This window comes from Brevibacillus sp. AF8 (assembly GCF_021270385.1).
Lineage (GTDB): Bacteria > Bacillota > Bacilli > Brevibacillales > Brevibacillaceae > Brevibacillus.
Window position 1 is genome coordinate 1 of record NZ_JAGQDN010000035.1, and the last position, 41893, is coordinate 41893.

Below are 41893 nucleotides of genomic sequence, written 5' to 3' on the forward strand. Positions count from 1 at the left end.
TTAATGATAGACTCATTAACGCTTTCGCTGTTCAGTTTTCAAAGAGCATTTTCACAACAACCATTTCATCTTATCAGGTTGTCCAGGCCGTGTCAACAAGTTTTTTAACTTGTTTTTCAGCGACCTCATTAATCTATCACATACCTTGAAGGAAAAGCAAGAACTATTTTCACATTATTTTTGTGATCGATTAAGTAAAAAAGAAGAACAGGTATTAATATAACACTTAACCTTTTTAAGTGCAAGTAAAAAAATAAAACCACCTGAGTTTTTCTCAGATGGTTCTATTCTGCAAGACTAGTCGCGGTTACGCATATGAGGGAACAGCAGTACGTCGCGAATGGAAGGCGAGTTGGTCAACAGCATTACCAGTCGATCAATTCCGATTCCTAATCCTCCAGTTGGCGGCATACCGTACTCAAGCGCTTCAATGAAATCGTCATCCATATCATGCGCTTCGTCGTTACCAGCTTCTTTTTCCAAGAGCTGTGCTTCAAAGCGTTCACGCTGGTCAATCGGATCATTGAGCTCTGTAAATGCATTAGCATGCTCACGAGCTACGATAAATAACTCAAAACGATCCGTGAATCGCGGATCCTGGTCATTTTTCTTCGCCAATGGCGAAATCGCCACAGGATGACCGTAAACAAATGTAGGTTGAATCAGTGTATGCTCCAGCTTTTGCTCAAAGAATTCATTCACTACATGTCCGAACGTATGGTGAGGCTCAACGGATACGCCATGCTCTTTTGCCAGAGCACGCGCTTCATCGTCGCTCATTTCCTTCCAGAAATCGACGCCGAGATTTTCCTTAATCAAATCGACCATGTGTACACGACGCCATTTTGGTGTCAGGTCAATCTCATTGCCTTGGTACTGAATTTTCATGGTGCCCAATACTTCCTGTGCGATATGAGCAACCATTTCTTCAGTCAGGCTCATGATATCTTGGTAGTCCGCATATGCTTCGTACAGCTCAATCATCGTGAACTCAGGGTTGTGACGAGTAGAGATCCCTTCATTGCGGTATACGCGACCGATCTCATACACCTTTTCCAAGCCACCGACAATCAGTCGTTTCAAGTGCAGCTCAATTGCAATACGCATATACAGCTGCATATCCAAAGCATTGTGGTGCGTGATAAATGGACGAGCAGATGCACCACCGGCAATCGCGTGAAGTGTAGGTGTTTCTACTTCCAGGTAGCCAAGGTTGTCCAAATAACGACGCATTGAAGTCAGAATGCGGCTACGCGTAATGAATGTATCGCGAACCTCCGGGTTTACAATCAAATCCACGTAACGCTTACGGTAGCGAGTCTCGATATCTTTGAGACCATGGTATTTCTCAGGCAGTGGACGCAGTGATTTCGTCAGGTAGGACAGTTCCTTTGCTTTTACACTGAGCTCGCCCGTTTTTGTTTTGAAAACAACACCAGTTACACCGATCATGTCACCGATATCCGCCAAATCAAATACTTTGCTCAGCTCTTCGCCAACGGTATCCTGACGAACGTAGATTTGAATCTGACCGGAACGATCCAGCAGTTGAGCAAAGCTCGCTTTACCCATTCCACGTTTCGCCATCAATCGTCCTGCAATCGTAACCACGTTCTCTTCCGCTTCCAGCTCTTCCTTGCTCTTTTCGCTAAAAGCTTTCGTTATATCCGCAGCGTGATGCGTTTGCTCGAATTTTTTACCGAACGGATCAAAGCCCCACTCACGCAATTGATTCATTTTGTCGTGACGCACTTGAAGAAGCTCGTGAAGCCCTTCCTGTTGCTGTTCTTCTTGCTGAAGGTCTTGCTCGTTTGCCATTTTACTCTCACTCCTCTAGAAAATGCCTGCATTAACAATTTTGTACAGACTTTTATAATAGCGATACGGCGTACCTCGCAAAAGGTACGCCATAGATCGACTGCTTACAGGTTAATATCAAGAATCTCGTACTGAATGACTCCTGCCGGTACGTTAACGTCAACAATCGCGCCTTTTGCTTTGCCAAGAAGCGCTTGACCTACCGGGGATTCGTTGGAAATCTTGTTGTTCATCGGATCGGATTCAGCAGAACCCACAATCGTGTAATCCATAACATCACCGAACTCTAGGTCTTTCAGCTTCACGCGGGAACCAACACTTACAACACCTGTATCAACATCTTCATTTGTGATGATGCGGGCATTGCGCAGCATTTTTTCCAGGGTCAGAATGCGACCTTCGATGAACGCTTGCTCATTCTTTGCTTCTTCGTATTCAGAGTTCTCACTGATATCTCCAAAGCTAATCGCTTCTTTAATACGAGCAGCTACTTCCTTACGTTTAACCGTTTTCAAATCTTCAAGCTCTTGTTCCAGCTTTGTTAAACCTTCTGGTGTAAGGATGACTTCTTTTTCAGACATGGTTCAATTCCCCCGTTTTAAAAAATGATTCCATTTATACTGGGTAAAGTACAAAGGATTATATGTAGATGTTCTATACAATATACAGCAGAATGCAATCGTCTGTGAGGTTCAAAGGTAAAGCTGCCAGTGAGGACTGGCAGCTCGGCACCCAATATTACGGAGTATTATAGGATATGAAGGAACCCTTGTCAATGTCTGGAATGAACCACCAGTTTTAGTAGCTGACAGCCTCATCACTTGCTGGTTCCAGCGGTTCTTCGCTGTCATCTGCGTAGTTTTCAATCCAGTCAACAAAGTTCATGAGGACGCTGCGAAGCTCCTCTTCTGTCTCAACCGCATTCACGAGATTTTTCGTGTGCGTCGAGCCCTTCAAGCCTTTCAAGTAATACGCCGCGTGCTTGCGCATCTCAAGGACTCCCACTCTCGGACCCTTCAGCGCGATTAAACGCTCTGCATGCAATAAACAAATATTCATCTTTTCACGTGCGGTTGGCTCTGGACCCAGCTCTCCCGTCGTCAGGTATTGAATGGTGCGATACAGCATCCACGGATTTCCGAGCGCAGCCCGCCCAATCATAACACCATCGCATCCCGTTGTATCCAGCATGCGTCTCGCATCCTCAGGAGTAGCCACATCGCCGTTTCCGATCACCGGAATCGAAACGGTTTCCTTCACCCGACGGATCCAGTCCCAGTCCGCTTTCCCTTTGTACATTTGTACGCGGGTGCGTCCATGAACAGCGATCGCTTTGCCGCCTGCACGTTCTACTGCCTTGGCATTATCCAGTACGTACAGATGATCTTCGTCCCAGCCCAATCTCATCTTCACGGTAACCGGCTTGTCGACCGCATCGACCACAGAAGATACGACTTCGTAGATTTTATCAGGATCGAGCAACAGACGCGCACCTGCATCACAGCTCGTAATTTTCGGCACAGGACAGCCCATGTTGATATCAATGATATCCGCGTTCGTATGTTGGTCTACATATTTCGCCGCACTCACCAAGGTTTCCTTGTCTCCACCAAAAATCTGCAAACTTAGTGGTTTTTCGCGTTCGTCGACAAATAGCATATCTATCGTTTTTTTGTTTCCGTGCACAATGCCCTTGTCGCTTACCATCTCGGCGCAAACCAATCCAGTACCGAACTCCTTGGCAATCAGACGAAAAGCAGGATTACAAACACCTGCCATTGGAGCGAGAACTACGTTGTTCTTTAATTCAATATTGCCGATTTTCATCTATATTCGCCTCCTTATTCCCGCTTAGTCGGGGTCTTGGAGAGGACAATCCTATCCAAACTTCATTACATCACTTATTTATAGCACATAATTCATCGTAGTCTACCTGTAAAGTGCTGGCGATCTTCCGTAATACAGGCTCTGTTGGCGTACGAGTTCCTCTCTCTAGTGATCCAACAAAAGACAATGACACTCCCATCTTTTCCGAAAGGGACTGCTGTGTATACCCTTTTAGCTTTCGGAAGGACCGGATTCGATTTCCCAGTTGATTGCTCCCCACTCACGTACCCCCTTGTGATCTTCTACCAATAAGGAAAGATAATGATCAATGGTCTGGTTATGCTCAGGTAAAACGCCGCCTTCCCAAACGTCTCGAAGCGGCACGAGTACAAAAGCACGCTCGCTCAGCCCGGGATGAGGAATCATGAGATTGTCTTGCGAAACACGAGATGTCCCGTACAACAGTAAGTCAATATCTATCGTGCGCGGTCCCCATCGAATCGTTCGCACACGTCCCAGCTCTCGCTCTACTGACAATGCCGTCTCTAAAAGCTGATCCGGGGTCTGATCTGTTTCCACAGCGATCGCCATATTCAGAAATGCGTCTTGTTCGACGTAGCCAAATGGATCGGTCTCATAAACAGAGGAGACACGAAGCACGCGAATTCCAGGTTGCTCGTTCAATCTCTGTATCGCCCGGAGCAAGTTCTGTGCCCGATCCCCGAGATTGGAGCCTAGCGCCAAATACGCAACTGTCATGAAGCAAAATCCTCTCTTCTACGGATCATCTCAATCGCAACCGACTCATAATGCCCATTGATCGGCGGATTCGGCTTGGTCACTTTTGCTTTGACTTCATGCAAAGGGAATTGCTCCAGTAGACGTTCTGCTATCACAGCGGTCAGTTTTTCTACCAGATGAAATCGTTCACCCTCGACAATTTTTTGCACACAAGTAAAGATATCGGCGTAATTGACTGTATCGTGAAGATCGTCACTCGCTCCGGCTTTGGATAAATCGAGCGATAGCTCCAAATCGACATAAAACCGTTGGCCCAGTTCAGCCTCTGCTCCAAACACACCGTGATATCCGTAAAATGACATGCCATTGAAGTAGATTTTATCCAAGGTTTAAATGCCCCCTTTTAGCATCGCGTCCATCATCTTCGTAACGCGCTTCATTTCTTTGACATCATGCACCCGTACCATATGACAGCCTTTTGCCGCCCCGAGAGCAACCGTCGCTGCCGTACCTTCGACACGTTCATCTACAGGCAAGTCGAGAACATGACCAATCATCCGCTTGCGTGAAGTAGCAAGTAGAACGGGATAGCCCAGCCCTACCAGATCATCCAGCCTGCGCATCGTTTCGAGATTTTGCTCGACAGTCCTTACAAACCCAATCCCCGGATCGAGGATGATTCGCTCCTGCTTTACCCCTGCCTGCAAAGCGATCTGTACGGACTCACGCAGGTCTTTGATATAGTTTGGGAAAAAGTCGTGATAGTCCGTGTCTTCGCGGTTGTGCATCAGGATAATGGGCACATCGAGACGAGCAGCTACCTCTCCCATCCGCGGGTCACGCTTCGCTCCCCATACATCATTTATGATATGTGCCCCTTCCAAAATAGCCCGTTCTGCAACCGCCGCTTTGTATGTGTCAATGGACAGCGGAACAGACAATTCCTGCGAAAGCATCCGAATGACTGGCAGCACTCTTTCCAGCTCCGTCGCCTCATCGACTGCTTCCGACCCCGGACGTGTCGATTCTCCCCCGATATCAATCAGGTCAGCTCCAGCCTCAACCATTGCACGCGCTTGTGCAAGTGCTGCCTCCACATCGACATAACGGCCGCCATCCGAAAATGAATCAGGCGTCACATTCAAAATACCCATGACTAGCGTACGCTCTCCCAATGGCAGGACATACTGGCCACAGTTCAGCTCGCGCCGCGCACGAAGCTTGGCAGGCATCGCTAAAACTTCCCGTACCTCTGCCGCCAACGCTCGTAGTTCTTCTGTTTGGGTTTTCATATAATCCAACGCCAAATCCATCTTCTTGTGAGAAGCCAACAGCAGCACGTATTTTTTGTCGGCAGTACCTGGTTGGTCTGAGATAACAGCTTCCGCATCGAAAGAGTGCATAATCTCTCTCACACTCTGTGCTGTTGCCCCACTCATGTTTTCCGTGTGAATCTTCAGGCTCGTCCCCGCTTCCGTCATGCGTTCGGCTTCAGGAACAGGAACTCCCCTTTTGACAAGCTCCGAAACCATCTCAGCGAAGGTCGCAGCATGGATTCGAAATGAATTGTATTTCATGATCAAACTCCCTTTTTCCGTCTTCGCACATTGAATAGTAGCATACCATAATTTACTCGCTAGCCGCTACAGACTGACGGTAGGCGCGGTGCAGTTCGCACGAATATGTACCATATGTCGAAGGGACGGAATGCCCGTCAATTTCAGTAATCGGAACAATCTCTTGCACGGAATTTGTCGTAAAGACTTCATCGGCATTGAGCAGCTCTTCCAAGCGATATCGACCTTCTTCGACAGGTATCGATAATTGCTGTGCCAAAGCCAAAACATGTCGCCGCGTCACACCATCTAGAATGCCCGTATCAATAGAAGGGGTAAACAACTGGCCGTTCTTGACCCAGAACACATTGCTCACAATTCCTTCCGCCACGAAGCCATCATGCGTCAAAAACAGACCTTCCACATCGGGACGGGCACCGAGTTCTTGGCGTGCAAGAGCATTGTTTAAGTAATTGTGCGATTTAAAGCGCTGCTGGCCTTCTGCTGTCTGTCTAGCCAACGCCAATGTCTGCAACCGTTTTGGCATGGGAGGTACTGCCAGAGGTGCTACAGGTTTGGCAAATACAAATAAGGACGGACGCTCGTAGCCCTCTGCTACCAAGCCCACCCCTTCTGCGCCAGCCGTAATACTCAAGCGGACGTAAGCATCACGCAACTCGTTTGCATCGATGGTCATCAAAATGGCTTCCGCCAGCTCTTCCCTTGTCCAAGCAGGTTGAATCTGCAACGCAAAAAGCCCGGAACAAAGCCGGGCGTAATGAGCATCCCATAGAAATAGCTTGCGGTCGTATACACGTAAGGTTTCAAACAAACCAATACCGTACAAAAACCCGTGATCCAATATCGATACTGTAGCCTCATGAGCCGGACAAATCGTCCCGTTAGCATAAACGTGCATCTGCGCTCTCTCCCGATAATATAGTCGAGAGCATCATATCACACTTCCGAAGAAAGTTCCGTTTCCTCCGAGCGTTTGCCGTGTACGAAACGCGAGATAGTAATGGAGATTTCATACAAAACGATAAGTGGCACAATTACCATAATATCGGAGAGGAAATCAGGCGGCGTAATAGTAATCGAGATAATCGCGAGCACCAAATAGGCGGGTTTGCGTATTTTAGCCAAGCGATGCGGGTTGAGAATCCCCAAATGGCTCAAAAACAAAACGACAACCGGCAGTTCAAAAAGCAACCCAAACGGCAGGCAAAGATTGAGCATAAAGGTGAAGTAATCGTTCGCTGTAATGACCAGTTCAAAATTCCCGTTGGATAAACCCAACACAAATTTGTACATCATCGGAAATAGCACAAAGTAGGCGAAGGAAAGCCCGAAAATAAACAGCAGGAACAGAGCCGGAATATACATGAGCGCCACTTTTCGCTCTCTTTCTTCCAATGCGGGCACCACAAAGCGCCAAACTTGATAAGCGGCAACCGGGATTGTAATCGCAAGCGCACCGACTGCGGCCAGCTTTACATAGATCGACAGGATATCTCCCGGCCCAAGGATCGCCAGCTTTTCCCCTGAATGATTCGCTAACGCCAAATAAATATGATCCACAAATAAAAAGCAGATAACCATACTGACAACAAGAACGGACAGCACAATCAAAATTCTGCGGCGCAGGTCTGTCACATGCTCAAGTATAGGCATCTCTTTGCTCACTCGAACTCCTCCTCATGCGCGGAAAAAGGCAGTGCGTCTCGTGTACGCACCGCCTTCACTCAGGCCGGATTAGTTAATTCGTTTCAACGCTTCTTCTGGAGCCTTCTCTTTTTCATCATCGTCTTTGGTCAAATCTTTTGCTGCGGTTTTAAATTCGGTCAAGGTTCGTCCAAAAGCACGACCGATCTCTGGCAGTTTACTCGGCCCGAAAATCACCAAAGCAATGATCAGGATCAGAATTAATCCAGGAATACCGATGCTCGACAGCATAATCTGTTACACTCCTTGTCCTAGAAACCTGTAATAGCAATCACGCTCGGCATGGCTACTGCATTTCCGCCTTTAGGCCAGTGGCTGGTTGGCTTGTCATACGACTTCAGGTTTTCACCTGGATGCTGCACCGCCAGGAACAGTGTTTTTTCATCAGGGGTAAACCAAGGACCTGTCATTTCAGCGCCTACTGGTGCAGACGCGAATTGTGCGGCTTCTCCCTTGCTGTTACCCGTTGTTGGAATGAAAAACACACCATTGTTTCCAAAGGATTTATAAATGCCGCTGTTCATCGACGAGGACGAGATGTCTGTCACGACCCATAGGTTACCCGCGCTGTCGAAAGCCATGTTGTCTGGCGCCGCAAAACCGCTTTGTGGTCCACCTGCTGCAAAAATCTCAAACGTAAACTCCAAACCTGCATGGTTGTTGTCATTCTCGAACAGGCGAACGATTTGTCCGTAGAAGTTGCCATGCTTGTCGTTGTTGGTCAAGGCAATGAAGACGGAACCATCAATCGGATGAACTTCCAGGTCTTCTGGGCGATCCATCGGGGTAGCCCCTACTGCTTTGGATGCATCTCGGCAGTTGAGAAGCACGTCAGCCTGAGAAGCAAACATCGGTTTGCCATCTGCATCGACTGCTTTTTTCAGTGCTTCATTTGTTGCGAAATCCAACGGAATCCATTTACCCTTACCGAAGTTGGCAACGTACAATGTACCCTCTTCAAGCAGCTTGGAATTGCTTTTCCCCGCCTTTGGATCGTACTTACCTTTGGATACATACTTATACACGTATTGGTCTTTCGCATCATCCCCCATGTAGACGACCAGTTGTCCAGACGGAGCCAGAACCATTGCCGTGTTTTCGTGGGAGAATCTGCCCAATGCTGTATGCTTCTTCGGAGTCGATTTCGGATCAAATGGATCTACCTCAACAACCCAGCCATAGTGCTCGGCTTCAGGCAGCTTGCAATCACCGACGACGTCCATGTAGTTTTCCTCGCAGGAAAGAATTGTATTCCACATCGTCACGCCGCCGGAGCAGTTCGCAAATGTTCCGGTTACTTCTTTAGCAATGGAAGCTGCTGGACCCGTCAGCACATGCTTGGTCAGCCCGCTTACCCGACGACCATATTTGGAATCGGAAACAAGCTTCCATGTGCCATTTTCATTTTTGATTTCAATAATGGAACCGCCAAGTGCATACAAATATTTTTCGATTTGTGCAGGGGTACGTTTGTTGTCTTCAGAATCAGCATTCAGATAGTCATAACCGTTTACGTAATATTCCAACTCACCTAAATATTCGTGATTTACCCACAAGAGGCCATGATCGGACTTGCCTTCGATTGGCAGGAAACAGGTGAAGTCGTTGTTGAACCCGAAGGTATCTCCTGCCGCATTGATCTTATCGCCATAGGAAGCCACTACATCGTATTTAAAACCGTCCGGCAGTACAACATCGTCTTTTGTAGTCGGATGAATTTCTTTGAATTTCGGATTGAAGTTATGCTTCTTTGTATCGAGACCAAACAGATGATCGGCCGTTTTTCCTGATAGGGTACCGCCAGCCGCCAGGGCAGGAATTCCTGTTGCTACCGAAGCCAACGCCGCTGTCCCTACACCGAGATAAGTCAAAAACTGTCGACGATTTACATCCATTTACTATCTCTCCTTTTTTGCCTTCTTCGGTTTCATTGTACAAGCCGTATATCGAGGAACCATGAATGTTATATAAAGAGTATGTAAATAAAAAACCGCCCTCGAAAAAGGCGGTTTTCCTGTCATATCTATGTGTCAACCTGTCGTGTGACGCGCGTATGCGGTAAGGAAGTTTTTCAGCAATTGCTTGCCGTGCTCGGTAATAATCGATTCAGGGTGGAACTGGACGCCCTCAATTGGGTACTCCCGATGGCGCACAGCCATGATTTCTCCTTCGGCTGTCCGGGCGGTTACTTCCAGCTCACTCGGAATGGACGCTTCCTCAATAATCAAAGAATGATAGCGTGCCGCTGTAAAAGGAGAAGGGATGTCCTGAAAGATCGTTTTGCCATCATGGAAAACCTCAGAGGTTTTTCCGTGCATCAAGCGCTCGGCCCGAATGACTTTTCCGCCAAACACTTGCCCAATGGACTGATGGCCCAAACAAACACCCAAAATCGGAATTTTTCCGGCAAAATGGCGGATCGCATCCATGCTGATCCCCGCTTCATTTGGTGTGCACGGCCCTGGAGACACCATCAAATAATCAGGTGCCAATCGCTCGATTTCTTCCAGTGTAATTTTGTCATTGCGATACACTTGGAGTTCTTCCCCAAGCTCTCCCACATACTGCACCAAATTGTAGGTAAAGGAATCGTAGTTATCAATCATCAAAATCATCGTACACTCGTCTCCTCTCAACTCATCGTTCTCTGCTCGCTCAACTCAAGCGCTTTCCACAACGCTTCTGCCTTTTTCAACGACTCGGCGTACTCTGCCTCTGGAACCGAATCAATCACGATACCCGCTCCAGCCTGCACATGAGCTACGCCATCCTTGATCACCATGGTGCGGATGGCAATGTTGACCTCGATATCACCATTGAAACCAAACCAGCCGATTGATCCCGTATAGACGCCTCGCTTGACTGGCTCCAGCTCTTCGATGATTTCCATCGTGCGAACTTTTGGCGCTCCGGTGATCGTTCCTCCCGGAAAAGTCGCTTCGATCGCATCAAGCGCATCCTTGCCTGCTGCCAGCTCTCCTTTGACGTGAGAGACGATATGCATGACGTGGGAATATTTCTCCACGACCATGAATTCGCTGACCTCCACACTGCCAAAGCGACAGACGCGGCCCATGTCATTGCGTTCCAGATCAACCAGCATGACATGCTCTGCTCGTTCCTTTTCATTATCAATCAGCTCACGTGCCAACGCATCGTCTTGCTCGTCCGTTACTCCACGCGGACGTGTACCGGCGATTGGACGCGTATGGACTTCCTTGCCTTTTACCTTTACAAGTAGCTCTGGCGAGGCACTAACCAATTGAAATTCAGGGAAGCTCAGATAGCCCATATAAGGAGACGGATTCAGCTTGCGAAGCACATCGTACACTTCTGGGGCAGTCACCTGCACTGGCTTGCTCTGCCGTACCGACAGATTGACCTGAAAAACATCCCCTTGGGCGATGTACTCCTGCACCCGACGAACGGCATCCTCGAATTGGTCTTTGGCAAAGGATACGGACGCTGGCACTAGCTTGGCAAGCGGTCTTTTGCGCAAAGCTTCCCAATCTGTCTCATCGCGCTCCATTGCCAATGAAGCGATCGAGTCCATACGTTTTTCCAGCTGGAGTGCTGCTTGTCGATAGCTCTCTTCGGTCAAATTGTCAGCGTTCAAATGCGTCAGGCAAATGATCTCTCGGGTCTCATGATCAAAGACAAGAAGGTCTTGCATTATCATAACATACAGGTCTGGCAACTGTAAGTCGTCAGTCGCTATCTGTGGCAAGCTGGGCTCAAAAAAGCGGTTCATCTCATAGCTGATATAACCTACGGCCCCTCCGGAAAAATCCGGCATACTTGGAAGCGCAGGCGTACGGTAACGAGATAGCAGCTCCCGCAAAGCATTCAATGGGTTGTGAGTATCTATGCTTTCAATTTTTCCTTCTGGGTACGAAACGATTGTTTCTCCTCGCTGACTGCGCAGCGTAGCGATAGGCTCATATGCCAAAAAGGTATACCGCCCAGCTCGTCCACTTTCCAGCAGGACAGCATTTTGCAGAGAAGGCTGTAGCTTTGTGAGCACCTGCCACGGATCAATCGTCGAAGACCACGGTCTACGCAGGGCTAGGGGAACCAACGAATAAGATAAGGCATATGTCTGACAATCAGCAAAGGTAGGGAACATTCTTCCTCTTCACGCTCCGGTTTTCACTATTTATCCGTTCATTATATAGTTGCCTGATACAAAAAGAAAAGACCACGTGGCCAACGCGGCTCCGTGGTCTTGCGGTATCTTTTTACAATTAATCTTCGAACTGATATAGAGGCGTGGACAAATAACGCTCCCCATTCGAAGGAATGACAACGATCACTTTTTTGCCTTTGCCGAGCTTCGCTGCTACTTGCAGAGCCGCATGGATCGCTGCTCCAGAAGAAATCCCACCGAGAATGCCTTCCTGACGAGCCACACGACGCGCAGTTTCAAAAGCGTCCTCGTTTTCTACCTTAATGATTTCGTCGTAAATTTGAGTATCGAGAATTTCTGGAACAAAGCCAGCCCCGATACCTTGGATCTTATGTGGACCTGGTTTGCCGCCAGACAAAACCGGCGAAGCCGCAGGCTCAACAGCCACGATTTGTACATTCGGATAGTGTTCACGAAGAACCTGCCCTACACCCGTAATCGTTCCGCCTGTACCGATACCGGAAATAAACGCATCTACGCCGCCAATTTCCTTGGCTTGGTCCAACAGTTCACGAGCAGTCGTCTCACGATGAATGCCCGGGTTTGCCTGGTTTTTAAATTGTTGCGGAATGAAATACGAGCTATCTTCTTTTGCCAGCTCTTCCGCTTTGCGAATCGCTCCGCCCATCCCTTCGCTGCCTGGTGTGAGGACCAGCTCTGCACCATACGCACGCAACAGGTTGCGTCGCTCCATACTCATCGTCTCTGGCATGACCAGAATAGCACGATATCCTTTTGCAGCAGCAACCATCGCGAGTCCAATACCGGTATTTCCGCTCGTAGGTTCAATGATGGTATCACCCGGTTTCAGACTTCCGTCTGCCTCTGCTGCCTCAATCATCGACAACGCAATTCGGTCTTTTACACTGCTGCCCGGGTTGAAGAACTCCAGCTTCAAGTAAATGTCTGCAATATCTTCGGTGACAACACGATTTAGCTTTACAAGCGGAGTAAATCCAATCAAATCGGTAATGGAATTAGCCACGCGCATATGTTCTGCCCCTCCTATTTTTCATAACCGAGTAAAATGCTAGGATTTATTGACATAATTATATCAACGGTAGCCTATTTGGTCAATGAGGCATTTGCCCAGAAATCTGGACCCCTACCGATTTTCGCAATCGCTCCAGCACGACATCCAGCGACTCGACCTGGGCAAATGCGATTTCTCGGCGCAGCTCCTCTTTTACCTCTTCAAACGTCCGTTGACTGGCTTCCCTACGCTCTATCAGTTGATAAATGACGTATTGATCCTGTATTTTGATCGCTTCGCTATGTTTGTCTTTCTCCAGCTTTTCTACGATGGGCTTCGCCTCGTCAGGCAATCGATTATCCTTGATGGAAACCCAGCCTACATCCCCGCCACTCGCCGCTGTATCTGCATCAATCGAACGCTCTTTGGCAATCGTCTGAAAGTCGGCCCCGTTTTTCAAATCAGCCAAAACTTTTTCCGCTTCTTTTTGTGAAGCCACGACGATTTGTCCTAAACGCATCTGCATCGGTCGGGTATAACGGTCAGATCGGCTATTGTAGACGTTTAGCACTTCTTCATCCTTGATAGTCATGTCCTTCGTTGCCAGGGTTTGCAGCAGGATTTGATAAGAAATCTCCTGCTTCAAGGCTTCCACGGTCGTCCCCGCTTGTTTGATTAGCGCAGCCTCAAACTCGCTGTCTGTCCGACTGCCGTAACTGTCGCGAATCTGGGAAAGCTCTTGCTCCAGCTGCTTCGGATCAACCGTAATGCCGGATCGCTTCGCCTCTTGAAAAACGACTTCCCGATTAATCATGTCGTTTAGCACTTGCTTACCGAACTTTTGTTTCAGCGCCGTTACATACTCGTCGTTGCTAATCGTCTTATCCCCTACGATGGCGGCAGGCTGCAGCTTGCCTGATGCCTGGTACCATGCCCAGGTAACGGCAAGCAGCAACAATACAAGCGCCCCAATGAATGCCCACAACCCTTTTACGTTGGTCATGCCAACACTCCCCTACTTGACGCCGCGCTTACATGTCTTTCAGGATGTCTTCCAACGCGGATCTGTCATAATGGTAACGTTCATTACAGAAATGACAGTGTACTTCTGCTTCGCCCTGTTCCTCAATCAGACTTTCCATTTCTTCGCGTCCCATGCTGATCAGTGCCTGAACAACCTTATCCGCTGTACATTTGCAGCTAAATTGAATCTCCGTGCGGCTCAGGATTTTTGGATCATCCAAGACGCGGGCCAAAATCTCTTCAGGAGTCAAACCTTCGCCAATCATGCGAGAAACCTGTGGAAGCTGTCCCAAACGCTCTTCAATTGCTGCCACAACCTCTTCAGGCGTATTTGGCAACAGCTGAAGAATAAAACCACCCGCCGCCAAAACAGAACGGTCTTCTGGATTCACCAGTACACCCACCCCTACTGCTGAAGGCGTTTGCTCGGACATCACAAAATAATAAGTGAAGTCTTCTCCAATCTCACCAGAGACGATTGGCGCACTGCCTTGATACGGCTCCTTGAGACCGAGATCTTTCGTTACGTACACAAACCCGTCTGTTCCCACTGCACGCGCTACATCGAGCTTGCCTTTTTCGTTTAGCTCAAAGTGGACGTGCGGGTTGGATACATACGCGATTCCTTCACCATGTGCGTTTGCTTCCGCCATAATCTGCCCGATTGGTCCGCCTCCTTTTACTTTGACATGGAGGCTCTCGTTTCCTTTTAACATAGCCCCCATCATCAAGGTAATAGTCAGCGTACGTCCCGCTGCTGCTGTCGCTGTATTCCACATGTCGTGACGACGACGCATATCTTCGACAGATTCCGTCGTGCGTGCGGCAAATGCACGAACATGCCCATTAAAACCCGTTGCTCTTATCATATAATCGCCCATATAGCGATCCTCCTTTTCGAACTCCCTCTTTAAAATAGCGAAAAAATCATGAAGCTATCTTACCAGTTTACCACAAGGAGAAAAAGACTACGCTTCTCCCGCTGTGAGTCTGACACTTTGACAATTCGACCATTTCTGACAGAAAAAACCCCTCTGTACGAAGAGGGGCCGTAATAACCAATCCTATGTTAGGTTAAATAATCTTTTAATACGTGCGAAGCTTTTTGTGTTCGCAATCGGTCAATCGTCGTCGCTTCAATTTGGCGAATACGCTCGCGGGTAAGCCCAAACATTTTCCCCACTTCCTCCAGCGTATACACTTGGTCATCATAGAGACCATAACGCATGGAGATAATTTCTTGGGCGCGGGGACTAAGTCGCTCCAACGCTGCGCGCATTTGCGAGCGAAGGTCTACTTTTTCAATCCAGTCATCCAGCGAGGACAACCCATCATCCATGATTTCTGCGTAGCTCAAGCTCTCGTCTTCATGCCAAGCCTGCCATTTCTCACTGTCCAGCTCAGCGTCGATGGATTCCATCTTCATCATGAGAGCCAGTTCAATGGCTTCCACCTTTTCTAATGGAATATCCAAGAGTACGGCAATCTCCTGTCGATCTGGCGTCCGGTTCAAAGCATGGACGAGATGTAGGACTTGCTTCTGATACTGGCGAATCTGCTCATGCATGTGGACAGGAATGCGAATCAAAGTTGCTTTGTCGTTGATGGCACGGGTGATCGCTTGAGAAATCCACCAGTGCGAGTAATGATAGAGACGCACGCCTCGTCCCACATCAAATTTGTCAATCGCGGTAAACAAACCTATCGTGCCCTCCTGAATCAAATCCAGGAACGGCATCCCTCTTTTCAAATGGCGCAAAGCGGTACTAACTACGTATCGTAAATAGGCGCGCACAATCGTTTCACGTGCTTCAAGATCGCCATCCCTTTGATAGCGAATCAGGCAAGCAAGCTCTTCTTCTTTGTCCAACATGGGTGTTGCAGCGACGCTTTCCAAAAACAGTAGAGCAGAAGTGTCCGATCGAAGCGATCTAGGGACAACAATTCCCAACTGTGTCTCCACTTCCCGCCAGCGACGGGGAGTTGAATGGAACGAGGAGGTACTCAGAGTCATATGCAACCCTCACTTCTCTGGAATGGAAGATCACGATGAAGTAGGTGAGTCACGGAATGTTTTACTGTATCCGTATTTCGACAAAACCCATTCGATTCCTGCCAGTTAACAGAATATTAACAGTTCTCCTCTCAGAACAGTTGATGAAAGCCCTTTCATAGGTTAGAGTTAAAAGTTTATGAAGAAAAAGCCATCCCTAACACCAAGGATGGCAAAAAGACAATGTCGAATTTTCTGATAAAACCAAAGGCTACTGATACAAGTGACAGGCGACGAAGTGGTTCGTGTCTACTTCCTGCCAGATGGGCTTCTTTTCGGCACATACTGCTTTGGCTACCGGACAGCGCGTACGGAACACACAGCCGCTAGGTGGATTGATCGGGCTCGGAACGTCTCCTTCGATAATGGTGCGCTCACGGCTTTTCTCCAAGTCGGGATCGGGGACAGGAATGGCCGACAACAACGCCTGCGTGTAAGGATGCTTCGGTGATTCGTAAAGGATTTCACTGGCAGTCATCTCGACCATATTGCCCAAATACATGACGCCAATACGATCGCTAATGTGCTTGACCATTGCCAAATCATGCGCGATAAACAAGTACGTCAGCTTTTGTTCCTGCTGCAATTTCTTCATTAAATTAACGACCTGTGCCTGAACCGAAACATCGAGTGCGGAAATCGGCTCATCGGCAATAATGAAGGTAGGATTGACGGCAAGTGCCCGCGCAATCCCTATCCGCTGTCGCTGACCACCACTGAACTCGTGCGGGAAACGGTTGGCATGCTCTTTTTGCAAACCAACCATCTCCAATAGCTCAATCACTCGTTTTATCCGTTCCTTCCCTTTATATAGCCCATTTAGATGCAGGCCCTCCGAAATGATTTCCGCTATGTTCATTCGGGGGTTCAGAGAAGCATATGGGTCCTGAAAAATCATTTGCATATGGCGTGTCAGTTTGCTCCGCTCAGCAGATGATGCCTGGTGGACGTTTTGCCCGTCAAAAATGATCTCACCTGTCGTCGGTTGATACAATCCGATAATTGTACGGCCTGTGGTCGATTTACCGCAGCCAGATTCCCCTACCAGTCCAAACGTTTCTCCCTCGTATATATCGAAGGAAACATTGTCCGCTGCCGTAAGTGAGAGCCCTTTACCCAACGTAAAGGTTTTTGTCAGGCTCTTTACCTGGACCAGCTTCTTTCGTTGCATCTGGCCACTCCTCCCCGTTATCCGTTTACCAGTATCGTCTGGAGATGCAATGTTCCTTTTCGAGCTTGTAGCCATCCAGCTTGACGACCTCGATGGCACTTCGCGAATCCGGAGAATGAATCATTTCACCATTCCCCATATAAATGCCCACGTGATGAACTCTGCCTTTCCCCTCTTCATGGGCAAAAAACAGCAGATCCCCCGGAAGCAACGCTTCTTTTTCCACGAGCTGTCCGGCTTTTGCCTGATCAGATGCATCACGCGGGATCTGGAGACCGACAGATCGGTGCATGTTGTACGCAAATCCTGAGCAGTCATACCCGTAAGAGGACATGCCGCCCCATAAATAATGCAGGTTGAGGAATCGCTTGCCAGCTTCTACGATTGCCTCTCCACGATTACCGGAAAGCTCGATGGGCTCGTTTGCTCTGACGATTTGGACGTCTGCTTTTGGCAAAAGTCCTGTACCGTTCGGTGTCGCTACCGTTACCCAGTCCGCGGTTTCCCCAATCAGCGGCAGTTTGGTCAAAAACGCAAGCTCCAGGTCTGGCTTTTGGTCGGCTGTATGTAGACGGGTAAACGCCGCCGTGACCATTGCCAGCTTTTGGCCTTGCTGTACCTCAAAAGCATCTGACCACGGTGCTAGCTGACGAGACGGTACCCAGCCGGGATAGCCTGTTGCGTTTTTGTTCGTTGTCTGATCAGGAATCAGAATTTGTGACCATTCCCCTTGCTCCTCGACTACCTCTACGCGGGTACCATACAGCGCTTGAGTTTGAATCGCGTTATTGTCGTAAAAACCAAGCTTCTCTTCTACAGTAAGGGAAGCGAGCCAGCTTCGTGCATCTACCGGGGATTGGAGCGCTACTTGGTCAATATCACGCGGCGACTCCGGCTTGGTCCACACAGTGGCGACAGAAACAGAAACTATAGCAGATTTCATCTTAGTTCTCCCCCTCCCACAGGCTGACGGAACGAATACCGAGCCCAGACTCTTCTGGCATGCGCATCAAGCGGCCCTCGTACGTTACGCCACCTTCTATACCATCGTGCAAAAGCATCAACGGGGCATCGAAATCAAAGCGGGTGATGTTTTTCTTGCTGGCCGCAAAATGAGCTGCTGCTGATACAGCCAAACGCGATTCGATCATGCTGCCAACCATACATGGAATACCGTGCTCTTCAGCCAATTGGTTGATCAATTGTGCTTTGTAAATGCCACCAGCCTTCATGAGCTTGATATTAATCATGTCTGCCGCACGGTTTTGCAACACCTGCAGGGCCTGCGCTGGTGAAAACACACTCTCGTCAGCCATGATTGGCGTATCGACCGAATCTGTTACCCGCTTCAAGCCTTCCAGATCATGCGCTTTTACAGGCTGCTCAATGAGTTCGATGCCAAGACCCATGTCCTCCATTTTGCGAATCGATTGGACCGCTTCTTTTACATTCCATCCCTGGTTGGCATCAAGACGAATCTTCACCTGATTGCCCACGGATTTGCGAATTTCCTGGATGCGTAAAATGTCATCCTCGATGTTGTCCTTGCCGACCTTGATTTTCAGTACGTGAAAGCCTTGCTTGAGGTAGAGAGCCGCATCCTCGCCCATTTCCTTCGGGGAGTTCACGCTAACGGTATAATCGGTTTCCAATTGGTCACGGTAGCCCCCGAGGAATTGATACAACGGCATTCCTGCTCGCTGAGAAATAAGGTCGTACAACGCAATGTCTACCGCTGCCTTCGCACTCGTATTTCCTACCATGGATTGGTGCAAGGTTTGGAAAACTCGTTCATAGGCAAGCAAATTCAAGCCGATGAGCTGAGGTCTCATCGTATTCATAATCGCTGACTCGATGCTCTCGATGCTGTCTCCGGTAATGACGACAGTCGCCGAAGCTTCGCCCCACCCGACCATACCGTTGTCGCAGGTGATTTTCACCAGAATCGATTCCAGACTATGCACCGTACGCAAAGCCGTTTTAAAAGGCTTTTTCAATGGTACAGAAATTCGTTTTACTTCGATGGCTTGAATAATCATGTTTTCCTCCATCTTCTCCAGCACTCGTGCTTTCCTTCGTTGTGTTTTTTCTCATAGACATACTAAATTATAGCACTATTAAAAATTCTAGCAAAAAAGGGGGAGAGTCATTTCATCCGCCTGAAATGACTTCTCCCTACTTACTATTTCTTACTTCACGACAGCTTTTCTCAGGTCTGTGTAGCTCAGTGAAGAGCTTTGTACACCACTCACTTTGTCGCTTGAGAGCAAGGAAGTGTTATAGAAATAAAGCGGTGCGATTGGCGCTTCATCCAACAAGATTTTTTCTGCATCATGAAGCAGCTTCAGACGTTTTGCATCGTCTGGCTCCTTGTATGCGTCTTGGATCAGCTTGTCGAATTGTGCATTGCCCCAGCCCGTACGATTGCTTGCTGCCTTCGATTGGAAAATGTCGAGGAAGTTGATCGCATCACCGAAGTCAGGCAACCAGGAAGAACGAGCAATTTGATACTGCAATTGCTTTTGCATATCCGTCAAAACTTTTCCCTCTACCTTTTGCAGCTTCACATCTACGCCCAGCGTCTGCTTCCACATTTCCTGCGCGGCTTGTGCCGTTTTCTCGTTGGCCGTTCCGCTGCGGTACGTGAGTGTAACCTCCGGCAGCTTTGTGTAGCCTTTTTCTTTCATTCCTTGTTCCAGGAGCTTCTTCGCTTCATCTGGGTTGAAGTTCACCAATTCTCCGCCTACCTCACGGAATTGTCCTTCACCGTTGGCATCAGGTAAACCATAAGATACGAAGCCAGTTCCCGGCTTTTGTTGACGCATCAGCACCAGGTCAACCAGCGTCTTACGGTCAATCGCCAAGCTGAAGGCTTTACGAATATTGGCATTATCAAATGGCTCCTTCGTGACGTTGAAACGATAAAACTCTGTACCTGCTCCATCACGCACGAATACTTTGCCATCTTTGAACAATTGGTCTGCCATGTCTGCAGGAACGGTTGTCGTTCTGTGCAGCTCTTCGTTCGTAAACATTTGATACTCGGTATTCTCGTCATCAATCATTTTCCAAACAGCACCAGGCAGAGTTACGTTTGCTGCATCCCAGTACGTATCGCTCTTCATTATTTTCAGTTCACTGTCATGCGCCCATTCTGTCAGCTTGAATGGCCCGTTTCCGACAAAGCTTGCTGCTTCTGCTGCCCATTTCGGATCTTTTTCTACAGTTGCTTTGTGTACAGGGAAGAAAGCTGGGTTGGATGCCAACAGGAGCGTCCAGGAAGCTGGTTGAGCGAGCACGACCTCTAGTGTTTTGTCGTCCACCGCTTTTACTTTTACGCCATCCACCGGACCTTTACCGCTGTTATATGCCTCCGCTCCCTCAATAATGTACGCGAGGGATGCCGCCGGAGATGCCAGTGCAGGATCAAGCATGCGTTTCCACGCGAATTCGAAGTCCTGAGCCTTTACCGGTTCACCATTGGACCATTTGTTGTCACGCAGGGTAAAGGTATAGGTTTTGCCATCCTCGGAGATTGTCCACTCGGAAGCGGCCGCTGGTTGAGGCTTTTGATTTTCGTCCAGGCGAGTCAAGCCTTCCATCAAGTTGTTCAAAATATTATAGGACGGCTCATCAAAGCCAATCGGCGGGTCCAATGACGTCGGTTCCTTGATATTATTCAGCAACAGGAGCTTTGCCGCTTGATCACCCGGCGTCGGAGCGTTTGGCTGAGCCGTGTTGCCTGGTGCATTCTCACTCGGTGCAGCTGGTTGACCCGATGTACATCCAGCCATGAGCATAGAAACACCCAGCGTAGCTGTCAGCAACAATGTTGATAGTTTTTTCACTGTTTCTTCCCCCTTATTTTTTTGTTTTTGTATGTCGTAAAAGGATAGTGACGTCAGACGACACCCTCTTTTACACGAATGAAGCCGGGCTTGACCACTGCCCTCGACAGCCTTGAATCAGGTCCCTGTTGGCGGTTGCATCGACGCTAACAACTTCTTCGCCCGAGGGTCCTGCAACCAACAGGAAACCGCGTGTTTGCTATGGACATGGGTCTCCGCAGGCTGGTAATTCCGACATACTTCCAACGCGTAGTCACAGCGCGCTGCGAATGCACAGCCAATTGGCGGGCTGAACAAATCCGGGGGTGTTCCGGGTATTGGGCTGAGCGGAATAGAACGATCTGCATCCAAACGAGGCATCGACGCCAGCAAGCCTTTGGTGTACGGATGCTGCGGATTGTAAAAAATGTCGCGAACAGGACCGGACTCTACCACTTTTCCGGCATACATGACATTGACCCGATCCGCAATCTTGGCGACGACTCCCAAATCATGCGTGATAATAATGATCGAGACCCCGGTCTTTTGCTGAATGCTTTTGAACAGCTCGATGATTTGCGCCTGAATCGTCACATCCAACGCTGTCGTAGGCTCATCCGCAATCAGAATGGACGGCTTACAGACAAGCGCAATCGCAATCATGATCCGTTGGCGCATCCCGCCACTAAACTGATGGAGGTACTGCTTCAAACGACTTTCCGGATTGGCGATCCCGACCAAGGTGAGAATTTCAATCGCTTGCCGCTTGGCTTCGCTTTTGGCGACCTTTTGATGGCGAATGATTCCCTCCATAATCTGCTCACCAATGGTGATGGTCGGGTTGAGTGACGTCATCGCATCTTGAAAGATCATCGAGATTTCTTTCCCACGCAGCTCGCGCATCTGCTTTTCCGGCAGCTTTGCCAAGTCCTGCCCTTTAAAATGAATGCTTCCTCCTGCGATTTTTCCGATATGCTCCGGGATCAAACGCATAATGCTCCTTGCAGTCACGCTTTTCCCACATCCAGATTCACCAACAATCGCCAGTGTCTCCCCTTTGTTCAAGGTAAAGTTCACGTCCCGAACAGCGTTCACTTCACCGCCATGCGTCTTGAATGTGACCCGAAGCCCACTGACTTCCAGCAGCTTTTCCGTTTTATTCATGTTGCCTACCTCCTTGACTTCGGATCGAACGCATCGCGCAAGCCATCACCGAGCACGTTGAACGCGAGCATCGTCAGCGAGATGAGGAAAGCAGGGAAAAAGAGCCGCCACCAATGACCGGACAAAAGGGTGGGGAGTCCATCGTTCGCCATCACTCCCCAGCTAGCCATCGGCGCCTGAATACCAAGACCGAGAAAGCTCAGAAACGCCTCTGCAAAAATCGCAGATGGAACAGATAACGTAACATAGACGATGATGATGCCAATTGTGTTGGGTAGCAGGTGCTTGCGAATGATGTAGAAAGGCTTTGCCCCCATTGTTTTTGCCGCCAGTACGTACTCCGAGTTTTTCATTTGCAGAACCTGACCGCGCACAGTCCGGGCCATCCCGATCCAGCCAGTCGCACTTAACGCGATAATAATGGTTAAAAGTCCAGGCCCCATGACGACCATCAGCAAAATCACAACCAACAAATAAGGAAGTCCGTACAAAATATCGACGAAGCGCATCATGATATTATCGATTCGTCCGCCCATATATCCGGCAATTCCTCCATACAAGACACCAATGAAAAAATCGATAAGCGCTGCCGTCAAACCGACAAACAGGGAAATGCGTGCACCATACCAAACACGGGTAAACACATCGCGACCAAAATCATCAGTACCAAACCAGTTCGCTTCGGATGGAGGTTTGTTTTTCATAATAATCGACTGTTTGGCGTATTCATGACCAGAGATCATCGGCCCAATCGTAGCCATAATCCCAAGCAGGATAATAATCACCAACCCCATCAGAGCCAGCTTGTTTCCTCTGAGCCGAAGCCAAGCTTCTTGCCAAAACGTCAGTTGAGGTCGCATAATCGCTTCCGCATTGAGGTTGTCTTTTCGCATAGGGATAAATAAATCATCAGAAACGATCATCCTTCGCTCTCCTTTCGATGCAGCTTAATTCGTGGATCAATGATGCCGTATAGTACATCGACGACAAACATCAGGAAAATCAAAAGTGCGCTATAGAAGACGGTCGTTCCCATAATGACGGAATAGTCGCGGTTATTAATGCCAGCGACGAAATATTTCCCCATCCCAGGAATTGCAAATATTTTTTCGATCACAAAGCTTCCCGTTAAAACGTTGGCAATCAGTGCGCCTAAAAGCGTGACGACAGGCAAAATCGCATTACGCAGTGCGTGCTTCAACACAATCGTCGCTGGAGACAGCCCTTTTGCACGAGCAGTTTCAATGTATTCCTGGGTCAACACTTCCAGCATGTTGGTACGGGTCAAACGAGCGATAATCGCAATCGGACCAAACGCTAATGCAAGTGCTGGCATAATCACATGCTGCCAAGACCCCCACGTTGCAGTCGGCAACAGCTTCCACTCGACCGCCAAATATTTGATTAATAAGGAAGCAACAACAAAGCTGGGAACAGATATCCCGATAACAGCAATAATCATAGCAAGATAATCAATGAGACGGTTATGTCGTAGCGCGGCGATCACACCAAGCGCGATACCGGTGACAATCGCAAAAACGACAGATATCAGACCGAGTTGAAAAGAGACGGGGAATCCACGGGCGATCATTTTGTTGACCGTATCTGAGCTGTTGGCAATGGATGGTCCAAGGTCAAACTGCACCAGCTTTTGCAAGTACAGCCCGTATTGGACAAGTAGTGGCTTATCCAGGTTGTAGTAGGCATTGAGGTTCGCTGCAACTGCTTCGTTTAATGCCTTTCCTTCTTTTTCAAAAGGAGATCCTGGAACGGCATGCATCAGGAAAAAGGTGAGGGTAATGATGAGCCATAACGTCACGATCATGGAGATAAATCTGCGGAAGACAAAAGATAGCAAGGACTCTCCTCCTTTTCATCAAAAACTGACCTCTCGTAATAAGCAAAAAACCCAGCAAATGCACGCGATCATGGCATTTGCTGGGTTTTACTTACGTGTATGCCGTGCATACGAATAAATAAAGCAGCGGGTGTATTCATTTGGTGACTGTGGCTTTATTTCTCGTGGAAACTGCTTGTTTGTACTTCTTTTGCGCGTCCTTAAACGCTGCGATCAATGTTTTTTGGGAAGATCCAAAATACCGAAAACGAATCTCTTCGCCAATTTCGTCCGACGCCATAATCGAATGACCGATAAAGATCGACCGAGCAAAATCAGACGTCAGTTGGACTGTAGAGGAACAGGCCGCATCTACGATCTTGTCGTTGGAAGTATCGACTACCAATCCGATAAAAAAAGCACTGAATTGCTGTGTAATCGGATTGTTCGAAGAGGACTGTGCATCGCCTACGATATAAATGGTATCTTTATCAAACAAATCAATAACCCCACTTTTACTATGCTTAACGGACCGGCAAACGGGATGTTCGGAGAGCGACTTCCTCACAATCGCAAGCTGGGTAAGCACTTTCCTACATAGTACCAGAAAAATTTGCAATTTGTAAATAAGTCTGACTAATCTTTCAGTTCTTCTACAGATACGACCGGAAACGAATGTGGCGGCAGCAGCGGCAGAAACGGCCGCTCGTCAATGTAGGCAACTACGACATGGGATGGACCGACCATTGTTTTTGGTGCGAGGTGCAATTCTTCTCCATGCTCAGTTACGACGGTAATCTGCAGCATACCACCTCCCGGACGAGCTGGCCCTTTTGTTGCTCGTTCTGTCACGAGGGTTGTCCCATTGTACTGTAGGCGTAATTGGTGGTCATTGCGCCACGAACGGAAATCCACATAATAGCGCGAGAAAGGAATGGGATCCGTGGTCACACTGTCTGCTTGAGGGACGAACATGGCTTGCTCACGACGATAGCCACCATTCTCATACATTCTGTCATCAAAACGTTCAAGGGCCTCGTCTTCTAGCAGATCAATCACACCCTCTGTTTTCAATACAGGATCAACAGCAAAGGTGGCGTGATGATTAGACAACTCAAGGAGTATCTTCAGCTCTGCTTTTTTCTGCATGGCGATGTCTGCATCTACAATAAACATACCTACCAGCAAAAAGAATAGCATCGTCGAAATGGATAAGATATTTATACCCGTAACGATAGCCTCCTAACTGGAGCTTTTACAAATCGTAGTCCATGATGTTAACCGTACCTATTCTTTGGACTTGCAAGGAATCAGCCGGCATTGGAATCCAAGAGGTAAATCGGGGGTATGGAATTGCCAGCTCCACGACAAACTCATCTTCGTGGCTCCACAGAACGGGATCAAGTGAACGAGTCCGAGTGACACTGACAAACAGGTCCTGATCTGGAATGGAAAACTTTTTCTCACTCAGCTCCTGAGCGATCAATGCCCGAACCTCTTGTTGCAGGTTGGCTTCACTCGTCCCTCCGTGGTTGCTAACGTATTTCGTAGCGGCCGCGCTCACTTCCAATAATTCGTTCCTGGCCTGAACAACCGTATGTACCTGTAAAAGCCCTAATGGAACGAGTAGCATAACCATAATGTTCAGTATCACAGCGATTAATTGACCCATTAGCCTGTACCAAAACGCGTTACTTCCGCGAGCAAATCGCCGAAAAACTGCGTGCATGCCGAAAACAGATTTTGCGGACCGGTGAGAAGCAACCCTACCGTCAAAGGCAAAATAATCGCCATTACAGCCAAAATGCTAATCATTTTATTCATGCACTACCACCCTGGATCGAAGTATTCGGACGGACGGCTTCCCGTAAAGGAAAAGGATGTATCCCCCTCTACAAATTTGTGCAGCCATTGGGTCACTTTTGAAGGCTGGATGGTAACCGACAAGGTAATAACCTCCTGCCGCTCTTTACGAGCTCGCTCGCTCTCGGTTCGAGGCCAGCTGCCAGCAAACGCATCTCCTGTCACTTCCCACCCCAATTCTTTCATTTTCAGAAGATAGTAATCTGCTAACGTCGGCTCTAAATATCCGATGTCCTGCATATCATCCAGTAAGTCGGCATAGATTCCACGGGCAATCGCCCTTTCCATTGCGTACAAGTGATAAGCTCCCAATGCGGAAGTGATCATTAGAAGGACCAGTAGACATATAAGAAAGACTTTTGCTTTCACCATCGTTTTAGAAACGCCAGCTCTTCTTTAATGGAAGATCACCGTCGCTGCTCGATACACCCTTTCTCGTTGTGTCTGTTTAAGCTGCTCCTCTGGTTGGAGATTCCAAAACACCGCGCACAAGCTCCCTACCATAATCGAAATGATCAGAAATACGTGTATGTGCAACATCAGTTTGACGACGTATAGGATGTTCCGTTTTGCATCCTAAAGTTGATGTTTTCATTTCGAGTATCGTAGTTCAGCGATGTGATGGATTGGTTAATGCTCTCAGCAGAATCGTTTGCTGCAGGGCTTAACTCATTACCATAACTGCTGACACCGATCCCTAATACCATGACGCATGCTAAAAATATAAAAAACATTTTGGACATCTCAATTTTCCCCTTTTCTCATTCGTGATTTAAGGTATGGCTTTATCGATCCACCCAACTGCTCGATCTCTCAGCCCGTCTTCTCTTACTACCGATGTGTTTATTTCAGACAGGCTAGAAACAATTATTCCTAAAGAGAAAACGATGCACATGATGATAGATAATAGCTTCGTCATGAGTTGCTCCTCCTCAGGTCAAATATTTATCCAGTATTTCTGTAAGCAGCTTATACCAAGGAAACATGGCTACCAATAACCCCATGTAAAAAGCCGGGTAGACAATGACCGTGTAGCCAATCCCTAAAGACTTTATTTTTTTTCGATGACGAAACATTCTTCGGTGATCGACAGCCCATTCCATTCGTTGCATAGTAGCACTTACTTGTCCTTCGCTCAGCGTTTCAATTGTACGCATGCTCGATACGAGGATAATTCCGTCGTCGACACCAATTTTGTATTTAAAGCTCTCAAGTGCTTCATTAGGGTCTCTGTTCCACTCAGATAAAGTAGGGATATACTCCCTTAGCTTTCTAGTCGGTCTTGCTGCCTTGACCATGGCATTGTAAATGGGCACCTGATTTTCTAAAAGGGTCACATAGCGATTGATAAATCTGGCGATATCTGTGCTCAGCATATCCTCCCTGTGATTTGCCCACATCTTCAAGCCCATGTACGGCAGCATGTAACTGCCTGCAGATGCCAGGCACATCGATAGCAGTGGAAATGATTCCATTCGACTCACGACGACCCACATAAGAATCAGGATGCAAACGGTACTTCCAGTCAACAATTGCAGAAACACCCACTCCGGTTTACCCCATCCAAAAGGCCTTCCTGCTCGCGATAGTAACTGCTCCCATTTATCGTCTTCGTCAGGCTTGAGTGCCTGCTCCCACTTTTCCCACCACACCCCAGAAACAAACAGTTTTGGCTTTTGCTTATGAAACAAATACTTTCCGATCATAAACGCTGCACTAAAAACAAATAGAGCGCCTAATCCAAGGTAGGTATACATAATTAGCATTGGCATTAGCGATACCTCCTTCCCCAAATAAAAGCCAATAGGATCGAAAAAATCCACACAGTCACCGCAATCGCTAATATGGCTTGTCCATCTGGCGTGTAGAAATAGAGACGATAAGAATCTTGAAGCAGCCCTTGATTGTAGGGGATCAAGCAAATGCAAATTGCTATGACGATTAGGAGGCTGATCCAAATGGAGTATATTTCACTGTCACGCTCATGCTTTTCATCTTGTTGTACAAACATCTCATTTGTTAACCGATTTAGAGGTGATTGAATATCTTCTGTTTCTCCTTCCAAACCGCTGGATATATACGTTGCAAAATCAAATGCCCACGGATGGTCCAGTCTCTGCGCAAATTGTTCCACTGCCACAACCGAGTTTCCCCCATCCGAAAGGCTATTGTTCAGCAGAAGGAGGTCAGGCAATAATTCTTTGGGGCATTCCTCTATCATTTCGCGAAAGGTAAGGACGATGTTTTTGCGACTGTTATAATAACGGGCAAACAACTCTACGAAACGACAAAATGAGCTGATTTTTTTATTCATTTGTACCGTATAGCCTGCGTATAAAATCAGTGTTGGCAGCAAGAGCAATAGGAGAAAAAGCGATAAGGATACAATCATATTCCCTAGCAAAATACCCGATATGAATCCCGCTATCCCGCCAATCAGGGATAGTAATACGAACCCTTCTGGTGTACCCCCCACAATTTGACACCAACGATCAAAGCGTTCATACATCATGCGTCGGGTAGAATGGCTTAAAAATTTCTCTCTCCATACCTCAACTGTACGCGGGAAGAATACGCGGGGACTTCTCCATCCCTTATACAGGTGTAAGCCGAGAAACAGAAAACCAGAGAAGAGACATAGAAGCACCGGGAAAAGAAATGTGTACATCATAGCTGCCTGCCTATATCGGTAAGACGTAGCTCTTTCAACACTTCAATGTCTGCTTTGCCGACGTAACACATGTATTCAACTAACTCTGAGCTCAATTGATTCCCTGTCCATTCATAGACTCCCGTCTGCATGTTGCGACCTACAAGGGGAATAGATTCCACTCGGTTAAATGATGAATTCCACTCCGTCGCATGAATGGCATCAATAAAACGGTGACCACTGTTACGGTATGTAAGCGAATTGACAAAATTGACTGCCCTGCTAATTCTCTCCTGGGTCAGCTCGACACTTCGCCCTCCGTATTGATAAACAAGATCGGTCAAATCATGTAACGCCCTATGAGCAAATCGTTCGTGCATCGCTCCGATTGTAGCGTCTGTCCCTCTGATTCCGGCATTTATAAAATGGTACGCTTCTATAGGCTCGCGAATTTCTCCAATCAAGATCGTATTTGCGGTTGACCGATACATGTCTTTGAAACAATGCTCTAATTCAATGCCGATTTCCTCCACGTTTTGGAGTTCAATCACTTCCCCTGGCCAAATATCACCAAATCGCATCTCGTGTTCACTTTCAAAGATCGTGACATATTCTGTCCGAGGGTCTTTCAGCTTCAACATACACATCATCAACGTTGTTTTCCCTGCAGCCATTGGTCCAATAACCAGCACATTGCTGCGTCCGTACACTTGCTGTTCGATTAGCCATTGAATTCTTTCGTCGAAGGCTGGCTGTTGCTGTGTACGGAGTTGGTCGAGCGAAAAAGAAGGTGTTGTAAATCGTCTAACCAGAATGGTCGGTACTCTGGAATAAGGGAAAGTGAACATGGTTAATCTTGCTTTTAGCAAATGTATGTACCCGCTCAATCTAGGTTTTTTCTCGTTAAAAGATAGGCCCGCTGTATTGGTCAACTTTTGTTGGAGGATTTCAACCTCTTTCCAGCTTGGTGTGTAAGAGAGAAATTTTTTGACTCCTTGCTCCAGGTACGCAATGTTGCGGTTTGCAGAAATTCGCACTTCCTCTACCCACGGAGACAAATGGAGGACGGCATCAAGTATGCCCCACCCGTAAGTAGAAAAGGTGAGCCCCTCGTAACCGTTAACATGCGGCAAAATCTGTTCGGTTACTGGTCGTTGGAGGACTTCCTCAAAATAATGCTGTAAGCGAAGAATAATATGGTTGTGACTATCGCGATCTCCCTGTTCTGCCAAAGCGAGAATGCGTTGCATCTCTAGCTTTTCTTCTCGAGTTTTGCCAAAATGATTTAAATAATCTCTTGCTACCTGTTTTATGTCTTCGATGGTTTGGATGTCCGATTTAACTGGTTGTTCTCGCTCTATCCCTCTCATCAGCAAAACACCGCACTTCTGTCCACATATTGTGCCTTAGCAATTTCCTTCAAACTGCTGATGTACGATTTGGGAGCGAAAAACTCTTCTATTAATACGCTGCAGCTTTGATGTGATTGCATGAGCCTGCTCTCCGAAATGCGTGGTACAACACCATAGACCGAAACATCCTCCCCGATTCGAAAGGGTTGCCCAGGATCTAAATGACTGAGCAGAACCTCGCATTTCACTCCTCTTTCTCTCCAGTTATGCAGCCACTCTCTAGCACTATCGATACTAAAGGGATCAGCTCTCACGAATAACAGATTGCGGTCAACAGTATGAAGCAACCGCTGTAGAGTCTCAGACTCAGGAAAGCAGTAACCCCAATCGATGTATACATAGTCAAATTGCATGCGAAACACACTAATTAGATTGCTTAATTCTGAGCTTTTCCATTTGCTAGCAGCATGTGCGTAATACAAATTAGGCAAGTGCGCGCTCTGTTTGCAGACATTGCTCCAGTTACGCTTGGCAGTTGTTTGAATATCGATAAAGTCAGGACGAAATAAAGATAATTGATGTTGTTGGAGTTTGAAGAATCGTGATAAATCGGGCTTAGCGTCATTCATATCAAGTACAACAATTCGCTTTTCAGGATGCTGCCTCCCTAGTATGACAGGATAATTAATACAAAAAGTAGTGATGCCAGAAGCACCGTAGCTCAGCAAAGCGTAGACGAGCCCCTTTTCTTTTGACGATCCAATATCTGCACACTCTTGCACGAAGCCTAGAATCAGACTGATTTGATGGCGTATTTCTTCTTGGGATAAATGGGCTGATAACAGGTATACGTCCTCTAGCCCGGACTCCTCAGCTACCTTCTCAATCATCTTCTCATCCCGATAGAGGGGAACAATAATTAACGGTGAGTTGGACGGGAGTTGTGCTTTCAGTGCCGGCAGCCATTCCCAAACGGGAGTGTTGAACATTTCGGAAAATATCACGGAAGCTTCTGGCATATAAAGCTGCACAAGCCGTGAAAACTCCTCCGCCGACTCGGCTACCAGCAAATCACTGTACATAGGCATATACGTTTTGGCGAGTGACTTCATCGGATAACAAACTAAAATTTTCATGACGCTTGCTCCTTCGAACCCATGATATGACCGACCTGAAGCATCCCATATGACATTGCCTCGCTCACTATCACATACTCCTCGTCTGTCAAATTAAAGCCGATAAAAGCAGGTAGTGCTGTTGGCTGAACTCGGTAGTCACGATATCGCTTTTCGCCATTCTGCAACGGCTTTTCTCGTGATCCATGAAAGATGGAATCCATCTGATCAGGCGATGGCAACAAGCTAGGCTTTAATGTATAGATCTCAATACCATTACTATCCCTCACGCTTGCAAGCTGACTTTCAAATAACAAATCTGCCGTATCATTCGTTTTTTGAAAATGCAGTGGTGCAGGATAGTCTTGTAGCTCCGAGGGACTCTTGTATTTGACCCAAATTTTCACATGATCACCTTTGCGTAATTCCGTTAAAGGATAAATGGATAGTAGGGGGAACTCGTAACGCGCCTCCCCTTTTTCCGGTAAAAGCTGCGAATCTGTCAGCTTTTCCAATAATAATTGCTCGCCTTCGTATATAGTCTGCGTGCTCCTTTTCCCCAGAACGGTATCCAAATCACGCGCTGAACCTGGAAGAATTTCATCTACCTCTTCCTGAACAAGTATCACGTCGTTTTGTGTAATCGGCTCGAAGGCTGATATTTCTTTCCCTGCAGCTACCTTTACGACTGGGGCAAACAGCTTTTCCGCAGCCATCGCGTCAATATATTGAGTCGCTGCATAAAAGGACGACCCTGCTAGCAGAAACGAAATTAAGCAAATGACAAGCAATGTTTGCTTCTTCATAACATCCTTCCTTTATAAGCATGAATCAATGACTGAAATTCACTCTCTTCCTCGGGGAAAAGCTCCAAAAGTAGATTGGCTTTGGCGCTTGCCATTGCTGTTTTCTCTCCATCCATCAACGGAATCATGTTAGTTACCCGTGCAGCTCCAGGCTGCTGATCCCATAGGGAGAGCGTTCCTTCTACTTTTTTCATGATGCTTGTCCGAGACAATTGGCTATTCCACTTGTTTGCTATCATTTTTATTTTTCTTCTTTCTGTCCTCCACCAAGTAGGGACTGGCTCTACCAGGAACAAACGGGTTAGTCTAGTCAAATCGGCATCAAAAACTACCCATATTTCGTCGGCATGCTCAAAAATTTGTTTGGAGTGGATATCATTCCAGTAGGAAGAAACATCAATGACAACAATGGGACTATCCTTACAAATCCGTAGTAACCAGTTGGCTATATCTGTTTGAGAAGATTCATGCTGAATTTGTGCTGGGGATTCTATCTGGATGCGAAGATAGTTATTTTGCATGAGGAGCAATGATGTAGGAGAATCTCTTACTTGTTGTCGAGCTCTACGTTCAAAATCAAAAGCAAAATAATAATAGGATGTTACTTTTGGCAACTCGGAAAGGGTAACAGGAATGCCTTTTCCTGACCATGCATACGCTAGGTTACTTGCAAGAAAACTAGCTCCAGCCTGTGCGTACAAACTCATAACGACAATACATTTACGCTGATACGACTCCTGTTGCTCAACTATTTGTGGAGAAGCAAGCTTTTCTTTAAGTACTTTCCATTGCCGCTCTTCCTCAATAGACTGTGAAAACTCCTGCTGCTCCAAATCACGAAACCTGGAGACAAAGCGGCTCATTTGGTGAAACATGATTATCCCACCTGGGAATCATTTGATTTATTTTTACTGGCGATGTATTTCTCAAATTTTTCAACCATCTCTCGAACAGTGAGGGACTTGCGGTGATAATAGTATATTTTGCGCAGTCGCTCCCTTTCCTGAGCTGTCATTTCTGGTCTCACTTTCATGGCTAGCTCGATTAATAGAGCAAGCTCGACGTTGTTAGGTCTTCCTCTTCTAGGTGGATTAGCAAAGAGCTCCTGCTGTTTTTTATTAAATGCGTTTGGGTACTCTACCAGCCACATGTCTACCAGCGTTTCAATATCTTCATGTGTACGTACTCCGAGCTTCATCAAGTATTTAAAATATGTGGGGATGGGACGTTCACGTATCTGCCCATTTTGCCATCGGGCGAGAAATCCATTTGGCATAGTTAGGAGTTTGGTTACGTCTCGGATGAGTGCTATCCGATTTGGCGATTGGTATTGAACGACTGCTTCCTTTACTAGCGTAAACAAAATGTCATGATAATTGACGCCTTTATACCCGCTTCCATACTCTGTGATGTACCATTCCTCAACTGCCCGATCAAAATCTCTCCGGCAATTAGATAACTGAAGCTGATTCAAATGCTCATAAAACTCTTCCAGATCATACTGAACCATAAACTCTTCCTGGTAATCTCCAAAAACAAAAGCAATAAAGGATTCCTTAAACTCTTCCAATGACAACAATGTCAGCTTGTTTGTCTCCTCATAGCAGCGGTTGACTAATTCGATTGCACTCTTTGCCAACACGTCAAAATACCCCCATTTCCTTTTTATAGAACGATTGATATTCTCCAACAGCATTCTCGACTCGTCGAATCTTATTTAGCCTGATAAACCAGGCAGTTCGCTTTATGGGTCGCCTCACACGCAACCGTGCAAGGCGATTAAGAGAACCTACTCAGTTACAAAGTAAAGTTCTTCTCCGGTCGCGAAAAGAAGAGCAATCCTTCCCGCGCGCTCCATGACGGTTGGAGCATTCTCCATTACAATTAGCCCGTCATTGAGTACTACTCTGTCTCCAAATCGAAGTACGGATTCGATCTGGAACGCTCCCTGCGGAACTCTTTCCACTGAAAGATGTCTGCCGGGTTTGTGCTTCTGGTAGCGTACTTGTCGCCCTAGAAGCTGCTCCACGGATGCAGAGCATTTCTGGTGAGCCTCTACTGTTGCCATACGCAACGCCTCCTTCTCTCACCTGTAGAGTACGGCCGTTTCATCTGCTTATAAGCCTATGAAACTATCTCTACCGTAAAAAAAGACAGCAGGGTTGTGCAAATATTTTTATAACTCGTCCCAATACGAGGGATCACTAAGCTCGGGATACATTTCAGTGACCATATCAAATGGTGAAAAGTAGAGCGTATCGACGAGAATCTTGAGTTTATATGTTTTCAGGAGCGTATAGGCTCTCTCTGTTTTGCTGAAAATACTTGGCAGTTGACGCAAATCTGCCAGCTTTAGCAGATGCTTGCACATATAGTCGACGCATATTTTTGCCCGTTCCTCCCCCTTTATGCTCTGAAAATAAGCTGGGGGAAAATGACGTCTTATGCCTGAAAGCACTTCTTGGTAAACCCATAACACTCGTTGTTCTTCTGAAAGCCGAGGTAAATACGGATAAGCGAATTCGACGAAGTAATACACATCCTCCGCCTTTGCCTCGATAGGCGGCTCAATAAATTCTCTCACCAAATGCAGCTTCAGTTCTTTGACATCCTGCAAGCTCAATTCACGTCTCGCCTGCTCAGGAGTCCATCTTTTTACATTTTCAATCGCATATCTAACAACTAATTGGACTTTTTGCTTTCGGTACTGCACATCTTCGAACTCATACGGGGAAAAACGCTTTTGCTCTCCGCTAAGAATTCGTTTGTACCGATCGACTATTTTTGAGGGCACTGTCATATCACTCCTATCCCCATTTTTGGAATATACTACTAAATTACCACGCGGGATTAGGACAAAAATAACAGTACCTTTGTTCAAAATTGTGACTTTATTCATAGACCCCAGACTGGGAGACTCTGTTCATTTTTACAAAAAGCTCATCCCAAAATACAGGTATGTCCTTTTCAAGCTTTACTTCTAAATGATAGATTCCTTGCAAGTACAAATAAGGCCGTTCACCTTTTTGGTGAATAACAGAGACCTCATCACTTGTTCCCTCCAGATTCCCCCTGTTTAATCTCCAAAGAATCCCCGCTTCTTCACGTGCCCCGCGAATGATATCCGCATCACGCCGTTCCGCTTCTTCTGTTGTCGCAAACAATCTGATTTGCTTATCACCGTTTGTATCCACGTACTCCCATTTTCCAGCCGCACGTGCTCCCTTAGTAATCAAATCCGCTGTATGTTGCATCTTCATTTTTAGATAATCTGTCTGTTCCAAAAATAACAGGATAGAGAGCAGACTGCCCAAGCAGAAGAGAAAGAAGAGCACAGTAATCATAGTTGCCCCGCGCTCTTCCTTCACTCGATTCAAAAAATGATGCAACGAATCATTCATTGCTTCTCCTCCGCATTTTCAACCATCATGTGATAGCTTTCAGTTATCTCGAATAATTCTCCCGTGGAGAGAAGCCGAAATGAAACTGTTGCTTCAGCTTTTACATGACTGCCTTTTCTCCAGCCGTTCCCATCAAGCTCCAGCTGGACATCTTTGTGAAGGACTCCAATACCTTGTGCTAGTTCCGATGTGCCTCGCTCTTTCGCATGGAATTTGGCCAAACCGAAATTGGGCTGCACTGCAGCAATTCTCCCTGCCTCATACGCAGCCGCCAATGCCTTTTGCTTGTTGTACATCATGCTGAATTGGTCAAAGGAGAATACGATCAAGATCCAAACTAAAGGAAACACCAAAATAAACTCAATCATCTGGCTGCCTCGCTCATCTTTCATCCTCGCACGTATCACTCGTCCCAAGCGTGTAATCATCCGATTGCTCCGATGACATCTCGTACGGATTGGAACACAAAAGCACCCAGCAAATATACGGCGTAGGGGAATGAAAAGGCTGTTTTTGCCCTGTCTGGAAGCCAAACTTGTCGATGTGCTGTCCATCCGGCTGCTATGATTTGAAGATTGTTGCAAAGGCGAGCCCAATTTTGCGGATAGAACACCATCACAACAAGGCATAAGATGATAGAATGCAAAAACAAAGAATACACCACACTCCAACTTGTCCAAGCTCCAACAGCCATCAGCAGCTTTTGATCACCCATCCCCATCCCTTTTAAGATTACGGGACCAACTGTCAACAAAAAGGCTCCAGCCACACCTAGTAATGCTCCTCCCAAAAATTCACCTTCCCACTGATGCCATAAGCCGACAGCAATCGCTGGAAAAACAAGAGTATTCGGTATTTTCCTTTGTCTCCAATCCATCCATGCGGCCGCTCCTAATACGCCTAGCAAGATTACGTTAGTCATTTGCTTATTTTTTCTTGCAGTTCCTTCAGCTTCTCGTCTTCGGCAGTGCCTAGTTGTGTCAGTGTCGGAATAAGCACAATCAAGATGACGGCAATGATAATGACCATTTCTACGATCGTGACACCGTCCTCCTCATACCAAAAACGGTTGAAATAATCTGCGATGGCTCCCATTCCATTCACTCCTCATTGAGATTTTGGTTCTATTTTCACTCTGCCAAAAGACAGTGCCTCTCGCAAAAATATTTACATGCGCTAATTTTGCTACAAGCTTTCTCCGATGCCGATGAATGCAGGGCCCATCACCAAAAACAGCAACGGCAGTCCCATTAATAAAATGACAAAAGGCAATAACCTAATATTTAACCGATTCATATGGGTAGCAGCCTCGTCTTCTTGTTGTCTCACTTGCTCCTCTACTTGGACAGACAACATTTGCGATATGCTAACCCCTTTTTTCATCGCCTCGTTCATCTCCAGCGCAATGGACGTCAACGAATCTACCTCCCACCGAAAGGCCAACTCTTCAAGCGCCTTTCGCCAGTTTCCATGCCTTTTTTCTCCCATTTCCAGGCTCGCGAGTTCTCTGCCAAGTCTGGCATCAAAACGCCTCGCTGTCTGCTTTACAGCCTGTTGCAATGGCATGCCAGCATCCACCAATGACTGCACGATGCTAAAAAAGATAGGGACCTGCTCTCGAATTTCAGCTTTTGCTCGCTTGTCTGCCCGATCTAGCAGCATGTTCGGTAGCAAGTACAAAAATAAACTAATTGTTAAGGGAAGCCCATTCATCGTTCCGATTTTTTCCCCATTAACCATGCTTATTGACAATGAAGCTAGAGATGAAACGATGAAACACATGCTGATGAGCCGGAACAAGACAATCTCGGTCAAGCTTATATCGATCCCCAGACGAACCAATGTTTCCTCTATTTTTTTCTTATCGACACCCGTCCATTTGTAAAAGTGCTGTAGCAGTACATGGTTTTTCTCCAAGCTTTGAACCAGTGTCCACCTTTTTCGTCGTTGTTGAAACGATTTCTCAAGCTTGGCTTGTTTCACGGAGTCAATCCTGCCCAAAAGGGTGGCCGAGATTTGTTCTCCCTTACTCACACAAGACGGCAAGCCGTACAGAAATATAGCAACACTCACCAATAGACTAAGAACGAGAACGAACATTGCACCCTCTCCTATGCTCTCCTGCTTATGCTTTTATGCGCAACATAACGAATTGCTTCTCCCCCAATCAAAATAGAGGCCAGGCTTCCCAAAATAAGAAACCGTCCCCCGATTGTGGCCGTTAATGGGTCGAAATGATTGGGATTATTTACATACAACGCAATGACAAAAACAAACGGCATGACACTTAGTAAATTCACCTGTGCCACGATCTGTGCCATAGCTGCTTTTTGTCTACGGAGCGACTGTCTGCGCCGCAATATTGAAGAGGCAGCCAAATCGAGCGTTTTAGCCATATCTCCGCCCATCTCACGTTGAATGTGGACAATAGTCGCTAAATATTTGACATCCGCTGATCCTGTGCGTTCAAAGAATCGATTCATTACGTGCTCCAACGGGACTTGTGCCCGCAATAGCTCTACAATACGCCTGTATTCCTCTAAAACGATTTCCGATAAGAATGGACTAGTTGCTACCTGTTCAAACGCATGCAAATACGATGGAGAGGTGCGTAAAGAACTGGCCATAAGACGAATTGCTTTTACATTGCCTGCTTCGAACTCGTCCTTTCGACGAGCCCCCCATACACTCACTAACCGTTCGGTAAACATAATCCCTGCCAGCAAAGCAGGCAATGCCATCCACCAAGACTGCAAGATCTGACCACTCACACCAAAGGACGCGATTCCCAATAAAAAAGAGAGGGTCACATACTGGTTTACCCCCCACCCTGAGTGCGATTTTGCCAACCTCTCCTCAAACTGCTTCCAAATAGTTTTCCTGTCCTGTTGCAACACTTCTACGATTTCGTGCTTCCCCGTCGGTTCTCGCATATACAATTTGTTAGGCAAGATCAATAACAGGATGGCCATCCCCATCCCGATTGCAACAGGTAAGCTAATGTCCATACTTTCTCCTCCTATAGCGGTATTGGTGTGGTGAAAAAGACTTGCTCAATCTCCTCTCGGGACAAACCTTTCTCTAGCCATCGTTTAATCAGTCGCTCTGGTCGGTAGCCTGTCCATTTGAAGTGACCCTTTACTCTCCCATTCTCCACGCCTGTTGCTTCGTACACATATATATCCTGCAAATACACCCGATCAGGGAGAACCTGTTTAATGTTGCAAGCTCGTTTTATCCATTCTTCATGCGATTGACCCGTCCCCACTACCTCCGTTATCGCTACCACCTTGCGACTGCCATCTTCTTCAAAACGTTTTACTTGAACAATCAGGTCCAGTGCCGAACCGATCATTAAATTGCGCTCTTCCGCACTATACCCTTCATCTGCTTTTCCAAATAAAATGGGCAAAGTTGAATCTACCAAAGCACGCGGTGAGTTTGCATGTGCTGTGCTCCAGCTGCCAGGATGGTCCGTATTCATCGCCCAAAGCATATCTACGATTTCTCCCCCTCGTGTCTCACCGACCATAATGACATCCGGCCTTTTGCGCAAGGACAAGCGAACACAATCCTTGATCGAAAACCCACCCTTCCCCTCGTAATTTGCAGGTTTCGCTAAAAATCTGCGTACAAAAGGATGCTGAAGCTTCATCTCCAAAACATCCTCGATCGTAATAATACTCAAATGATCAGGTACATATTGGGAGATGAGATTGAGCATGTGTGTCTTGCCTGAGCCTGTTCCTCCACTGACAATGCCAGATGCACGAGATAAACCGACGGCTCTGTTTAAAAAGAGAAGCATCGGCTCGCAAATGGAACCGTACCGCAAATAATCGGACTCACTGAGTAGCTCGCGGTGTTTTCTGATCGTGAGCATATGTCCATCGGGAGAAATCGAGCGATGCGTAGCAGCAACCCGGGAACCGTCCGGAAGCTGTGTATGCAACTCTGCTTTTGTTTCATTAAACTCACGTCCCATTGTCGCTGCAATTTGTTCCAATAGGCGCAGCAGCTCTTCCTCATCACGAAAAACAGCAATGTCCGGAGATTCAAGACGACCCGTACTTTTTCTTTCAATGACGAGATAGTTATAGCGATGAAAAAGAATCTCCGTGATGTCGTTATCCTCTAATAAAGCGTCTAATGGGCCCCAACCCGTCAAAGAATGCAGCAGTCGTTTTACTTCTGCATCCATTTGCATGGTCGTCAGGGTGGTTTGCGACTCCAGCAGCATTCGAATATCTGTCGTCAGCTCATCTAAAAAGAGTGAAGAATGCTTTTCCTCCCATAATCGTTTTCCGTATTTCTCAACAATCTGGGTACGAATCGACGTTTCTTGATCTGCCCCGACCCATTTTTCATTCGTCCGCGCGTGATCGGGGGCTTGCATTTTTTCGTGAAGCGTCGAAGGAACTCCCGCCATTCCCCTGCCCGCTGATCGTAATTCTTGCGCAGGGCGAACTTGATTAGTAATGCCTAGTAACTGTTTTTTATCGAACATGACACCCTCCCTTATCCCCACAACCACTTGAAGAGAGATGTTTTCTCTTTTGGTTTCTCTTTTTCAGCAGCCTTCATTTGCTCTCCATCTACGGGGAACAGTGCTTTTCCTAATGTCTCAATGGCTTCCTTGGCCGGAATTCTCCCTGACTGGAGCATGACTGGCGTTCCGGTATTAATCGATTTTTTCACTTCCACATCGTCAGGTATTGAGAAGATTTTTTTGCTAGGGTGAAGCTGGAAATAGGCACGAATTTCATCTAAGGTAAACATTTCTTTCCTCTGCAAACGATTCATGCAAATTTGAATGCGCTCTTCAGGGTACTCTGCTTCTCTCAACAGTTTTAGCAATCGTTGAATATTTTCAATGGAGTCTACTACCGGATTTCCCACCATCACAACATGTTCTGCAAAAAACAGAGCTTGAATCGTTGCATCTGTTGTATCCGGAGCCGTATCGATAAGAACGACGTCGTAGTTGCTTTGTTTTAACGTTTCGAGAATCAAATATAAATGATAGTCACGGATTTCAAAGCTTTGCCGAATATCACGGGGGGAGGTAATTACATGCAATCCCGTATCGGAATGAACAACCACATATTTCTCGATTTGTTGAGGAGATAACGGCAAGGCTTGTGCATATTCCTGCCATTCCTCACTACTAATGGAATACGGGTCTTTTCCTTGACCCTGAATATACGAATGCAACTGAGCATCAAGATCCTTTACCCACGTAAAAAGATTCGGGGTACGGGGGAGATTCAAAGTAGTCGCAAATGTACCGAGATCAAGATTGAAGTCAACAGCGATTACCCGCAATGGGACCCCCTCGTTTTTTTGCATAGAAAAGAAAATCGCTAGCTCACGAGAAATAAATGTTTTTCCTACGCCACCTTTGGGACCGTAAACAGTTATAAGCTGTTTGGGACGAGTCATTTCAGGAACTAAACTACCTGTAATTGGCTCGGAGAATGAAGGAGGCTGGCTCGGATAGCTCTTGGTCTGTTCCTGGATTACATACTGGTGTTGTTGTGGCGCAGATTCTGCTACCATTCCTGAAGGTTGTATCATCATAGCTAACGCTTCGATCTGCCCTGGTTCAATTGGCTTGGCAATAACCCATAAGCCTAAGTTCCGGAAAAAAGGCTCCCACATCAATTCATTGCTTGAGCAAGCAGCAATAAACGAAAGATGAGGAAAGGCTAGCCGAAATTGCTGACACAACACACCTCTTTCCGTTCCCTTTATACCACCCAGCAACACCAAATGGGGTTGGTTTGCCTGTAATTTTGCCCATGCCTCTTCCACTCCGAGTGCTTCCCCGCACACTTCGATCCATCTGCTGTTTACAAGTTGCGCCGTTAACAAACGAACTGATTCTTGATCATCATCTACTATGAGCAAACGCCTTTTCACTCATGCTCCTCCTTTTTAATACCCCAGCGTGTTTTCGTCTTCATTAGCTCTGAAGCGAATCTTGCGTCTCCTATTCCTGGATTCCCCCCATCCTTCACTGCAGCCAAGCCCAATCTGATTTTTCCATAATGAAGTGCGTGTGTTAGCAGAACAGCCTCATCACGTGTCAGGGAGAGAGTCACTGCTACCAGATTGGGACGATCTCCTTCCATTTCGCGTTGAATGCCAATGATGGGCATGTTTTGCAACAGAAGTCCAGAATGTGCTCCTGACTCATCTTCAAAGGAAGCATAGACATGCACTCTTTCTCCGCTTGATACATGCGGTGAAACTCCTGCAACATTGTCCACGGGAATGCTCATACCTGTCATTTTTTCTGTGATCACTCCGCTGTCTTGCGGATTACTGGTTTGCTCCAAATCACTTTGCAATAATGGTCGACCTCCTTTCACTTGACGGGTGAATGCTAAACCGACAAGGCTCTGTCCTTCTTCCCATGGAATCAAGCCTGGAATTGGGGCAATGGGTTGTTGAAAGATCCCTCCCAGTCTCAGTGTTAATGGCTCCATATCTCTTGCTTCAAGTAATTGACCACTTTCTTTCTCCACTGTTGAACGCAATTGTATATAGGTCACTTGATGCGGCTTCAAAATGATGTAGGTCGCTACACCTATACATGTAGCGAAAAGCAATATAGCCAACAGTCGTAACGGATGTATTGACATTCTCCCCCTCCTTCCATTGTTTGTAGCGTAAGGGAGAATAGAGGGACAAAAAAAGAAAACAAAAAACCGTGCAGATCGAATGCACGGTTACACCTATGACACAACAAAAAAAGCTGCATTCTCCATTACTTTTACAAGTAATCGGGAATACAGCTTTT

48 protein-coding genes are annotated in these 41893 nt (G+C 46.9%); all 48 read right to left on the reverse strand.

Going from position 1 to position 41893, the window contains the following annotated elements:
- Nucleotides 1-297: 297 nt before the first annotated feature.
- Complete coding sequence (gene lysS, locus KB186_RS27430) at nt 298-1818, reverse strand: lysine--tRNA ligase (RefSeq protein WP_012683951.1); 1521 nt, start codon at nt 1816-1818, stop codon at nt 298-300.
- A 104-nt stretch (nt 1819-1922) separates the two neighbouring features.
- Nucleotides 1923-2399, reverse strand: coding sequence for a transcription elongation factor GreA (greA, locus tag KB186_RS27435; protein WP_007725265.1), 477 nt, complete (start codon nt 2397-2399; stop codon nt 1923-1925).
- Between the two features lie 217 nt (nt 2400-2616).
- Nucleotides 2617-3645 carry a tRNA dihydrouridine synthase DusB gene (dusB, locus tag KB186_RS27440; protein ID WP_173612471.1) on the reverse strand — a complete coding sequence of 343 codons (1029 nt, stop codon included), beginning with the start codon at nt 3643-3645 and terminating at the stop codon, nt 2617-2619.
- 70 nt (nt 3646-3715) lie between these two features.
- The gene (locus tag KB186_RS27445; RefSeq protein ID WP_047074774.1) at nt 3716-3925 is read right to left on the reverse strand and encodes a helix-turn-helix domain-containing protein; all 210 of its coding nucleotides are present in this window, start codon (nt 3923-3925) and stop codon (nt 3716-3718) included.
- The gene (gene folK / locus KB186_RS27450; protein WP_173612470.1) at nt 3877-4404 is read right to left on the reverse strand and encodes a 2-amino-4-hydroxy-6-hydroxymethyldihydropteridine diphosphokinase; all 528 of its coding nucleotides are present in this window, start codon (nt 4402-4404) and stop codon (nt 3877-3879) included. The genes KB186_RS27445 and folK overlap by 49 nt, the downstream gene beginning before the upstream one ends.
- On the reverse strand, nt 4401-4772 hold the full coding sequence (folB, locus tag KB186_RS27455; RefSeq protein ID WP_064203224.1) for a dihydroneopterin aldolase: 372 nt from the start codon (nt 4770-4772) through the stop codon (nt 4401-4403). The genes folK and folB overlap by 4 nt, the downstream gene beginning before the upstream one ends.
- A gap of 3 nt (nt 4773-4775) precedes the next feature.
- A complete protein-coding gene (gene folP, locus KB186_RS27460; RefSeq protein WP_173612469.1) occupies nt 4776-5963 on the reverse strand; it encodes a dihydropteroate synthase in 1188 nt (395 codons plus the stop codon).
- Between the two features lie 52 nt (nt 5964-6015).
- Nucleotides 6016-6861, reverse strand: a complete 846-nt coding sequence (pabC, locus tag KB186_RS27465; RefSeq protein ID WP_173612468.1) for an aminodeoxychorismate lyase — start codon at nt 6859-6861, stop codon at nt 6016-6018.
- A 38-nt stretch (nt 6862-6899) separates the two neighbouring features.
- Complete coding sequence (gene tatC / locus KB186_RS27470; RefSeq protein WP_173612467.1) at nt 6900-7628, reverse strand: twin-arginine translocase subunit TatC; 729 nt, start codon at nt 7626-7628, stop codon at nt 6900-6902.
- 69 nt (nt 7629-7697) lie between these two features.
- Complete coding sequence (gene tatA / locus KB186_RS27475; protein ID WP_017247013.1) at nt 7698-7898, reverse strand: twin-arginine translocase TatA/TatE family subunit; 201 nt, start codon at nt 7896-7898, stop codon at nt 7698-7700.
- 20 nt (nt 7899-7918) lie between these two features.
- Nucleotides 7919-9562, reverse strand: a complete 1644-nt coding sequence (locus KB186_RS27480; protein WP_173612466.1) for a PhoX family protein — start codon at nt 9560-9562, stop codon at nt 7919-7921.
- Between the two features lie 135 nt (nt 9563-9697).
- The gene (pabA, locus tag KB186_RS27485; protein WP_056493388.1) at nt 9698-10282 is read right to left on the reverse strand and encodes an aminodeoxychorismate/anthranilate synthase component II; all 585 of its coding nucleotides are present in this window, start codon (nt 10280-10282) and stop codon (nt 9698-9700) included.
- 17 nt (nt 10283-10299) lie between these two features.
- A complete protein-coding gene (locus tag KB186_RS27490; RefSeq protein ID WP_232774782.1) occupies nt 10300-11793 on the reverse strand; it encodes an anthranilate synthase component I family protein in 1494 nt (497 codons plus the stop codon).
- A gap of 118 nt (nt 11794-11911) precedes the next feature.
- Nucleotides 11912-12844 (reverse strand): cysteine synthase A, encoded by a 933-nt coding sequence (gene cysK / locus KB186_RS27495; protein ID WP_173612464.1) that lies wholly within the window; start codon nt 12842-12844, stop codon nt 11912-11914.
- A gap of 82 nt (nt 12845-12926) precedes the next feature.
- Nucleotides 12927-13829: a peptidyl-prolyl cis-trans isomerase gene (locus KB186_RS27500; protein WP_232774783.1), complete on the reverse strand. Its 903-nt coding sequence runs from the start codon at nt 13827-13829 to the stop codon at nt 12927-12929.
- Between the two features lie 28 nt (nt 13830-13857).
- Nucleotides 13858-14730 carry an Hsp33 family molecular chaperone HslO gene (gene hslO, locus KB186_RS27505; protein WP_173612462.1) on the reverse strand — a complete coding sequence of 291 codons (873 nt, stop codon included), beginning with the start codon at nt 14728-14730 and terminating at the stop codon, nt 13858-13860.
- A 188-nt stretch (nt 14731-14918) separates the two neighbouring features.
- The gene (locus KB186_RS27510) at nt 14919-15863 is read right to left on the reverse strand and encodes a sigma-70 family RNA polymerase sigma factor (protein ID WP_088910250.1); all 945 of its coding nucleotides are present in this window, start codon (nt 15861-15863) and stop codon (nt 14919-14921) included.
- Between the two features lie 250 nt (nt 15864-16113).
- Entirely contained in the window at nt 16114-17073 is a 960-nt protein-coding gene (locus tag KB186_RS27515) for an ABC transporter ATP-binding protein (RefSeq protein ID WP_173612461.1), read from the reverse strand.
- A 25-nt stretch (nt 17074-17098) separates the two neighbouring features.
- A complete protein-coding gene (locus KB186_RS27520) occupies nt 17099-18016 on the reverse strand; it encodes a C40 family peptidase (protein WP_221869322.1) in 918 nt (305 codons plus the stop codon).
- 1 nt (nt 18017) lies between these two features.
- A complete protein-coding gene (locus KB186_RS27525) occupies nt 18018-19112 on the reverse strand; it encodes a dipeptide epimerase (RefSeq protein WP_173612459.1) in 1095 nt (364 codons plus the stop codon).
- A gap of 150 nt (nt 19113-19262) precedes the next feature.
- Entirely contained in the window at nt 19263-20921 is a 1659-nt protein-coding gene (locus KB186_RS27530) for a peptide ABC transporter substrate-binding protein (RefSeq protein ID WP_173612458.1), read from the reverse strand.
- 117 nt (nt 20922-21038) lie between these two features.
- Complete coding sequence (locus KB186_RS27535) at nt 21039-22064, reverse strand: ABC transporter ATP-binding protein (RefSeq protein ID WP_173612457.1); 1026 nt, start codon at nt 22062-22064, stop codon at nt 21039-21041.
- Between the two features lie 5 nt (nt 22065-22069).
- Nucleotides 22070-22957, reverse strand: coding sequence for an ABC transporter permease (locus tag KB186_RS27540; protein ID WP_370646718.1), 888 nt, complete (start codon nt 22955-22957; stop codon nt 22070-22072).
- 26 nt (nt 22958-22983) lie between these two features.
- Entirely contained in the window at nt 22984-23922 is a 939-nt protein-coding gene (locus KB186_RS27545; protein WP_172143247.1) for an ABC transporter permease, read from the reverse strand.
- Nucleotides 23923-24058: 136 nt separating this feature from the next.
- Nucleotides 24059-24400, reverse strand: coding sequence for a DUF3870 domain-containing protein (locus KB186_RS27550; RefSeq protein WP_173612455.1), 342 nt, complete (start codon nt 24398-24400; stop codon nt 24059-24061).
- A 137-nt stretch (nt 24401-24537) separates the two neighbouring features.
- Nucleotides 24538-25101 (reverse strand): hypothetical protein, encoded by a 564-nt coding sequence (locus KB186_RS27555; protein WP_221869318.1) that lies wholly within the window; start codon nt 25099-25101, stop codon nt 24538-24540.
- Between the two features lie 55 nt (nt 25102-25156).
- Entirely contained in the window at nt 25157-25573 is a 417-nt protein-coding gene (locus tag KB186_RS27560; protein ID WP_232774786.1) for a hypothetical protein, read from the reverse strand.
- Nucleotides 25573-25725 (reverse strand): hypothetical protein, encoded by a 153-nt coding sequence (locus KB186_RS27565; RefSeq protein ID WP_173612452.1) that lies wholly within the window; start codon nt 25723-25725, stop codon nt 25573-25575. The genes KB186_RS27560 and KB186_RS27565 overlap by 1 nt, the downstream gene beginning before the upstream one ends.
- Before the next feature lie 3 nt (nt 25726-25728).
- On the reverse strand, nt 25729-26052 hold the full coding sequence (locus KB186_RS27570) for a hypothetical protein (RefSeq protein WP_229088192.1): 324 nt from the start codon (nt 26050-26052) through the stop codon (nt 25729-25731).
- Nucleotides 26053-26536: 484 nt separating this feature from the next.
- The gene (locus KB186_RS27575; RefSeq protein WP_007725181.1) at nt 26537-26683 is read right to left on the reverse strand and encodes a hypothetical protein; all 147 of its coding nucleotides are present in this window, start codon (nt 26681-26683) and stop codon (nt 26537-26539) included.
- A 13-nt stretch (nt 26684-26696) separates the two neighbouring features.
- Nucleotides 26697-27536 (reverse strand): hypothetical protein, encoded by an 840-nt coding sequence (locus tag KB186_RS27580; RefSeq protein WP_173612450.1) that lies wholly within the window; start codon nt 27534-27536, stop codon nt 26697-26699.
- Entirely contained in the window at nt 27536-28240 is a 705-nt protein-coding gene (locus KB186_RS27585; protein WP_232774787.1) for a hypothetical protein, read from the reverse strand. The genes KB186_RS27580 and KB186_RS27585 overlap by 1 nt, the downstream gene beginning before the upstream one ends.
- Before the next feature lie 191 nt (nt 28241-28431).
- Nucleotides 28432-29784 (reverse strand): ATPase, T2SS/T4P/T4SS family, encoded by a 1353-nt coding sequence (locus KB186_RS27590; RefSeq protein WP_232774788.1) that lies wholly within the window; start codon nt 29782-29784, stop codon nt 28432-28434.
- Nucleotides 29784-30902, reverse strand: coding sequence for a P-loop NTPase family protein (locus KB186_RS27595; RefSeq protein ID WP_232774789.1), 1119 nt, complete (start codon nt 30900-30902; stop codon nt 29784-29786). The genes KB186_RS27590 and KB186_RS27595 overlap by 1 nt, the downstream gene beginning before the upstream one ends.
- On the reverse strand, nt 30899-31687 hold the full coding sequence (locus KB186_RS27600; protein ID WP_173612446.1) for an SAF domain-containing protein: 789 nt from the start codon (nt 31685-31687) through the stop codon (nt 30899-30901). The genes KB186_RS27595 and KB186_RS27600 overlap by 4 nt, the downstream gene beginning before the upstream one ends.
- Nucleotides 31684-32520: a CpaE/TadZ family protein gene (locus KB186_RS27605; protein ID WP_232774790.1), complete on the reverse strand. Its 837-nt coding sequence runs from the start codon at nt 32518-32520 to the stop codon at nt 31684-31686. The genes KB186_RS27600 and KB186_RS27605 overlap by 4 nt, the downstream gene beginning before the upstream one ends.
- A 44-nt stretch (nt 32521-32564) precedes the next feature.
- Nucleotides 32565-33329: a hypothetical protein gene (locus tag KB186_RS27610; protein ID WP_047074825.1), complete on the reverse strand. Its 765-nt coding sequence runs from the start codon at nt 33327-33329 to the stop codon at nt 32565-32567.
- 147 nt (nt 33330-33476) lie between these two features.
- Nucleotides 33477-33755, reverse strand: a complete 279-nt coding sequence (locus KB186_RS27615; protein ID WP_173612444.1) for a hypothetical protein — start codon at nt 33753-33755, stop codon at nt 33477-33479.
- 108 nt (nt 33756-33863) lie between these two features.
- Nucleotides 33864-34481, reverse strand: coding sequence for a DUF4046 domain-containing protein (locus KB186_RS27620; protein WP_173612443.1), 618 nt, complete (start codon nt 34479-34481; stop codon nt 33864-33866).
- Between the two features lie 97 nt (nt 34482-34578).
- On the reverse strand, nt 34579-35088 hold the full coding sequence (locus tag KB186_RS27625) for a hypothetical protein (RefSeq protein WP_173612442.1): 510 nt from the start codon (nt 35086-35088) through the stop codon (nt 34579-34581).
- Nucleotides 35085-35516, reverse strand: coding sequence for a TadE/TadG family type IV pilus assembly protein (locus KB186_RS27630; RefSeq protein WP_173612441.1), 432 nt, complete (start codon nt 35514-35516; stop codon nt 35085-35087). Before KB186_RS27630 ends, KB186_RS27625 begins: the two co-directional genes overlap by 4 nt.
- Nucleotides 35513-36010, reverse strand: a complete 498-nt coding sequence (locus KB186_RS27635; protein WP_173612440.1) for an A24 family peptidase — start codon at nt 36008-36010, stop codon at nt 35513-35515. Before KB186_RS27635 ends, KB186_RS27630 begins: the two co-directional genes overlap by 4 nt.
- A complete protein-coding gene (locus tag KB186_RS27640) occupies nt 36007-36183 on the reverse strand; it encodes a pilus assembly protein (RefSeq protein WP_173612439.1) in 177 nt (58 codons plus the stop codon). Before KB186_RS27640 ends, KB186_RS27635 begins: the two co-directional genes overlap by 4 nt.
- A gap of 90 nt (nt 36184-36273) precedes the next feature.
- Nucleotides 36274-37188 carry a type II secretion system F family protein gene (locus KB186_RS27645; protein WP_173612438.1) on the reverse strand — a complete coding sequence of 305 codons (915 nt, stop codon included), beginning with the start codon at nt 37186-37188 and terminating at the stop codon, nt 36274-36276.
- Between the two features lie 11 nt (nt 37189-37199).
- Nucleotides 37200-38096 carry a type II secretion system F family protein gene (locus tag KB186_RS27650; RefSeq protein ID WP_221869315.1) on the reverse strand — a complete coding sequence of 299 codons (897 nt, stop codon included), beginning with the start codon at nt 38094-38096 and terminating at the stop codon, nt 37200-37202.
- Between the two features lie 11 nt (nt 38097-38107).
- Complete coding sequence (locus KB186_RS27655; RefSeq protein WP_232774791.1) at nt 38108-39595, reverse strand: TadA family conjugal transfer-associated ATPase; 1488 nt, start codon at nt 39593-39595, stop codon at nt 38108-38110.
- A gap of 11 nt (nt 39596-39606) precedes the next feature.
- Nucleotides 39607-41010: a CpaE/TadZ family protein gene (locus KB186_RS27660; protein WP_232774792.1), complete on the reverse strand. Its 1404-nt coding sequence runs from the start codon at nt 41008-41010 to the stop codon at nt 39607-39609.
- Nucleotides 41007-41735 (reverse strand): Flp pilus assembly protein CpaB, encoded by a 729-nt coding sequence (gene cpaB, locus KB186_RS27665; RefSeq protein WP_173612434.1) that lies wholly within the window; start codon nt 41733-41735, stop codon nt 41007-41009. Before cpaB ends, KB186_RS27660 begins: the two co-directional genes overlap by 4 nt.
- Nucleotides 41736-41893: the final 158 nt, after the last annotated feature.

Excerpts from the sequence above, each read along its gene's own strand:
- lysS (WP_012683951.1), bottom strand. The coding sequence starts at position 1,818 with ATGGCAAACGAGCAAGACCTTCAGCAAGAAGAACAGCAACAGGAAGGG.
- greA (WP_007725265.1), bottom strand. The coding sequence starts at position 2,399 with ATGTCTGAAAAAGAAGTCATCCTTACACCAGAAGGTTTAACAAAGCTG.
- dusB (WP_173612471.1), bottom strand. The coding sequence starts at position 3,645 with ATGAAAATCGGCAATATTGAATTAAAGAACAACGTAGTTCTCGCTCCA.
- folK (WP_173612470.1), bottom strand. The coding sequence starts at position 4,404 with ATGACAGTTGCGTATTTGGCGCTAGGCTCCAATCTCGGGGATCGGGCA.
- folP (WP_173612469.1), bottom strand. The coding sequence starts at position 5,963 with ATGAAATACAATTCATTTCGAATCCATGCTGCGACCTTCGCTGAGATG.
- pabC (WP_173612468.1), bottom strand. The coding sequence starts at position 6,861 with ATGCACGTTTATGCTAACGGGACGATTTGTCCGGCTCATGAGGCTACA.
- tatA (WP_017247013.1), bottom strand. The coding sequence starts at position 7,898 with ATGCTGTCGAGCATCGGTATTCCTGGATTAATTCTGATCCTGATCATT.
- KB186_RS27480 (WP_173612466.1), bottom strand. The coding sequence starts at position 9,562 with ATGGATGTAAATCGTCGACAGTTTTTGACTTATCTCGGTGTAGGGACA.
- pabA (WP_056493388.1), bottom strand. The coding sequence starts at position 10,282 with ATGATTTTGATGATTGATAACTACGATTCCTTTACCTACAATTTGGTG.
- KB186_RS27490 (WP_232774782.1), bottom strand. The coding sequence starts at position 11,793 with ATGTTCCCTACCTTTGCTGATTGTCAGACATATGCCTTATCTTATTCG.
- cysK (WP_173612464.1), bottom strand. The coding sequence starts at position 12,844 with ATGCGCGTGGCTAATTCCATTACCGATTTGATTGGATTTACTCCGCTT.
- KB186_RS27500 (WP_232774783.1), bottom strand. The coding sequence starts at position 13,829 with ATGACCAACGTAAAAGGGTTGTGGGCATTCATTGGGGCGCTTGTATTG.
- hslO (WP_173612462.1), bottom strand. The coding sequence starts at position 14,730 with ATGGGCGATTATATGATAAGAGCAACGGGTTTTAATGGGCATGTTCGT.
- KB186_RS27510 (WP_088910250.1), bottom strand. The coding sequence starts at position 15,863 with ATGACTCTGAGTACCTCCTCGTTCCATTCAACTCCCCGTCGCTGGCGG.
- KB186_RS27515 (WP_173612461.1), bottom strand. The coding sequence starts at position 17,073 with ATGCAACGAAAGAAGCTGGTCCAGGTAAAGAGCCTGACAAAAACCTTT.
- KB186_RS27520 (WP_221869322.1), bottom strand. The coding sequence starts at position 18,016 with ATGAAATCTGCTATAGTTTCTGTTTCTGTCGCCACTGTGTGGACCAAG.
- KB186_RS27525 (WP_173612459.1), bottom strand. The coding sequence starts at position 19,112 with ATGATTATTCAAGCCATCGAAGTAAAACGAATTTCTGTACCATTGAAA.
- KB186_RS27535 (WP_173612457.1), bottom strand. The coding sequence starts at position 22,064 with ATGAATAAAACGGAAAAGCTGCTGGAAGTCAGTGGGCTTCGGGTCACA.
- KB186_RS27540 (WP_370646718.1), bottom strand. The coding sequence starts at position 22,957 with ATGCGAAAAGACAACCTCAATGCGGAAGCGATTATGCGACCTCAACTG.
- KB186_RS27555 (WP_221869318.1), bottom strand. The coding sequence starts at position 25,101 with ATGCTATTCTTTTTGCTGGTAGGTATGTTTATTGTAGATGCAGACATC.
- KB186_RS27560 (WP_232774786.1), bottom strand. The coding sequence starts at position 25,573 with ATGGGTCAATTAATCGCTGTGATACTGAACATTATGGTTATGCTACTC.
- KB186_RS27565 (WP_173612452.1), bottom strand. The coding sequence starts at position 25,725 with ATGAATAAAATGATTAGCATTTTGGCTGTAATGGCGATTATTTTGCCT.
- KB186_RS27570 (WP_229088192.1), bottom strand. The coding sequence starts at position 26,052 with ATGGAAAGGGCGATTGCCCGTGGAATCTATGCCGACTTACTGGATGAT.
- KB186_RS27575 (WP_007725181.1), bottom strand. The coding sequence starts at position 26,683 with ATGACGAAGCTATTATCTATCATCATGTGCATCGTTTTCTCTTTAGGA.
- KB186_RS27580 (WP_173612450.1), bottom strand. The coding sequence starts at position 27,536 with ATGCCAATGCTAATTATGTATACCTACCTTGGATTAGGCGCTCTATTT.
- KB186_RS27590 (WP_232774788.1), bottom strand. The coding sequence starts at position 29,784 with ATGAGAGGGATAGAGCGAGAACAACCAGTTAAATCGGACATCCAAACC.
- KB186_RS27595 (WP_232774789.1), bottom strand. The coding sequence starts at position 30,902 with ATGAAAATTTTAGTTTGTTATCCGATGAAGTCACTCGCCAAAACGTAT.
- KB186_RS27600 (WP_173612446.1), bottom strand. The coding sequence starts at position 31,687 with ATGAAGAAGCAAACATTGCTTGTCATTTGCTTAATTTCGTTTCTGCTA.
- KB186_RS27615 (WP_173612444.1), bottom strand. The coding sequence starts at position 33,755 with ATGGCAACAGTAGAGGCTCACCAGAAATGCTCTGCATCCGTGGAGCAG.
- KB186_RS27625 (WP_173612442.1), bottom strand. The coding sequence starts at position 35,088 with ATGAATGATTCGTTGCATCATTTTTTGAATCGAGTGAAGGAAGAGCGC.
- KB186_RS27630 (WP_173612441.1), bottom strand. The coding sequence starts at position 35,516 with ATGATTACACGCTTGGGACGAGTGATACGTGCGAGGATGAAAGATGAG.
- KB186_RS27635 (WP_173612440.1), bottom strand. The coding sequence starts at position 36,010 with ATGACTAACGTAATCTTGCTAGGCGTATTAGGAGCGGCCGCATGGATG.
- KB186_RS27640 (WP_173612439.1), bottom strand. The coding sequence starts at position 36,183 with ATGGGAGCCATCGCAGATTATTTCAACCGTTTTTGGTATGAGGAGGAC.
- KB186_RS27645 (WP_173612438.1), bottom strand. The coding sequence starts at position 37,188 with ATGTTCGTTCTCGTTCTTAGTCTATTGGTGAGTGTTGCTATATTTCTG.
- KB186_RS27650 (WP_221869315.1), bottom strand. The coding sequence starts at position 38,096 with ATGGACATTAGCTTACCTGTTGCAATCGGGATGGGGATGGCCATCCTG.
- KB186_RS27655 (WP_232774791.1), bottom strand. The coding sequence starts at position 39,595 with ATGTTCGATAAAAAACAGTTACTAGGCATTACTAATCAAGTTCGCCCT.
- cpaB (WP_173612434.1), bottom strand. The coding sequence starts at position 41,735 with ATGTCAATACATCCGTTACGACTGTTGGCTATATTGCTTTTCGCTACA.